Consider the following 57,176-nt stretch of genomic DNA (forward strand, 5'->3'; position numbering starts at 1 on the left):
CTTCACGATCGACGCCGCCGGGCGGCCGCGCATCGCGATCGATGGCCAGCTGCTCGGTTACCTGTCGCTGAGCCACAGCGGCGAGTGCCTCGCCTGCGCCTACGCGGCCGATCCGATCGGCATCGACCTGGAATTCCCGAAGTCCCGCCGCGACCTCGACGGCGTCGCCCGCTTCACCTTCTCGCCGCCGGAACGCGAGTGGCTTTCCGGCCTCGCGGGCGACGAGCGCGAGGCCGCGTTCTACCGCCTGTGGACCTTGAAGGAAGCCCGCGGCAAGCGCAGTGGCGAGGGCCTGCTGCCCGGCCGTGCGCGGCGCTGGACCGCGCTGGCCACCGCCGCCGAAGCGGCCGAGGCCGCGACGTGGACCGTGGGAGAGGGCGTGCTGGCGGTCGCCACCGACGGCGTTTCGGCGCTGGCGCCCGAAGGGCGCGGCCTGGTCGCCGCACGGCCGCAGTTCTGGTCGTTCCGCGACGGCGACTGATGCCTCAGAACCAGAAGCGGACCCCGGCCACCACGCGCGTGTGGCGCACATCGTCGCCGGCAGCGCGGCGTCGGTCGGCGCTGCCGCCGAGCGCGCGTTCGTGGCTCACGCCGACGTAGGGCGCGAAGCGGCGGTCGATCTCCCAGCGCAGGCGCAGACCGGCTTCCAGCGCGACCGGGCCGGCTTCGACCTGGCGCGCAGGATCGTCGCGCAGCGCGACGCGCGCCTCGAGCGACGACTGCAGGATCAGCCGCTGGCTCAGCAGGGTTTCGCGTTCGACCTCGACCCCGGCTTCGACATGGCCGTGGCGGTCGACCCAGGCAGTCGCCTCCACCTCGAAGCGATACGGCGCCAGCCCCTGCACACCGAGCGCGGCCCAGGCGCGGTCCGCGCCGTCGCCGTGGTCGACGCGGACACCGGCGAGCAGGTCCCACCACGGCGTCAGCGGATGCCCGTACAGCAGCTCCGTCTGCGCGGCGGTGGCGCCGTCCTCGCGTACGCCTTCGCCGCGCAGCCACAGCCGGTGCAGGTCGCCGCCGTACCAGGCCGAGATGTCCCAGCCGACGCCGGTGTCGCCGTCGCCTCGCAGCGCCTCCAGCCGATCGAACAGCACGAAGTGGTGGGCGTGGGCGCCGTGCATCGCATGCAGGTCGATGCCGCCCGGCGGCACCGCGGCGGCGCGGTCGGCATCGGTGGGCGGCGGCACCGGTACAGCAGGCGCGGTGGCATGCGCGGCGTGCCCGGCGTGGGCCGCGTGATCGGTGCGTTCCGCCGCCTGCGTTCGCGGCGCATCGTCCGCGTGCTGCCGGTGGCCGGCATGGGCGTCGTGATCGTGTTGCGCCAGCGCCGGCGCAGCGACCCAGGCGAGCAGCAGGGCGAGGGCAGGGCGGCTCATTCGTGCACCTGCACGACGCGCATCATTCCCGCTTCCATGTGGTAGAGCAGGTGGCAGTGCCAGGCCCAGTGGCCGAGCGCGTCGGCACGCACGCGATAGCTGCGGCGGGTGCCCGGCGGCATGTCGACGGTGTGCTTGCGGACGAGGAATTCGCCGCGTTCGTCCTCGAGGTCGCTCCACATGCCGTGCAGGTGGATCGGGTGGGTCATCATCGTGTCGTTGACGAGGGTGATGCGCACGCGTTCGCCGTAGCGCAGGCGCAGCGGCGCGGCGTCGGCGAAATGCTGCCCGTCGACGCCCCAGGCGAAGCGTTCCATGTGCCCGGTCAGGTGCAGTTCGATCTCGCGCCCGGGGTCGCGGCCGTCGGGGTCGGGGAAGCTGCTGCGCAGCATCGAATAGCTCAGCACCCTGCGGCCGTTGTCGCGCAGGCCGATGCCGGGGTCGTCGAGGCGTGGCGACGCGGTGGCGACCTGCATGTCGACGAAGGGGCTGCGCGCTTCGCCGGGCGGATGCGTGATGGTGGCGGCGTCGGACGGAGCGGCGCCGTGGCCAGCGTGCATCGCCGCGCCGCAGCCGCCTTCGCCCATCGCCGCGCCGCAGCCGCCTTCCGCCGCCTTGCCGTGCTCGCCATGGCCATGGCCCATGTCGGCCATCGTCAGCCGCGGCCGCGGGTCGAGCGGCGGCACCGGCGCGCGCAAACCCTCGCGCAGCGCCAGGGTGCCGGCGACGAAACCGGTGCGCCCGAGGTCCTGGGCGAAGATCGTGAACGCGTCCTGCCCGCGCGGCTCGACGATGACGTCGAAGGTCTCGGCAGTGGCGATGCGCAGCTCGTCGACGGTGACGGGGTGCACGGGCTGGCCGTCGGCGGCGACCACCGTCAGCTTCAGGCCCGGGATGCGCACGTCGAAATGGGTCATCGCCGAACCATTGATCAGGCGCAGCCGCAGCTTCTCGCCGTGGCGGAACAGGCCGGTCCAGTTGCCGAGCGAGGTGGTGCCGTTGAGCAGGTAGGTATAGGTGTTGGCGTCGACGTCGGACAGGTCGGTGGGCGTCATCCGCATCCGCGCCCAGGCCAGGCGGTCGCGCGCCGTCGCCGCGACGCCGTCACGGCCGGCATCGGCGAGGAAATCGCCGACGGTCAGGCGGGCGTGGTTGTCGTAGGCCGGCATCTGTTTCAGGCGGCGGTAGAGCGCGGCGCTGTCGAGGTCGGTCCAGTCGCTGAACATCAGCACGTAGTCGCGGTCGACCGCGTGCGGGTCCGGACCGGCCGGGTCGATGATGATCGGCCCGTAGAGCCCGGACTGTTCCTGGAAGGCGGAGTGGCTGTGGTACCAGTAGGTGCCCGACTGGCGGACCTGGAACCGGTAGTAGTAGCTCTCGCCGCGGCGGATGCCGGCGAAGCTCAGGCCCGGCACGCCATCCATGTTCGCCGGCAGCAGCAGGCCGTGCCAGTGGATCGAGGTGAGGTCACCGAACGCGCTGGCGGATGGCAGCGCGTTGCGTACGCGCAGCGTCACCGTGTCGCCCTCGCGCCAGCGCAGCAGCGGTGCCGGCAGCGAGCCGTTGACGGTGATCGCGGTGCGTGCCCGGCCGGTGAAGTCGACCGGCGTCTCGCCGATCGCGAGGTCGAAGCGCGTGCCGGCCAGCACCACCGGGCCGGAAGGATCGCGCAGCGCCCAGCTGCGCCGCGGCCAGGCACCCGCCAGGGCGCCGCCGGCAGCCAGGCCGAGCACGAAGCGGCGGCGGTCGGGGCAGGTGGGGAAGGGGGAGTCCATCGTCGTTCCGCTACGGTCAGGCCGGTATTGTCGCCCGAACGCGCCGGGCCGGGCCGGGGCACGGATTGACGTGGATCAACGCCGAAGACCCGCCGCGGCGCGATCGTAGGGCGCAGCCCACTGAAGGAGCACGCCATGTACCCCGACATCCTCGTGGCCACCACCCGCCAGGGCGACGATGCCGCCGCCTTCGCCTACGCCTGCCACCTGGCCGGCAGCGACGGCCGGGTGAGCGTGCTGGTGCAGCCGCGCCTGAGCACCATTCCCGACGGCTCCCTCGGCGCCTTTGCGGCCGCCGCCTACGTGGCGATGTACGAACAGGTGCAGCGCGACGCGATCGCCGATCGCGACAGCTGGACGAGCGTGCTCGCGGACTCCGGGGTGGCCGGCGAGGTCAAGCTGGTCGAGGACATCCTCGGCACCCCGGGACAGACGGCGGCGGCCTGCGCGCGCTACGCCGACATCGCGGTGGTCGGGCTCGATCGCCCGGACACGCTCGGCTTCGAAGTCCACGATGAGATCGCCTCGCTGCTGACCGGGGCCGGTCGACCTGTGCTGGTCGTTCCGCGCGGCCACGCCGGCGGCCTCCCGGCCCGCATCGTGATCGGCTGGCAGGCGGGCGCCAACGCCGCGCGCGCCGTCCACGACGCGCTTCCGCTGCTGGAACAGGCGGAGAGCGTCGACATCGTCCTTGCCGGCAAGGACGACGACACCGGCGGCGACGCGCTGGCGCGGCACCTGCGCCGGCACGGGGTCGAGGCCCGGGTGCGCCTGGATCCGGCGACCGGCGAGCCGGGCGCCACGCTGCTCCGGCAGGCGGACGAGCTCGGTGCTGACCTGCTGGTCATGGGCGGCTACGGCCGTTCGCGACTGCGGGAGTGGGCCTTCGGCGGCACCACGCGGCATGTGCTGACGCACACGCGGATTCCGGTGCTGCTGGCGCATTGAGGGGAGCGGGTAGCCGGCGCCTGTGTCGGCTACCTCGCGCGTTACATAATATACATTATGCGCACTACGAAGGCTAAGCCGGCCCGTGCCGGCAAGGCCGGAAAGCGGCCCAGAAGCCGCGCCGTGACAGCCGATCGGTTCCAGACGGCCCGCCTGACGGCGTGCCTGTCGGTGCCGGCGACGGCGAAACTTCTTCATGTCACCGAGCGCACCGTACATAACTGGGAATCGGGCCGGTCCCGGGTCCCTTATGCCGCCTACAAGCTCCTGCGGGTGCTGCGCGGCTTCGACCTGGGCCACCCGGCGTGGGCAGGTTTCCGCCTCGACGGGCCGACGCTGTGGACCCCGGAGGGCCATGCGTTCCGGCCGGACCACCTCACGTGGTGGTCCCTGACCTGCCGCATGGCCGATGAGTTCCGGCGCGTACTTGCGAGGCAGCGCGCGGGCCTGCTACCGTCCCCGGACGCCAGTGCAACGCTGGCGGCGCCGCCCGTCCCCGCAGCGGCAGAGCCCCCCCCTCCAGAGGGGGTGTCGAATCCGCAAAGTCCCCTCGAGGAACTCCCTGCCCCCCACCCAGCGGGGGTGTCGATCCTGCCCCAGTGTTCTATGCGTCGAGCCCCGTCTAGTAATCACGGGGTGAAGTCCTGTGGGGCATTGTTGCGCAAACGGGGTCAATCGCCGGAGTTTTCGGGGGTGCAGCCGTGAACTGGCTCGCGCAGATTCGGCCCGGCATGCCAGTGGCCCAGATTCGAACCCTGCTCGGGACCTACCTCCAAATGCGGGACGCCGCCAAGCGGCTGCGGAAAGAACTCGAGCGCAAAGGTGCGCCACTCGCCGACCGCCTCGCAGCAGCCGGTGCCCAGGAGGAAATCGAGGAAGGCATCGCGGCTTGCCGCGAGAGCATCGCCAAGCGCAATGCGGAATGCGGGTGGTCCCACCTCGCACGGAAGCGCTCGTCAGGATTCCCGGCGGACGGCATCGACACGACAGACGCCTTCAGGCGGCGGCGTGGGGTGCCGGCGGCCGGGGTGCCGGGGGTGGAGCCCCCGGCGGTTATGGGCCAAGGATGGCCCGCTCTTGCTCGCGCTGGGAGCGCGCCGACCGTGCTTCCCGGAGCGGGTATCGGCGCGGGGACGCAGGAGGCGGCCGCGCCCCCTGCTGACTGCGCTTCTTCGCCTTCTGCCGAAAGGATTTCCGGCAAACTGAACGCAACGGGGGATATACATTATGCGCATTCCCATTGAACGATCGGGCCGGTAACCGGCCGGCATGCTGGACTTCGAACGGCCGCCCTGCTGGCCTGAAGCCCAGCCGGGCCCCAACCGCTGCGCCGCCGCTATCCACACGAGAATCGTCTACGGGACAACGCCGCTGCACCCGAAACCGCTCACACCCCCTAGACCTTCCTGAAGCTAGCGTTCGCCGGACGGCCCGGGGAGCGGGCCTCCGACCGCCGAGGTGCCGTGTGTCCACTCCCACCGTCCCGCGTTCCCGGCGCACGGGCGCCGTCGCGACGCCCTCACCCGCCGCCGGCTCGCCGCCGCCGCCGCCGCCCGGCGAACGCGAGCAACTGCAGGCGCTGCTCGCGGCGATGATCGCGGTGCGCGACGGCGACTTCAGCGTGCAACTGCCGGCGCACTGGGAAGGCCTGTACGGCAAGCTCGCCGACACCTTCAACGAGATCACCAGCGCCAATCGCCGGCTCGCCGAGGATCTGGCGCGGGTCGGCCACAAGGTCGGCGGCGAAGGCGAAACCCGCCAGCGCGTGATGCCGGCGAACCGCCAGGGTCAGTGGGCCGAGATGGAAGCTTCGGTCAACGGCCTGATCCGCGACATGGCCCGCCCGATCGAGACGATGACCCAGGCGATGGCCGCAGTCGCCAAGGGCGACCTCAGCAAGACGGTGCCGCTGGACACCGACGGCCGGCCGTTGCGCGGCGAGTTCCTGCGGGCGGCGATGGTCATCAACGGCATGCTCGAGCAGATGACCGAGTTCAGCTCGGAAGTCACCCGCGTCGCGCTCGAGGTCGGTACCGCCGGGCGCCTCGGCGGCCAGGCCCAGGTCAAGGGCGTGTCCGGCGTCTGGAAGGACCTCACCGACTCCGTCAACCAGATGGCGTCGAACCTCACCGCCCAGGTCCGCAACATTTCCGAGGTGACGATCGCGGTGGCCAACGGCGACCTCAGCCGCAAGATCACCGTCGACGTGCGCGGCGAGATCCTGCAGCTGAAGGAAGCCATCAACACGATGGTCGACCAGCTGCGCGGCTTCGCCTCGGAAGTGACCCGCGTGGCGCGCGAGGTCGGCACCGAGGGCAAGCTCGGCGGCCAGGCGATCGTGCCGGGCGTCGCCGGCACCTGGAAGGACCTCACCGACTCCGTCAATGCGATGGCGTCCAACCTCACCTCGCAGGTGCGCAACATCGCCGAGGTCACCACCGCGGTCGCCAAGGGCGACCTGAGCCGCAAGATCACCGTCGACGTGCGTGGCGAGATCCTCGAGGTCAAGGACACCGTCAACACGATGGTGGACCAGCTCAACGGCTTCGCGGCGGAAGTGACGCGCGTGGCGCGCGAGGTCGGCACCGAGGGCAAGCTCGGCGGCCAGGCACAGGTCCCCGGCGTCGCCGGCACGTGGAAGGACCTGACCGACCACGTGAACTCGATGGCGACCAACCTCACCGCCCAGGTCCGCAACATCGCCGAGGTCACCACCGCGGTCGCCAAGGGCGACCTGAGCCGCAAGATCACCGTCGACGTGCGTGGCGAGATCCTGGAACTGAAGAACACCATCAACACGATGGTCGACCAGCTCAACGGCTTCGCGGCGGAGGTCACGCGCGTCGCCCGCGAGGTCGGCACCGAAGGCAAGCTCGGCGGCCAGGCAGTCGTGCCGGGCGTCGCCGGCACGTGGAAGGACCTGACCGAGTCGGTGAACGCGATGGCGTCCAACCTGACCTCGCAGGTGCGCAACATCGCCGACGTCACGACGGCCATCGCGAAGGGCGACCTCAGCCGCAAGATCACCGTCGACGTGCGCGGCGAGATCCTGGCGCTGAAGGACACGATCAACATGCTGGTCGACCAGCTCAACGGCTTCGCGTCGGAGGTGACGCGCGTGGCCCGCGAGGTCGGCACCGAGGGCAAGCTCGGCGGCCAGGCGCAGGTGCCCGGCGTCGCCGGCACGTGGAAGGACCTCACCGACAACGTCAATTCGATGGCGTCGAACCTCACCGCGCAGGTGCGCAACATCGCCGAGGTGACGACGGCGGTGGCGCGCGGCGACCTCAGCCGCAAGATCGGCGTCGACGTCAAGGGCGAGATCCTCGAGCTGAAGGACACCATCAACACGATGGTCGACCAGCTCAACTCGTTCGCCTCGGAAGTGACGCGCGTCGCGCGCGAGGTCGGCACCGAGGGCAAGCTCGGCGGCCAGGCGCAGGTGCCCGGCGTCGCCGGCACGTGGAAGGACCTCACCGACAACGTCAACTCGATGGCGTCGAACCTCACCTCGCAGGTGCGCAACATCGCCGAGGTCGCGACCGCCGTCGCCAAGGGCGACCTCAGCCGCAAGATCGCGGTGGACGCGCAGGGCGAGATCCTGCAGCTCAAGTCCACGATCAACACGATGGTCGACCAGCTCAACGGCTTCGCCTCGGAAGTCACGCGCGTCGCGCGCGAGGTCGGCACCGAGGGCAAGCTAGGCGGCCAGGCGCAGGTGCCCGGCGTCGCCGGCACCTGGAAGGACCTCACCGACAACGTCAATTCGATGGCGACCAACCTCACCGCGCAGGTGCGCGGCATCGCCAAGGTCGTCACCGCGGTCGCGATGGGCGACCTGCACCAGAAGCTGACCGTCGAGGCCAAGGGCGAGATCGCCGCGCTGGCCGAGACCATCAACTCGATGACCGACACGCTGGCGATCTTCGCCGACCAGGTGACCACGGTCGCGCGCGAGGTCGGCGTCGAGGGCCGGCTCGGCGGCCAGGCCAACGTGCCCGGCACCGCCGGCATCTGGAAGGACCTCACCGCGAACGTCAACCAGCTCGCCGAGAACCTCACCGTGCAGGTGCGCGCGATCGCCGACGTCGCCACCGCGGTGACCCAGGGCAACCTCACCCGCTCCATCCAGGTCGACGTGCGCGGCGAACTCGCGGACCTGAAGGACAACATCAACCTGATGATCGGCACCCTGCGCGCGACGACCGAGACGAGCCGCGAGCAGGACTGGCTGAAGACCAACCTGGCGAAGTTCTCGGGAATGATGCAGGGCCAGCGCGACCTGATCACGCTCGGGCAGATGCTGCTCTCGGAACTCGCGCCGCTGGTGAACGCGCAACAGGGCGTGCTCTACACCGTCGAGCGCGACGAGGAACACGGCCGCCACCGCCTGCGCCAGCTCGCCGGCTACGCCGACCACCGCGTCGCCGACGCCGAGGCGCACTCGGTCGCCTTCGGCGAGGGCCTGATCGGCCAGTGCGCCGCGCAGGCGCGCACGATCCTCGTCGACGGCGTGCCGGTCGACGGCATCCGCATCTCGTCCGGCCTGATCTCGGCGCCGCCGAGCAGCGTGATCGTGCTGCCGGTGCTGTTCGAGGACCAGGTGAAGGCGGTGCTGGAGCTGGCGACGCTGGACGAGTTCACCCCGTCGCAGCGGGCGTTCCTGCAGCAGCTCTCGGGCTCGATCGGCATCGTCCTCAACACCATCGAGTCGACGATGCGCACCGAGCGCCTGCTCGCGCAGTCGCAGCAGCTGGCCGGCGAACTGCAGTCGCAGCAGCGCGAGCTGCAGCAGACCAACGAGGAAATCGCGCTCAAGGCGCAGCTGCTGGCCGAGCAGAAGTCGGAGGTCGAGCGCAAGAACCAGGAGATCGAGCAGGCGCGGCACGCGCTCGAGGAGAAGGCCGCCGAGCTCGCCCTCACCTCGCGCTACAAGTCCGAGTTCCTCGCGAACATGTCGCACGAGCTGCGCACGCCGCTGAACTCGATCCTGATCCTCGGCCAGCAGCTCGCCGAGAACCCGGAAACCAACCTCAGCGAGCGCCAGGTCGAGTTCGCGAAGACCATCCACGCCGCCGGCACCGACCTGCTGCACCTGATCAGCGACATCCTCGACCTGTCGAAGATCGAGTCCGGCACCGTCACCGTCGAGAGCGAGGACCTGAGCTTCGCCCTGCTCCGCCAGAACCTCGAGCGCGGCTTCCGCCACGATGCCGAGCGCCGCCACCTCGACTTCTCGGTCGAGATCGCGCCGGATCTCGGCCGCGCGATCAACACCGACCCGAAGCGCCTGCAGCAGATCCTGAAGAACCTGTTGTCGAACGCGATGAAGTTCACCGAGCGCGGCAGCGTCCGCCTCGCCGCGCGCACCGCCCGCGAGGGCTGGACGCCGGGACACGCGGTGCTCGACGCCGCGCCGGTAGTGATCGCGTTCGAGGTCGCGGACACCGGCATCGGCATCTCGCCCGACAAGCAGAAGATCGTGTTCGAAGCCTTCCAGCAGGCCGACGCCGGCACGTCGCGCAAGTACGGCGGCACCGGCCTCGGCCTGGCGATCAGCCGCGAGATCGCCGGCCTGCTCGGCGGCGAATTGAAGCTGCACAGCGTGCCCGGTGAAGGCAGCACCTTCACGCTGTACCTGCCGCTGACCTACGTCGGCTCCGGCGACGGCTTCGCACCGCGGCAGACGCGCCGGGTGGCGAACTCACCGAGCCCGGAAAAAGCCGCGATCCCGCGGATCGCCGTGGAGGACGACCGCGACGCCCTCGAGCCGGACACGCCGACGCTGCTGGTCGTCGAGGACGACCCGCATTACGCCGCGGTGCTGCGCGACCTCGCGCGCGCCCAGGGCTTCGGCGTGCTGGTCGCCGGCACCGGCGCCGAGGCGCTGCGGCTCGTGCGCGAACACGGGCCGCAGGCGATCAGCCTCGACATCTTCCTGCCCGACATGCTCGGCTGGACCGTGCTCGCGCGACTGAAGCAGGACGCCACGACCCGACACATCCCGGTGCAGGTGCTGACCGTCGAGGAGGAGCGCCACCAGAGCATCGAGCGCGGCGCCTTCGCCTACCTCGCCAAGCCGGCGAACCCGGACCTGCTGTCGGCGGCCCTCGAACGCATCCGCCGCTACACCCTGCCGCGCACCAAGCGCCTGCTGGTGGTCGAGGACGACGCCGGCGAACGCCTGGGCATCGAGGAACTGCTGCGCCACGACGACGTCGCGATCGACACCGCCGGCAGCGGGGCCGATGCCCTCGCCCGCCTCGACGACGCCACCTACGACTGCATCGTGCTCGATCTGCGCCTTCCGGACATGAGCGGCTTCGACCTGCTCGATCGCATCCAGGCACGGGCGGAGCTGCACGATGTGCCGATCGTCGTGTTCACCGGCAAGGAGCTCAGCGCCGAGGAAAGCCAGCGCCTGCGCCGCGCCGCCAAGGCGGTGGTGGTCAAGGGGGTCGAATCGCCGGAGCGCCTGCTCGACGAGACCTCGCTGTTCCTGCACCGGGTGATCGCCGACCTGCCGCCGGCCAAGCAGCGCATGGTGCTTTCGCTGCACGAGTCCGACGCGGCGCTGCGCGACAAGCGCGTGCTGGTGGTCGACGACGACGTGCGCAACATCTTCGCCCTGTCGAGCGTGCTCGAGCGCCACGGCATGGGCGTGCTCACCGCCGGCACCGGCCAGGAGGCGATCGAGAAGGTCGCCGCCGATCCGGGCATCGACGCGGTGCTGATGGACATCATGATGCCGGGCATGGACGGCTACGACACGATCCGGGCGATCCGCGAACGTCCGGATTCGCGCGCGCTGCCGATCATCGCGCTGACCGCGAAGGCGATGAAGGGCGACCGCGAGAAATGCCTCGAGGCCGGCGCCTCCGACTACGTCGCCAAGCCGGTCGTCACCGACCAGCTGCTCGGCGTCCTGCGGCAGTGGCTGCACCGGTGAGCGCCATGAACACCGGGATCGGGGAAGACGGCGCGCACGCGCCGGTCAACGTCCTGCTTGTCGACGACCAGCCGGCGCGGCTGCTGACCTATCGCGCGATCCTGGAGCCGCTCGGCGAACGCCTCGTCGACGCCCACTCCGGGGCCGAGGCGCTGCAGCGGCTGATGGAGGAGGAGTTCGCGGTGATCCTGCTCGACGTCAACATGCCGGGCATGGACGGCTTCGAGACCGCGAGCCTGATCCACGACCATCCGCGCTTCGAGCAGACCCCGATCATCTTCGTCACCGCGGTCAACGTCTCCGACCTCGACCGCATGCGCGGCTACAAGCTCGGCGCGGTCGATTACGTCACCGTGCCGGTGATTCCCGAGATCCTGCGCAGCAAGGTGGTCGTGCTCGGCGAGCTGCACCGCCAGCGCCTGGCGCTGCAGCAGGCGAACGAACAGCTGGCGGCGGCGAACCAGTCGCTTCAGGCCGAGAAGGCGCGCGAACTCGCGGCGCTCAACGACGCGTTGCGGATCAAGAACGCCGAGCTCGCCGAGCGCAACCGCGAGCTGCAGACCCAGGTCGGCGAACGCCTGCAGGCCGAGGCCCAGCTGCGCGAGCAGGACCGGCGCAAGGACGAATTCCTGGCGACGCTGGCGCACGAGCTGCGCAACCCGCTGGCGCCGCTGCGCAACGCGCTGGCGATCCGCCGCCTGCGCGACGGCGGCGACGATGCACTGCAGCCGGTGATGGAGCGCCAGCTCGATCTGCTGGTGCGGCTGATCGACGACCTGCTCGACGTCGCCCGCATCAGCCGCGGCAAGCTCAACCTGCGCCGCGAACCGACGACGCTGCAGGCGGTGCTGCGTACCGCTATCGAGACGGCGGCGCCGGTACTCGAGAACGGCGGCCACCCGCTGCAGGTCGCCCTGCCCGGCCCACCGCTGCCGCTGCACGCCGATCCGCACCGCCTCGCGCAGGCCTTCGCGAACCTGCTCGGCAATGCCGCGAAGTATTCCGATTCCGGCCGGCCCGTGCTGATCGAGATCGAGGCCGGCGACCGGGATGTGGCGGTCGCGGTGCGCGACCAGGGCATCGGCCTGACCGCGGCGCAGATGCAGGAGATCTTCGAGATGTTCGCCCAGGTCGACACCGCGGTCGACCGCGCCCGCGGCGGCCTCGGCATCGGCCTGACCCTGGCGCGGCACCTGGTGCGCATGCACGACGGCGACATCGAGGTCGGCAGCGACGGACCGGGGCGCGGCAGCGTGTTCCGGGTGCGCCTGCCGCTGGCGGAAGCCGCGGCCGCGACGGTGTCCGGCGACGCCGCGACCGCGGAGGAGGATCCCGGCGACCTGCGCGTGCTGGTGCTCGACGACAACCAGGATGCCGCCGACACCCTCGCCGACCTGCTGCGCATGCTCGGATACGACTGCCGCTGCCTCTACGACCCGCACGCCGCCGAAGCCCTCGTCGCCGACTGGCAGCCCGACATCGTCTTCCTCGACATCGGCATGCCCGGTCTGAGCGGTTACGACCTGGCCCGGCGCCTGCGCGCCCAGGCCGGTGGCGAAGGCCGGCAGCTGGTCGCGGTGACCGGCTGGGGGCAGCCCGAGGACCGCCGCCGCACCCGCGAATCCGGCTTCGACCACCATCTGGTGAAACCGCCGGAGCTGGCGGCGATCCGGATGATCTGTGCTCAGCGCCGGCGCGACAGCCAGATCGCCGCCGGCAGCGCCGGCAGCAGCGGCGCCAGGTAATAGGCCGCGCGGTACAGCAGCACCGCGGCAATCAGTTCCTCGCGGCCGGCGCCGCCGCCGGCGAGCGTGGCCACCACGACCGCATCGAGCACGCCCAGCCCGGCCGGGACGTGCGACACCGCTGCCGCGATCGCACCGGCCAGCAGCACCGCCAGCACGGTGGCGTAGTCGGCCCGTCCGTCCAGGCACAGCCACAGCGCCACCGCCATCAGCAGCCAGTTGCCGAGCGCGGCGCCGAGCAGCATCAGCAGCGCACGCGGCGGCGGTAGCGCCAGCGTGTGGCCACGCGGGCGGCCGCGCCAGCGGCGCGCACTGGCGACGACCGCCAGCAGCACCAGCACCGCCGCGGTCGCCGACGCGGCGATCGCCCCGCCCTGCCCCAGCCAGCGCGCCAGCACCTTCGGCCCTGCCCACAGCGGCAGGCTCGCGAGCAGCAGCGCATACCCGCCCCAGTTGCCGGCGATGCTGGCGGCGGTGATCCGCGCGATGTCGCCGCCGTCGAGGCCCTGCGCGCCGTACAGGCGCAGGCGCATGCCGACGCCGCCGACCAGGCCGCCGAAATTCAGGTTCAGCGCGTAGCTGCTGGTCGCCGTCAGCCAGGTGCGCAGCCGCGGCAGGTCGTGACCGGTGAGGCGGCGTCCGACGAGGTCGAGCAGGCCGTAGGTGGCATGGCCGAGGAAGGCGACCGCGACCGCCGCCGCGAGCTTCCACCCGGGCAGCGTTTTCGCCGCGGCCAGCACGGCCGGCCAGTCGGTGCGCCACGCCAGCCGCGCGAGCAGGCCGGCCACCAGCAGCGCGAACAGGAGCCAGAACGCGCGCCTGAGCCGCGGCCGCCAGCGCCCGGCCGCCTCAGGCATCGCCGCCGACCGGTTCCACCCGGGCCCGGTGCGCCGGCAGCCACCCGGCCCAGTTCGGGAAATGCCGGAGGACGTGGAAGACGATCGCCCGCCACGGCGTCCACCACCAGGGCCGCGCCGGCAGCGCGTCGCGGGCGATCTCGCAACATTGGCCGTCGAGCAGCTTGCCGAGACGGGTGGCGAGCTCGGCCGCGAACGCCGGATCGTCGACGAACAGGTTGTTCTCCAGGTTCAGCGACAGGCTCAGCGGATCCAGGTTGCTTGAACCGACGGTCGCCCAGTGGCCGTCGATCACCGCGACCTTCGCGTGCAGCGCCCGCGCGGTGTATTCGCGGATGCGTACGCCGGCCGGGATCAGATAGTCGTAGAGCCAGCGCGCGGCGACCGGCGCCATCGCCACGTCGGCGTTGTCGCCCTGCACGATCACCGTGACCTGCACGCCGCGCCGGGCGGCGTCGCGCAGTTCGCGCAGCAGGCGGTAACCAGGGAAGAAATAGGCATTGGCGAGCAGCACCGACTCGCGCGCCGCGCGCAGCGCGCGCCGGTATTCGCGCTCGATGTCGGCGCGGTGCTGGCCGTTGTCGCGGTACAGGTAGGCGGCCCGCGCCCGGCCCGCGGCGGCCGGCAGCGGCGCCGCCGGCGACCGCCGCCACCAGGGCCGGCGCGGCGCGCGGCCGAATTCGCGGTCGAAATGTGCCTGCACGCGACCGACGACCGGACCCTCGACCTCGGCGGCGTAGTCCTGCAGCGACTTCGCGCCGCTGGCGCGCAGGTGGTCGCGGCAGAAGTTGATGCCGCCGAGCACGGCGATACGGCCGTCGATCACCAGCGTCTTGCGGTGCAGGCGCCGGAACACGTTCGTGCGCACGCCGAAGATCCGCCGGCGCGGCTGGAACATGTGGATCGTCACGCCGGCGCTGCAGCAGTCGTCGACGAGCGCCGTCGGCAGGGCATCGCTGCCGAAGCCGTCGACCAGCACCTCGACCGTCACGCCGCGCGCGGCCGCCGCGCGCAGGGCCGTCAGCAGCTCACGGCCGACCTCGTCGTCGGCGAGGATGAAGGTCTCGACGCAGATGCGCTCCCGCGCCGCGGCAACGAGTTCCTGCACGCGCGGGTAGAAGCCCTCGCCGTTCTCGAGCAGGGAGACGCGGTGACCCGTCAGCCATTCGGCATTCATCGTGCGGCCTCGATCAGCAGCGGCAAATGGTCCGAGAGATGCGGCCAGGGCCGCGCCGACAGCACGCAGGCCGACTGCAGGCGCAGGCCGCGCAGGTAGACGCGGTCGAGCGGCAGCAGCGGCAGGCGCGCCGGAAAGGTGCGCGGACAGCCGTCGCAGACCCCGGCGAACGCCGACTCGAACCCGGTGCACAGGATCGGATCGAGCCGTCGCCGCCAGTCATTGAAGTCACCGGCGACCAGCAGAGGCTCCGACGCCGGCAGCGCCGCCGACAGCTCGAGCAGTCGCCGCGCCTGCGCCCGCCGGTGTGCCTCGCGCAGCCCGAGGTGGACGCAGACGACGTGCAGCGGCCAGTCGGCCTCGACGGCGACGGTGCAATGGAGCAGGCCACGCGGCTCGCTGTCGGGCTGCGAGACATCGTGGTTCTGCCACTGCACGATCGGCCAGCGCGACAGCAGCGCATTGCCGTGATGGCCGGCAGGATGCACCGCGTTGCGGCCGTAGGCGTACTGCGGCCACAACTCGTCGGCGAGGTACTCGTAATGCGGCCGCGCCTCGGCGGGTCCCGAGGCGGCGGCGGATTCTCCGATCACCTCCTGCAGGCAGACGATGTCGGCGCCGGTGCTGCGCACCGCCTCGCGTAGCTCGGCCAGCACGTGCCGGCGGTTCCAGGCCGCCCGGCCCTTGTGCATGTTCAGCGTCAGCAGGCGGAGGGTTCCGGCGCTTCCCTGCACGGCCGCTCCACTCAGCTTTTCTTGCGACCGCTGCCGGACTTCTTGCCGCCGCCGTCCTGCTTGTTGACGGTCGCCCAGGCGCGCTCTTCGGCCTTCTCCTTCGAGACGCCCTTGTCGCGGTAGCTGTCTTCGATGTGTTCGGCCTGACGCTTCTGCTTGTCGGTGTACGCGGATTTGTCGCCTCGGGGCATGATCGTTCTCCCTGCCCGCGTCGCGGGCGTCGATGGTTCAGCAGTGCGGGCGCGCGGTGCCGTCGAGCAGTGTCCCGGTCGACGTCGGCTGGTTCGCGAAAGCGATGTTCGACAGCGAGATGAAGCCGACGACCTGGCCGGCATCGTCGACCACCGGCAGGCGGCGCACGCCCAGACCAGCCATGTGCGCCGCCACTTCCTCGACGGTCTGGCCGGCGCGGCAGACCTTCAGGTCGCCACTCATGACGCGGCTGACCGGTGAATCGAGGTCCCAGCCCTCGGCGACCGCGCGCACGACGATGTCGCGGTCGGTGACCATGCCGACCAGCTGACCGTCGCGGCTGACCGGCAGGCTGCCGATATCGGCACGGCGCATCAGTTCCGCCGCCTGGCGCAGCGTCGTCTCGCAGTTCACGACGTGCACGTCGCGGGTCATCACCTCGCTGGCTTTCATGGCTCGCACTCCGGTCGGGACCGGAGGATGAAAGCAGCGTGGGCGACAACGCGCCGTGTAGGGAGGCGAGTGGAGAGTGGAGAGGAGGGTGAAAGCAGTCCGCGGCGCGGCTCTCACTCTCTACTCACTCCTCTCCCCTCTTCACTCGCTCGAGCAGACGCGGAGGAGCTCGGCGTAGCCGGGGAAGGCGCGGCCCGGTGCGCAGACCGCGCACTCGGGATCGGCGCTCAGGCGGGTTTCGCGGAAGCGCATGCCGAGCGCATCGAAGTGCAGCAGTCGGCCGCGCAGTGGCGTGCCGATGCCGAGGATCAGCTTGATCGCCTCGGTCGCCTGCAGCAGACCGACCACGCCCGGCAGCACGCCGAGCACGCCGGCTTCGCTGCAGTTCGGCGCATCGGCGGCGGCCGGCGGCTCGGGGAACAGGCAGCGGTAGCACGGCGCCTCGCCGCGGCGGCGGCCGGCGTCGAACACGCTCACCTGCCCTTCGAAACGGTGCACCGCGCCGTAGACCAGCGGCTTGCCGTGCTGCACGCAGGCGTCCGACAGCAGGTAGCGGGCCGGGAAGTTGTCGGCGCCGTCGACCACCACGTCGACCCCGGCGAGCAGGGCGTCGACGTTGTCGGCGCCGAGCCGCTCGCGTCGCGCCTCGATCCGCAGCCGCGGGTTCAGGGCGGCCAGCGCCCGGGCCGCCGATTCGACCTTCGGCGTGCCGATCGCGGCATCGGTATGCAGGATCTGCCGCTGCAGGTTGCTGCGCTCGACCACGTCGTCGTCGACCAGCACGATGCGGCCGATACCGGCGGCCGCCAGGTAGTACGCCGCCGGCGATCCGAGCCCACCGGCGCCGAGCAGCAGCACCGAGGCCTGCTCCAGGCGGCGCTGGCCCTCGAGGCCGACCTGCGGCAGGCGCAGGTGACGGGCGTAGCGCTCGAGGAAGTCCGGATCCGCGTCACCGACCGAGACCGGAAGTCCGGCGGCGCGCCAGGCCTCCATGCCACCGGCGACCGAGATCACATTGCGCCAGCCCTGCCGCTGCAGCGCTTCCGCCGCCAGCAGCGAACGGCGCCCACCGGCACAGATCAGCAGCAGTTCGGCCTCACGATCCGGGGCATGCGCGGCCGGGTCGGCTTCCAGCACCGCCCGGGGCACCGCCAGCGCGCCCGCCGCCAGGCCGCTGGCGTGTTCGCCGGGTTCGCGCACGTCGATCAGGCGGGCGCCGGCGCGCTGGCGGGCCTGCGCCTGGGCGGGGTCGATCTCGCGGATGGGCATCGCGTCCTCCAGCAGAACTCAGAAACCGCGCAGCGGCACGACTTCGACGACGTCACCGGCGGCATAGTCGCGTGCGCCCTCGCCGAGCACCAGCAGGCAGTCGGCATCGGCGGCGCCGCGCAGGCGATGCGAACCGTCGGCGGGATCGGGGCGCACCTGCACGACGGCGTCGGCGCCGGATTCGAGCCGCCCGCGCAGGAATTCGAGCCGCGCATGCGCCTTCGCGAACGGTGTCGCCAGCCGCGCGAACAGCCGCCGCCGCGGCGTCGCCAGCCCCTGCAGGCCGTCGAGCAGCGCCCTGCCCGGCCCGAGGAAGGTCGCCAGCACCGACACCGGATTCCCCGGCAGGCCGAGCAGCAGCGCCTCGCCCAGGCCGGCGAACAGCAACGGCATGCCCGGCTTCATGCGCACCCGCCAGAAATGGATCTCGCCATGCTCGCGCAGCAGCGCCGGCAGATGGTCGCGGTCGCCGGCGGAAACGCCACCGCAGGTGATCACCACATCGAAGGAGAAGGCGGCATCGCGCAGCGCCGCCAGCATCGGGCCGGGACGGTCGGGCAGCACCGGCCAGGCGACCGGCTCCAGGCCCTCGGCCTGCAGCAGGGTCTGCAGCAGCGCGCGGTTGCTGTCGTAGATCCGGCCCGGTGCGAGCGGCTGCCCCGGCGGGCAGAGCTCGTCGCCGGTCGTGAACACCGCGACCGTCGGACGCCGGTAGAGCGGCAGATCGTGTCGGCCGACCGCCGCGGCGAGCCCGAGCTGGGCCGGCCCGAGCCGGGTCCCGGCGACGAGCACGCGGTCACCGGCCTGTACATCCTCGCCGGCCCGGCGCAGGTGGCGGCCGGGGCGCAGGCCACCGGCCTCGGTCGCGAACACCCGCTCGCCGTCGACGCGGGCGTTCTCGCGAATCAGCACCGCATCGGCACCCGCCGGCATCGGCGCGCCGGTGGTGATACGCGCGCACTCGCCCGCCGCCACCTGCAGGGCGAGATCGGCACCGGCGAACTGGTCGCCGACCAGGCGCAGGCCTTGCGTCCGCGCGCGTTCGGCATCGGCCGCGCGCAGCGCGAAGCCGTCCATCGCGGCATTGTCGAACGGCGGCAGCGCGACCCCGGCGACCACGTCTTCGGCGAGCACGCGGCCGGCGGCACGGGCCAGCGGCACCGTCTCGACCGGCAGGCGCCGGCGCGCGGCGACCGCGGCGATCATCGCCAACGCCTCGTCGTAGCCGATGCGGTTCGGGAAGTCGGAACCGGTCTTCGCGTCATTCACGGTTGCTGCAGGTCCTCGGGCGTGTTGCGGTTGCGCAGCGTCGCCGGCGCGATGTCGACGACCGCAAGGTCCAGCGCGGCGACGAGGTCGCGCGCCGCGGCGTGCCCGGCATCGAGGGCGGAAGCCGCCGCCGTGCGCAGCGCCGGCACCGACCATAGCGCGACCAGCGGCTGCAGGCCGACCGCATCGGCGAGCACCGCACCGTTGCGGCGACGGGCGGCGTACAGCCGCGCCGCGAGATCACCGGGCAGGCCTTCGACGTCGACCGGCACGGTCAGCAGCCAGGGCGTGCTGCAGGCATTCGCCAGGGCTTCCAGACCCGCGAGCGGCCCGGCGAAGCCCGGGCGCCGGTCGAACACCGGATGCAGGCCGAGCGCGGCGAAGCGCGGATCGGCGGACCGCGCCGACACCAGCACCGCGCCGGCGAAACCGGGAAAGCCGGCGAGACAGCGCTGCAACAGCGTGACGCCACCGACTTCGATCCAGGCCTTGTCGACGCCGCCCATCCGGCGGCCGCGGCCACCGGCGAGCACGCCCAGGCTCAGCGCCTGCGTCGCGGTCACTTGCCGCGCTTGACGTGCCGGATCAGCCGCCGCTTGCGCGCGATCTGCCGCTCCGTCAGCACGTTCTTCTTGCCTTCGTAGGGGTTGTCGCCTTCCTTGAAGACGAAGCGGATCGGCGTGCCGATCAGGCGGAAGCGCTTGCGGAAGAAGTTCTCGAGATAGCGCCGGTAGCTTTCCGACAGCGTGCGCAGGCGGTTGCCGTGGACGATGAAGGTCGGCGGATTGCTGCCACCTGGATGCGCGAACTTCAGCTTCGCGGCATGGCCCCGCTGTACCGGCGGCGGGAAGCTCTGCACCGCGATTTCCAGCGCCTTCGTGACTTCGGCGGTGCTGAACTCGCGGGTCGCCGAGGCATGCGCGCGGTGGATCGCGCGGAACAGCTCGCGCAGGCCGGAGCCGTGCTTCGCCGAGATCTGCACGCGCTCGGCCCATTCGGCGAAGGACAGCTTGCGCGCCAGCAGGACCTGCGCCTGTTCCTTCTGGTAGGTGTCCTGGTTGTCCCACTTGTTGACCGCGATCACCAGGGCGCGGCCGGCGTCGAGCACGTGGCCGAGCACGGTGGCGTCCTGGTCGGTCACGCCTTCGCCGGCATCGAGCATCACCACCGCGACCTGGCAGTCCTCGATGGCCTGCAGGGTCTTGAAGGCGCTGAACTTCTCGACCGCTTCCTCGACCCTGGCGCGGCGGCGCAGGCCGGCGGTATCGATCAGGCGGTAATCACGGCCGTCGCGGCTCAGGTCGACCGCGATCGAGTCGCGGGTCGTGCCAGGCACGTCGGAGGCGATCATGCGCTCCTCGCCGAGCAGGCGGTTCACCAGCGTCGACTTGCCGACATTCGGGCGGCCGATGAAGGCGATGCGGATGCGGCCCGGATCCTCCCCGTCCGCCTCGGGCTCCGCGACTTCGGGCAGTTCGGGCACGATCGCGTCGATCAGCTCCGGCACGCCGCGCTGGTGCGCCGCGGCGACCGGGATCACCTTCGTCGCGCCGAAACGCGCGTACTCGGCGAGCGCGGCGGCGATGTCGATGCCGTCGGTCTTGTTGACGACCAGGAAGAAGCCGCGGCCGGAGCGGCGCAGCCAGGCCAGGATCTCCTCGTCGAGCGAGGACGGACCTTCGCGGCCGTCGACGACGAACAGCACCAGTTCGGCTTCCTCGACCGCGGCGCGCGCCTGGCGCGCGGTGGCGCCGGCCAGGCCTTCTTCCTCACCGCTGAGGCCGCCGGTGTCGACCAGGCCGAAGGGACGCATTCCTTCGCGGCGGCAGACGCCGTAGTGGCGATCGCGGGTGACGCCGGGCTCGTCGTGGACGAGGGCGTCGCGGCTGCGCGTCAGCGCATTGAACAGCGTGGATTTGCCGACGTTCGGTCGGCCGACGAGCGCGACCAGCGGCAACATGCGATGGACTCCAGGATCACTGCGGCTGCGGGAAGGCGATCAGCTCGCCCTCCGCGGTGACCGCGACCAGCACGCCGGACGCCGACACCTGCGGGGTGCCGAGGATCGGCGCGCGCTCGATGCGCCGGCGACCGGCGAGGGTGCCGTCCGACAGGCGCAGCCAGTGCAGATAGCCTTCGATGTCGCCGACGACCACGTAATCGCCCTGCACCGCCGGCGTCGTCAGCCAGCGGCGCGCCAGCGCGTCCTGCTTCCACAGCGCGGCGCCGGAATTGCGGTCGAGCGCCCAGACGTTGCCGTCCGGATCGGCGACGAGCAGGCGGTCCGACAGCAGGGTCAGGCCGCCGTAGCTGCCGATGTCGCGGTTCCACAGCGGGCGGCCGCTGTCGCTGGCCAGCGCCATCATCATGCCGTGGTAGCTCACGGCGTAGAGCTCGTTGAGGCCGAGCTGCATCTCGCCGTCGACGTCGGCCAGGCGCTCGAGGTCGTTGCGGCCTTCCGGCGGCGCGATCAGCTGTTCCCAGGCCAGGGCGCCGTCGAGGGCGCGCAGCGCGACGATGCTGCCGTCGTCGTAACCGAGGTAGACCAGGCCACCGCCCTCGATCGGCGCGCCGTTGCCGCGCACGCTGAGGTTGGGCAGGCCGCGGTCGAAGACCCACTTGCGCGAGCCGTCATGGCCATTGAGGCCGAACACGCGACCGTCGCCGCTGCGCACGACGATCAGGCCGCCGGCCGTCACCAGCGGCGACGCGAGGACTTCCGAGGTGACGCGGGTGCGCCAGCGCTCGGCGCCGGTGTCGGCGTCGAGGGCCACCACTTCGCCGTTGCGGCCACCGGCGACGACCATGCCGTTGCCCAGGCCGGGGCCGCCGCTGAGGCCGCCGTCGCGGATGCCCTTCTTCCAGAACGACAGGCGGCTGCCGCTGCGGGTGACCTCGACCGCGGCCGAATCCCACAGGGTGCGGCCGGTCGCGAGGTCGAGGGCGAGCACGCGGCCCTCGTCGTTCGACACGAATACGCGCTCGCCGTCGATCGCGGCGCGCTGGCGCAGGCCCTGGCGGGCACGACCGTCACCGAGATTGCGGCTCCAGGCGGCGTCGACGCGGATCGGATTGGCGATCTCGACCAGTTCGGCGGGTTCGAGCGCCTTCTTCTTGTCGCTCGAGAACCAGCCCTTGATGGTGGCGCAGCCGGTCGCGAAGACGAGCAGGAAGATGACGAGGAGAATGCGACGGGTCATGCGGTCAGGCCTCCGGGCCGGCGGTCGGCGCGCCGCCCGCCTCGGTGAGTTTGAGTTCGACGATGCCGCGCAGCTGGGCGGCGACATCCAGCGCGACCAGCGCGCGGTTGTAGGCGTCCCGGGCGGCGTCACGGTTGCCGCGCGCCAGCTCGGCGTCGCCACGCAGTTCGGCGGCGAGGGCCGGATAGGCGTCCTCGACGGCGGCATCGAGCCGCGCCAGCGCGGCGTCGGCCTTGCCGGATTCGAGCAGCAGGCGCGCCGCACGCAGCTGGCAGAGCGCGCGCAGGGTCGGGTCGATGCCGTCGGCCGGCGCGGCGTCGAGGGCGGCCACCGCCTCGTCGAACTTGCCCTGCTTCTGCAGCGCATCCGCCTGGCGCAGCGCCGCCAGCGTCGCGTAAGGCAGGGTCGGGAATTCGGTCTGCAGCACGCTCAGGTGCGCCTTCGCCTTGTTCTCCTCGCCGGCCTCGAGCGCCTTCGAGAACGCATGGAATTCGGTCGCGGCGAGGTACTTGGCCTGTTCGCCGCGGTCCTGCCACCAGTTCCAGCCGAGCAGGCAGGCCAGGCCGAGGGCGACGCCGCCGACCAGCGAGGAGCCGTTTTCGCGCAGCCAGGCGCGAACGCGTTCGCCCTGTTCGTATTCGTCGGTGTGATCCATGAAGTATTCGATTCCGGCCCGCGCGCGTGGCGCGGGCGATGTCTACGGGATGCTCGGGCGGCCGCGCGGGCGGCCGACGATCAGTGGGCAGCCGGCGCCGGCTGGCCGTCGGAGGATACCGCAAAGCGGGCCACGTTCGCCGAGCGGAACGGCGCGAGATCGACCTCGCGACCGGCGTGGCGGACGTCGACGGCGTCGGCATTGCCGAGGGTGATGCGGGCCACGCGGCCGGCGTCGTAGCGGCGCTCGGCACCGGCGCCGACCAGGCCGCGCTCGATCCGCTCGCCGTTCGCACCGACGACGTCGACCCAGCTCTCGCCGCGGAAATGCAGCACCAGCGCGGCGGTGTCGGCGGCGGCGCCCGGGAACGGCGCCAGCGAGGCGAGCACCGGGTTCGCCGCCGGTGCCTCGTCGCGAACCACCGGCGCCGCGATCTCCGGCGCACGCATCGGCCCGTCGGTGATCTCCACCGCCGCGGCGGCCGCGGCCGCGCCGGCTCCGGCGACCATGAGCTCGGCCGGCGGCGCGCCGGCGTCGAGGGTCAGTTCGCGCACGTCGGCGCGCGTCTGGTAGTGCCGGGCGACCAGCCACACCGGGACCACGAGCACGGCCGTCATCACCAGGTACACGCCGTTGCGCAGCAGCACGTCGACGGTGTGGCGCATCCGCGAGCGCGACGACATCGGCGCGAGCGCCGGGGCTTCCGGCTGCAGGCTCTCGACCTGGACCAGCAGGTGTTCGGGCAGGCCGAGCAGGCGCAGGTAGCTGCCGAGGTAGCTGCGCAGGTAGATGCGGGCGCCGAGGCGTGACCATTCCTCGCGCTCCATCGCCTCGACGACGGCGGACGGCAGGCGCAGCTGCGCGGCCACCTGTTCGACGCGCAGGCCGGCCTTCTCGCGGGCGCGGCGCAGCTGCACGCCGAGGGGATCCTGGAACAGCGCCGGCTGCAGCGGATTCGCGGCGTTCATCGACCACCCTCCGCGCCCGGCCGGTAGCCCGGGTGTTCGGCGGCGAGGCGGCCGCGGTAACGCGCGGCGGCCTGGGCATCGCCGGCGGCCTGCTCGATGCGGGCCGCCAGGTCGAGCAGTTCCGGGCCGGTATCGCCGAGGGCGTCGCGGCGCTGGAAGAAGGCGCGCGCGCCGAGGAAGTCGCCACGGGCGAACTGCACCCGCGCCATCAGCTCGAGCAGGCGCGGATCCTGCGGCTTCAGCGCCAGTCCGGCGCGCAGGTAGTCCGCGGCCTTCTCGTTGTCGCCGGCCTCGAAGGCGCATTTGCCGGCATTGAAGAAAGCGCGCTCGCGCTGCCCGAAGAAGCGGTCGTCGGCAGCACGACGCAGCAGCGCCTCGCCTTCGGCACGCTTGCCGGCACCGCAGAGGAAGGCGCCATTGGCGTTCAGCACATGGCCGGCATCGGGCGCCAGCGCGAGCGCGCGGGCGAAATGCCGGCCGGCCTCGGCCGGATCGCCGGCGCGGTCATGGATCATGCCCAGGACGATCTGCACGTCGGGCGACCCGGGGTCGCTGCGCTCGGCGCGGCGGGCGCGCGACAGGGCCTGGTCGAGTTCGCCGCTGGTCAGGTAGCTCTGCGCCAGCTGCAGGTTGGCCAGGCCGGTGGAGCTCATCGTGCCCTCGGGGTCGCGCGGATAATTGCCGCCACCCCCCGGGGTCGCGCACGCGGCGAGCGCGGACGCCAGCGCCAACGGCGCCAGCAACCGCAGCGGCCGCCTCGACTCATGCCGCATCGGAAACTCCTCTGGCTTCGAGCTTGCGTCGGAAATCGGATTGCCGGCGGGTGCGGTCCATCACCTGCCCCTTGAGCTGGCCACAGGCGGCGTCGATGTCGTCGCCGCGGGTGCGGCGCACCATCGTCAGCACCTGCTGGTCGAGCAGGATTTTCTGGAACGCGCGGACGTCGGCGTCTTCCGGCCGTTCGAAGCGGGTGCCGTCGAACGGGTTGAACGGGATCAGGTTGACCTTGGCGGCGTCGGCGCGCTGCACGCGGGCGTCGAACTTCTTCATCAGCCGGGCCAGCGCGCGGGCGTGTTCGGGGCGGTCGTTGACGCCCTTCATCAGCGTGTATTCGAAGGTGATGGAGGTGCGCGGCTTGCGCTGCGCGTAGCGCACGCAGGAGTCCATCAGCTCGGCGATCGGGTACTTGCGGTTCAGCGGCACCAGGCTGGTGCGCAGCTCGTCCTCGGGCGCGTGCAGGGAGACCGCGAGCGAGACGTCGCTGACCTCGGACAGCCGGTCGATCATCGGCACCAGGCCGGCGGTCGAAAGGGTGACGCGCTTGTTGGCGAGGCCGAAGCCGTTGTCGTCGCGCATCAGGCTCATCGCCCGCACGACGTTGTCGAAGTTCAGCAGCGGCTCGCCCATGCCCATCATCACGACGTTCGTGAGCTTGCGTTCGATGTGGGCGCGGTTGCCGAGGTGCTTCGAGGCCGTCCACACCTGGCCGATGATCTCGGCGGTGGACAGGTTGCGGTTGAAACCCTGGGTGGCGGTGCTGCAGAACTGGCAGTTGAGGCCGCAGCCGACCTGGCTCGACACGCACAGCGTGCCGCGGCCCTTGTCGGGAATGAAGACGGTCTCGATGGCGTTGCTGGCATCCATGCCGAGCAGCCACTTGTGGGTGCCGTCGGCGGAGCCCTTGTCGAAGACCACCGCCGGCGGCCGGATCTCGCAGCTTTCCTCGAGCCGGGCACGCAGCGCCTTGCCGACGTCGGTCATTTCCGCGAAGTCGGTGACGTGACGGTGGTAGATCCACTTCATGATCTGGTGGGCGCGGAAGCGCTTCTCGCCGAGGGTCTCGGCGAAGAAGCGCTCCATGCCCTCGCGGTCCAGGTCGAACAGGTTCAGCCGCGACGGCGCCGCCGCGGCCTCGGCCGTCGGCAGCACCTGCACGGGGATCTGGCGTTCGTCCTGGCTCACGGCATCACTCAGCGCGGGCAGACTTCGGTGGCCGGGAAGAAGTAGGCGATCTCGATCGCGGCGTTCTCCAGGCTGTCGGAACCGTGCACGGCGTTGGCGTCGATCGACTCGGCGAAGTCGGCGCGGATCGTGCCCGGCGCGGCGTCCTTCGGATTGGTGGCGCCCATCAGCTCGCGGTTCTTCGCGACGGCGTTCTCGCCCTCGAGCACCTGGATCATCACCGGGCCCGAGGTCATGAACTCGACCAGCGCGCGGAAGAACGGGCGCTCCTTGTGCACGGCGTAGAAGCCCTCGGCTTCCTTGGTCGACAGGTGCTTCATCTTCGCGGCGACGACCTTCAGGCCGGCCTTCTCGAAGCGGGTGTAGATCTCGCCGATGACGTTCTTGGCGACCGCGTCCGGCTTGATGATCGAAATGGTGCGCTCCAGCGCCATGTGTCACTCCGTGGTTTTCGGGGTTGTGGGAGCCGGTGATTGTAGCGCGAAAAGTCCGTAACCATGCGGGTTTAGCGCAAATCCCTGCAAAGGTCCAGAAGGAATTGGCCGCTGCCGGGCACCGACCACGTTGGCCCGGCCCCCGCCCGATACCGGGGGTGCGTTTCAATCGGGCATTTGACGGCGGCCGGGCCACCCGCTCACACTCGCCAACACCCGTTTGAAGCAGGTGCTGGAACCGCCATGTCGACGAGCCACTTCAACACCAAGGAAAGGATCCTCGGCGCCGCCGAGGAGCTGTTCGCCCAGCACGGCTTTTCCGGCACCTCCCTGCGTGAGGTCACCAGCCGCGCCGACGTGAACATCGCCGCGGTGAACTACCACTTCGGCAGCAAGGAGAACCTGGTCAACGAAGTCTTCCGCCGCCGCATGGACGAGATGAGCGAGCGCCGTCTCGGCCTGCTGCGCCAGGCCCAGGAAGAGCGCCCGGGCGATCTCGAGGCCATCCTCGCCGCCTTCATCGAGCCGCCGCTGGCGCTGACGATCGACCACCGCGGCGGCTCCGCCTTCGTGCGCGTGCTGGCGCGCGCCTTCGCCGAGAAGAACGACCGCCTGCGCAAGTTCCTGTCCGACAACTACGGCCACGTACTGCGCGAATTCGCCAAGGCGATCGGCACCGCGCTGCCGGAACTGCCGAAGGAGGACCTGTACTGGCGCCTCGACTTCACCGCCGGCGCCCTGACCTATGCGATGGCCGACTTCGGCCTGATCAAGCGCCCGGCCGGGGTGTCCGAGAAGGCGCACTGCGAGAAGGCCGCGCGCGCCCTGATCCGTTTCGCGGCCGCCGGCCTGCGCGCCGGCTGACCCGCTTTTTCCGCGCGTTTCAGCGCGCGTTCGCAACCCGATCCACGACTTTTCGCAAACCGGAGCACCCCATGCCGCAACTCCGCATCCGCAAGGTGGCCGTCCTCGGCGCCGGCGTGATGGGCGCGCAGATCGCCGCCCACCTCGTCAATGCCGACGTCGACACGATCCTGTTCGACCTGCCGGCGAAGGAAGGACCCGCCAACGGCATCGTCGACAAGGCGATCGCCAATCTCGGCAAGCTGTCGCCGGCGCCGCTGGCGACCCGTGACCGCGCCGCCGCGATCACCGCCGCCAACTACGACCAGCACCTCGAGCTGCTGCGCGACTGCGACCTGATCATCGAGGCCATCGCCGAGCGCATGGACTGGAAGAAGGCGCTTTACGACCGGATCGAGGACTACGTGGCCCCGCACGCGGTCCTGGCATCCAACACTTCTGGCTTGTCGATCAATGACTTGGCGGATGTTCTTCCGGAATCGCTTCACGAGCGGTTCTGCGGCGTGCATTTCTTCAACCCGCCGCGCTACATGCACCTGGCAGAGCTGATCCCCTGCGCGAAGACCAAGCGCGAAGTGCTCGAAGGCCTCGAGGAATTCCTTGTCACGACGCTCGGCAAGGGCGTGGTCTACGCCAAGGACACCCCGAACTTCATCGGCAACCGCATCGGCGTGTTCTCGATCCTGTCGACGATGCACCACACCGCCGCCTTCGGCCTCGGCTTCGACGAGGTCGACGCCCTGACCGGCCCCCTGCTCGGCCGCCCGAAGTCGGCGACCTACCGCACCTCGGACGTGGTCGGCCTGGACACGATGGCCCATGTCATCAAGACGATGGCCGACACCCTGCCGGACGACCCCTGGCACCGGTACTTCACCTCGCCGGAGTGGCTGCAGGCCCTGATCGGCAAGGGCGCACTGGGCCAGAAGACCGGCGCCGGCATCTTCATGAAGAAGGGCAAGGAGATCCAGGTCCTCGACCTGAAGGCGCAGGACTACCGCCCGGCCACCGGCGCCGCCGCGCCGGAAGTGATCGAGATCCTGAAGACGAAGGACCCGGCCGCGAAGTTCGCCGCCCTGCGCGCCAGCCAGCATCCGCAGGCGCAGTTCCTGTGGTCGGTGTTCCGCGACCTGTTCCACTACGCCGCCTTCCACCTGGCCGCGATCGCCGACACCGCGCGCGACGTCGACCTGGCGATCCGCTGGGGCTACGGCTGGAGCCTGGGCCCGTTCGAGACCTGGCAGGCCGCCGGCTGGAAGCAGGTCGCCGAGTGGATCGCCGAGGACATCGTCGCCGGCAAGGCGATGTCGAACGTGCCGCTGCCCGACTGGGTCTTCGACGGCCGCGACGGCGTGCACCAGGCCGAAGGCAGCTACTCGCCGGTCAAGGGCGAGGTGCTGCCGCGTTCGAACCTGGCCGTCTACAACCGCCAGCGCTTCCCGGACCCGGTGCTCGGCGAGCGCGCCGCTCCCGGCGACAGCGTGTTCGAGACCGACGCCATCCGCATGTGGCACGACGGTGACGGCATCGCGGTGGTGTCCTTCAAGACCAAGATGCACACCGTGTCCGACGGCGTGCTGGCCGGCCTGCTCGAGGCCATCGACCGCGCCGAGAAGGATTTCCGGGGCCTGGTGCTGTGGCAGCCGAAGGAGCCGTTCTCGGCCGGCGCCGACCTCGCCGGGGCGCTGGCCTCGCTGCAGGCCGGCAAGGTCGCCGAGTTCGAGCAGATGGTCGCGACCTTCCAGAAGGTCAGCCAGCGCATCAAGTACTCGCTGGTGCCGGTCGTCGCCGCGGTACGCGGCCTGGCCCTCGGCGGCGGCTGCGAGTTCCAGATGCATGCGGCGCGCACGGTGTTCGCGCTCGAGAGCTATATCGGCCTGGTCGAGGCCGGCGTCGGCCTGCTGCCGGCCGGTGGCGGCCTGAAGGAGATCGCGGTGCGCGCGGCCGCAGCGGCCGGCCCCGGTGGCGACGTCTTCGCGGCCCTGAAGCCGTACTTCGAGACCGTCGCGATGGGCAAGGTATCGGCCTCGGCCCTCGAAGCGAAGCAGCTGAAGCTGGCGCGCCAGGACGACATCGTCGTCTTCAACGCCTACGAGCTGCTGCACGTCGCCAGGGCGCAGGCGAAGGCGATGGCCGAGAGCGGCTACCGGCCGCCGCTGCCGGCGCGGGCGATTTCGGTCGCCGGCGATGTCGGCATCGCCACCTTCCGGATGATGCTCGAGAACATGCGCGAGGGCCGCTTCATCAGCGACCACGACTACGAGGTCTCGCGTCGCATCGCCACCGTGCTCTGCGGCGGCGAGGTCGACCGCGGATCGCTGGTCGACGAGGAATGGCTGCTGCGCCTGGAGCGCGAGAACTTCGTCGCACTGGCGCAGATGCCCAAGACCCAGGAGCGGATCGCCTACATGCTGAAGAACGGCAAGCCGCTGCGGAACTGACGAGACAGGAACCCAGACAATGAGCAAGCAGATCCAGGACGCCTACATCGTCGCCGCCACCCGTACCCCGGTCGGCAAGGCCCCGCGCGGCGTCTTCCGCAACACCCGTCCCGACGAGATGCTCGCGCACGTGCTGCGCGAGGTCGTCGCCCAGGCGCCGGGCATCGACGTCGGCCGCATCGACGACGCCATCATCGGTTGCGCGATGCCGGAGGGCGAACAGGGCATGAATGTCGCCCGCATCGGCGTGCTGCTGGCCGGGCTGCCGAACACCGTCGCCGCGCAGACCATCAACCGCTTCTGCTCCTCCGGTCTGCAGGCCGTGGCGCTTGCGGCCGATCGCATCCGCCTCGGCGAGGCCGACCTGGTGCTCGCCGGCGGCACCGAATCGATGTCGATGGTGCCGATGATGGGCAACAAGGTGGCGCTGAGCCCGCAGGTCTTCGCCAACGACAACGAACACGTGGCGATCGCCTATGGCATGGGCATCACCGCCGAGAAGGTCGCCGAGGAATGGAATGTCTCGCGCGAGGACCAGGACGCCTTCGCGGTCGCCTCGCACCGCAAGGCGCTGGCCGCGCAGGCCGCCGGCGAGTTCCGCGACGAGATCTCGCCCTACCGGGTGATCTCCCGCCAGCCCGACCTCGCCGGCAACAGCGTGCGCCTGCGCGAACTGCTGGTCGAGAACGACGAGGGCCCGCGCGCCGACACCAGCCTCGAGGGCCTGGCCAAACTGCGGCCGGTATTCCGCAACGGTGGCAGCGTCACCGCCGGCACCTCCTCGCAGATGTCCGACGGCGCCGCCGGCATCCTGCTCGCCTCGGAGCAGGCCATCAAGGACTACGGCCTGACCCCGCTCGCGCGCTTCGTCGGTTTCTCGGTCGCCGGCGTGCGCCCGGAAGTGATGGGCATCGGTCCGATCGCGGCGATTCCGAAAGTGCTGGCCCAGGCCGGCCTGAGCCAGGACCAGATCGACTGGATCGAGCTCAACGAGGCCTTCGCCGCGCAGGCGCTGGCGGTGATCCGCACCTGCGGCCTGGACCCGGACAAGGTCAATCCGCTCGGCGGCGCGATCGCGCTCGGCCATCCACTGGGTGCCACCGGTGCGATCCGCACCGCGACCATCGTGCACGGCATGCGCCGCCGCCAGCAGAAGTACGGCATGGTGACGATGTGCATCGGCACCGGCATGGGCGCCGCGGGCATCATCGAAGCGCTCTGAAGCCCCGGGGGCCGAAAACGAAGAAGGCCGCCTTCCGGCGGCCTTCTTCTTGCGCGATGGAATTCGCGCGGAAGCTTACGGGCTGCTCGGCTCGTCGTCGTCGTTGGCCACGACCACGCCGACGACCACCGCGACACCGCCGAGGATCGCCCACTCGGTGAGCTCCCAGGAGCTGGTGTTGTCACCCGAGACCTGGGCATAGGACGGGCCGACCTTGCGGACGTCGGCGACCGCACCGGCGCAGGTCGACTGCTCCGGAACGACCAGCATCGAGCCCGACGCGATCGGAAGCGCACAGCCGTCATTGAACACGAGGCTGGCGCTGGCGCCCTCCATGACCATCACGGTGTCGCCCGGCTGCAGCGCCTGGGCTTCGGTGGCGGTCACGAACTCCTGACCCTGGTTGACCATCACCACGCCTTCCTGCGCAGTGAGGCTGGCGACGGGGCCCGCCGCGAACGCCGCCGGAGCGACCAGCGAAAGTACGACGGAAAGCGCGAGACGTTTCATGGTTCCACTCCGGTAGGGGTCGGCCTTCACGCGAAAGCCTACTTCGCGGGAAGGCGGGAGGGCAAGCATTTCGTGGTGGGGATCACATTCCGCCCCCGCCCGACGACGAGGCCGTGCCTGCCCCGGCCTCGCGCCAGGCTTTCCACGCGTCCTTCGCCTGCAGCCACCAGTAACCGAGCTGGGCAGCGAGGAACCCGGCGGGTTTCAGCGCCGACACCAGGCCGTAATCGGCGAACTCGCGCCAGCGCGCGTCGCCTTCGGCGATCGCCGCGGCGAGCACTTCGCCGGCGAAGGTCGTCGGGGCGACGCCATGGCCACCGAAGGCCTGGGCCAGCCACAGGCCCTCGTCGATCCGGCCGATCTGCGGCATTTCGTGCCGGGCGTAGCTCATCAGCCCGGACCAGGCGTCCTCGATGCGGATGCCGTCGAGCTGCGGGAACACCCGCAGCAGGTCGCGGTACAGCAGGCGCTGCACGGCCGCCGGCCTGCGGTCGCGCACCGAGATCCGGCCGCCCCAGAGCAGGCGGGTGTCCGGCAGCGGCCGGTAATAGTCGAAGGCGAAGCGGCTGTCGTAGATCGCGGCGCGCGTCCGCAGGATTTCATCCATCCGCGCGCCGAGCGGCGCGGTGACCATCACGTAGGTGGCGATCGGCAGCACGCCGGCATCGACCTCGGTGCGCAGCCCGGCCAGGTAGCCGCCGCAGGCGAGTACCACGTCGCGCGCCCTCACCTCGCCTTCCGGGGTGCGCACGCACCAGCCGGCGCCGTCCCTGACCAGGGCCGTCGCCGGCGAGCCCGCATGCAGGGCGACCCCGCGCGCGGCGGCGGTCGCGGCGATGCCGTGCGCGTAGGCGAGCGGGTTGAAGTGCAGCGCATCGCGCTCGAACAGGGCGTCGGCGTAGCGGCCGCTGCGCACGATGTCGGCCAGCTGCGCGGCCGGCACCCAGTCCCAGCGGGTGTCGAAGTGTTCGGCGAGCAGGCGCTGGCGCTCGCGCAGCGGCGTCGGATCGCGGAACCAGTTCGTCCACAGCACGCCGGCGTCGGTGTGGTCGCAGGCGATGCCGTGGTCGGCGATGCGCCGGCGGATGAGTCCGACGGCGTCACGGGTGCCGCGGTAGAGGGCCTTCGCCCGTACCGGGCCGAGCTCGGAAAGCAGTTGCGCCTCGCCGCGCGAGAAGCCGCCGAACACGAAGCCGCCGTTGCGTCCGGAGGCACCGTGCGCCAGATCCTGCGCCTCCAGCAGCAGCACCTGCCCCACCCCGCGTTCGGCCAGGCCGAGCGCGGTGTTGAGGCCGGCGAAGCCGCCCCCGACGATGCAGACCGCGGCCTCGTGCCGCCCGCGCAGCACGGGTGCCGGCGGTGCGGCGCCGGCGGTGCGGCGGTAGTAACCGGCGCCCGCGGCCACCGGTCGCGGCTCAGCGTTCGAGCGCGGCGCGCATGTAGGCACGCGCCGGTTCGGCGAGGTCGTCGTGTTCCAGCGCGAACTCGATCGTCGCCTCGACCAGGCCGATGCGGCTGCCGCAGTCGAAGCGGCGGCCCTCGAAGCGGTAGGCCAGCGCGCGCTCTTCGGCGATCAGCGCGGCGATGCCGTCGGTCAGCTGGATCTCGCCGCCGGCGCCGGGACGCATCGTCGCCAGGTGGTGGAAGATGCGGCCGCTGAGCACGTAGCGGCCGACGACCGCGAGGGTGCTGGGCGCGACTTCCGGCCGCGGCTTCTCGACGATCGCCGCGATCTCGCCGTGGCGGCCGGTGAAATCGCGGGTCGCGACGATGCCGTAGCTGCCGGTCTGGTTACGCGGCACGTCCTGCACGGCGACCACGCTGGACGCCTGCGCCTGCGCGAGGTCGGCCATCTGCTTCAGCGCGCCCGGCCCGCGGTTCCAGATCAGGTCGTCGGGCAGCAGCACCGCGAAGGGTTCGTCGCCGACCACGGGACGGGCGCAGAGCACCGCGTGTCCGAGTCCCAGCGCCTCGGCCTGGGTCACGAACACCGCGCGCACGTGCCGCGGCAGCACGTCGCGGATCAGCCCGAGCAGTTCGGACTTGCCGGCCTTCTCGAGCTTCTGTTCGAGTTCGTAGGCCTTGTCGAAATAATCGGCCACCGAGTGCTTGTAGCGGTTGGTGACGAACACCAGCGTGTCGCAGCCGGCCTCGATCGCCTCGTCGACGGCGTACTGGATCAGCGGCTTGTCGACGACCGGCAACATTTCCTTCGGAACGGTCTTGGTCGCGGGCAGGAAGCGGGTTCCCAGTCCGGCGACCGGGAATACGGCCTTGCGGATTCTCGTTGTCATCAGGGCTTCAGTCGGCTCACGTTGGTGGGCGACGGATCGGCGAAAGCGTGGTCTTGCACCGATGCGCCGTCGGACGCCGGAGTGTAATCGGGAACGGCGGCCCGCAGCGTCGCGAGCAGTTCGGCAGCGCCCGCCGGCCGCGCCAGCTGCTCGTCGAGGCGGCGCAACAGCTCGCGCACCGGCGCCGCCGGCAGCTCGCGCGGGCCCGCTTCGAGGATGCGCGGGTGGCGCGTGCGGCGGTAGCGCTCGTCGGGATGGAACAGCAGCTCGTGCAGTTTCTCGCCGGGCCGCAGACCGGTGTATTCGATGCGGATGTCGAGGCCGGGGCGCTTGCCGCTGAGCCGGATCATCTGCTCGGCGAGTTCGCGGATCGCCACCGGCCGGCCCATGTCGAGCGCGAAGACCGACCACGGCCGCATGCCGAGTTCCAGCGAATGCAGGATCAGCTGGCAGGCTTCGGGAATCGTCATGAAGTAGCGCGTGACCTCCGGGTGGGTCACGGTGACCGGACCGCCCTCGGCGATCTGCCGGCGGAACAGCGGCACGACGCTGCCGGCCGAATCCAGCACGTTGCCGAAACGCACCACCGACAGCCGCACCGCACTGCCCTGCAGCTCCGCCTGGCAGGCGAGTTCGGCGAAGCGCTTGCTGGCACCGAGCACATTCGCCGGACAGATGGCCTTGTCGGTGGAGATCAGCACGAAGTGGCCGACCCCCGCCTCGCGGCAGGCCCGGGCCAGCGTCACGGTCGCCTGCACGTTGTTGCGCAGGGCTTCGCGCGGATGCGCCTCGAGCAACGGCACCTGCTTGCAGGCTGCCGCGTGGAAAACGTGGTCGATGCCGGCGGCGAGGGCGATCCGGCAGGCAGCGGGATCGCCGCAGTCGGCCAGCAGCGGACGCAGGTCGAGCCCGGGCCAGTCGCGGCGCAGGCGCTCGCTCACCTCGAGCAGGGCCAGCTCGTCGCGTTCCAGCAGGACCAGCGCCGCGACGCCGCCGGCGGCGCACTGCTGCGCGAGTTCGGCACCGATCGAACCACCGGCACCGGTCACCAGCACCCGCTGCCCGGCGATGCCGGACGCGTCGCCGAAGGCCACCGGCCGGCGGCCGAGCAGGTCCTCGATCCGCACTTCGCTCAGCTCCAGCCGGCTGCCGCTGCCGGCGAGCATGTCGGCCAGCCGGGGCACCTTGCGGAACGGCAGGCCGGTCTCGTCGCAGAGGCTGACGACGCGCTGCATCTCGGCGGCGCTGGCCGAGGGCATCGCGATCACGAGCAGTTGCGGCGCGGTTTCGGCGGCGATGTAGGGCAGCTCGTCGATCGGCCCGAGCACCGGCACACCGAGCAGCTTCATGCCTTTCAGCGCCTGCTGGTCGTCCAGCAGGCCGACCGGCTCGTAGCGCCCGTCGCGGCGAAGGTCGCGCAGCAGGGACTCGGCGGTGCGGCCGGCGCCGAGCACGAGCACGCGCTGGGCACCGCCGGGCTGATGCGACTGGCGATAGTCCTTCCACAGGCGCCAGGCCAGGCGCGGCCCGCCGAGCATGACGACCAGGGCGACCGGATACGGCACCAGCACCCGCCGCGGCGTGCTGCCGAGCAGCCCGAAGAAGAACAGCGCGGCGCCGATCACCAGCACGCCGATCAGCGCGGCCCGCACCAGGTTCGCGAGGTCGGGCAGGCTCGCGAAGCGCCAGATGCCGCGATACAGGCCGACCGCGCGCAGCACCAGGCCCTGGGCGACGACCGCGATCAGCAGTTCGAGCCCCGGCGCCGGCGCCGGCGGCGCCCCGGCGACCGTGGCGAGCCAGCGCAGGCCCAGCCAGACCAGCGCGACCATCGCCAGGTCGTGCAGCACGACCAGCAGCCGCGGCACCGGCGTCAGCCCTCCCTGCCCTGCCCTCATGCCTTCGACTCCGGCGGTTCCGTGATCGGCCAGCGATACCCGGCGGCCAGGCGGGTCACGACGCCGACGCCGTACACGCCCCCGGCAACCGCCCAGGCCAGGGACGGGTCCGCCCCGCCTGCCGCCAGTGCGACCGCCAGCCCCACCACCACCAGCGTCCAGCTCGCGAAGGCCAGCGCGACCGCCGAGTGGCCGACGCCGGCAGCGATGATGCGCTGATAGAGGTGATCGCGGTGCGCCTGCCATGGAATGCAGCCACGCCGCAGCCGGCCGCCGAGGGTGACACCGGCGTCGATCAGCACCGCCGACAGCGGCAGCCAGACCAGGGCGGCGGTCGCCCCGCCGCGCGCCGCGGCCTGCAACAGCAGCAGCGCCGCCGCGAAACCGAGCGCGTGACTGCCGACGTCACCGAGGAAGACGCGGGCGCGCGGAAAATTGAGCGGCAGGAAGCCGATACAGGCGGCGACCAGCGCCCATGCCACGGCTCCGCCGGCGTCGGTCGCCGGCAGCACGGCGGCGACGCAGGCACCGAGCAGCAGGGCCTGCAGCGTCACCAGGCCGTTGCTGCCGTCCATGAAGTTCCACGCGTTCACCAGGCCGATCGCCAGCAGCCAGGCGGCGACGATGCCGGGCACCGGCGTCGCCAGCTGCGGCGCCAGCGGCCAGGCCAGCGCCAGCGGCAGCGTTCCGACGGCCTGGGCGAACAGCTTCGCGGCCGGTGCCAGCGGGCGGATGTCGTCGACCAGGCCGGCGCCTGCGGTGACCAGCAGCCCACCGGCGAGGGACACCCCGGGACCGCCCTTCGCGTAGGCGGCGAACACGACCGTCGCCAGCACGGCGGCGATGCCGATACCGCCACCACGCGGCGTCGGGGTCCGATGCAGGCGGCGGTGCTCCGGCGCATCGACCCAGCCGCGGCGGCCGGCGAGCCGCGCGAACAGCCAGCCGCCGGCGAACGCGACGCCCGCGCAGGAGGCGCAAAGCACCAGGGCGAGGTCGATAGCCATCATGCCTACTCGCCGATCGTGCCCTGCACCGGCTTGATGCTGCCCCAGGACTTGCAGCCCGGGCACTGCCAGTGGTGCGCGCGGGCGCCGAATCCGCAGCGCTGGCAGCGGTAGCCGGGCGTGCGCACGAGCAGTTGCTCGGTGATCTGCTTGAGGGTTTTCAGGCTCGCGCCGAAGTCGACCGAGTCGTCGCGCAGGCTCAGCTCGATGAAGGCGGCCTCGCCGCGGACCGACGGCCGCAGCTGCAGCTGCCGCTTCAGGAAGGCGAGTGCCGCCGGATGGCCCTCGTCGTGCTCGATCATCCGCGCCAGCGCCAGCACCGCGGAAACGCCGGGGTGGTGCTCGATGGTCTCCATCAGGAAGCCGCGCGCGCGCGCGCCCTCGCCGCGACGTTCGTAGCAGCCGAGCAGCGGGTCGAGGATCTCCGGCAGGAACTCGATGTCGTGGCGGGCGACGCGCTCGAAGGCGCGGATCGCCGCGGCATCGTTGCCGGCCGCAAGTTCGATCCGGCCTTCGGTCAGCCCGGCGCGCACCGAATGGCTGTCGGCCGCATAGGCCTCGGCGACGAAGGCGCGGGCCTCCTCGTACTCGCCGGCGAGCCGCGACTTGTCGGCGAGTTCGCAGTAGTAATGCGCGATCAGCTTGCCCATCGGCTCGCCGCCGGCCGATTCCAGTTGCCGGGCATGCTCGATCGCCTTGCCCCAGTCGCGCTCCGCCTGGTAGATCGAGATCAGGTGGCGCAGCGCCTGCGGTGCCAGCACGCCCATGCGCACGAGGTCGGTGAACAGGGTCTCGGCGCGGTCGAGCAGGCCGGCGCGCATGTAGTCCTCGCCGAGCGCCAGCACGGCGCGGGTCTTCTGGTCGTCGCTCAGGCCCGGCCGGGCGACCAGACTCTGGTGCAGGCGGATCGCGCGGTCGACCTCGCCGCGGCGGCGGAACAGGTGACCGAGCGCGAACTGGGTCTCGACGGTGTCCTTGTCGACCGCGGCGATCTGCAGGAAGACCTCGATCGCCTTGTCCTGCTGCTCGTTGAGCAGGTAGTTCAGGCCGCGGAAATAGGTGTTCGACAGCCTCGACATGCGCGCACCGCCGCGCAGCTCGCCACCGCGACGGCCGGCGAGCCAGCCGCAGACGGCCGCGACCGGCAGCAGCAGGAACAGCCAGTACGGCTCATTCATGGGGTGCGACGATGGTGACCGGTTCCGGCGCGATGATGGCCGCCGCCGGGCTCGTCGCGGCCGGCGTCGCCGGCGTTTCGGCGCGGCGCAGGCGCAGCCGCAGTGGCCACACCACACCGAGGGTCAGCACCAGCCCGGCGAGCAGCGCGCCGGCCAGCAGGGCCAGCAGCAGGGCCGTGCCGAGGGTGACGTCGGTGAGGGTGTGGAATCCGAGTTCGACATCGACGGGGCGGCGGTTGAGCGCGCCGAACAGGACGCCGGCGATGACGAACAGCAGCGCGAGCAGGGCTTTGATCAGGCGCATCCGCGGCGGTCCTCCGGAAGGTGGCCGTCAGCTTCGCACGGTCGGGGCGGCGGAATCAGCCCGTGATCGGCTGGTCGCCGTTCGCGTTGACGCGATCGCGCAGTTCCTTGCCCGGCTTGAAGTGCGGGACGTACTTGCCGGGAAGCGCGACGGACTCGCCGGTCTTCGGATTGCGACCCAGGCGCGGCGGCCGGAAGTGCAGCGAGAAGCTGCCGAAACCGCGGATTTCGATGCGGTCGCCCCGGGTCAGGGCGCCGCTCATCATTTCCAGCAGGGTCTTGACGGCGAGGTCGACGTCGTCGGCCTTCAAGTGCGCCTGTCGACGCGAAAGCACCTCGATCAGTTCGGACTTGGTCATCCCGTCGTGTCTCGCTCTTCCCTGCCGTGTGGGCGTGGCCCGGGGGAACCCGGGCCACGCACCGGTACCGCGTGTTACTCGCCCTTGTTCAGCTGCTCACGCAGCAGGGCGCCCAGCTTGGTGGTGCCGCTGGAAGCGTCGAAGGACTTGTTGACCTCGGCCAGGTTCTCCTGGAGTTCGGCCTCGTCCTTGGCGCGGATCGACAGCTGCATCGTGCGGCCCTTGCGGTCCATGCCGATGAACTTGGCTTCGACCTTGTCGCCGACCTTCAGGTAGTTCGTGGCGTCGTCGACCCGCTCCTTGGCGATGTCGTTGGCGCGTACGTAACCCTCGATGCCGCCGTCGAGCTCGATCGTCGCGCCACGCGCGTCGACTTCCTTGACGGTGCCGGTGACGATGCTGCCCTTCTGGGTGGTCGCCATGTACTGGCCGACCGGATCCTGCTCGAGCTGCTTGATGCCCAGCGAGATGCGCTCGCGCTCCGGGTCCACGGCCAGAACGACGGCCTCGACGGTGTCGCCCTTCTTGAAGTTGCGGACCACGTCTTCGCCGGTGGTGTTCCAGCTGATGTCGGACAGGTGCACCAGGCCGTCGATGCCGCCTTCCAGGCCGATGAAGATGCCGAAGTCGGTGATCGACTTGATCTGGCCGGACACCTTGTCGCCCTTCTTGTGCAGCGCCGAGAAGGCTTCCCACGGGTTCGGGGTGCACTGCTTGATGCCGAGCGAGATGCGGCGGCGCTCGCCGTCGACGTCCAGGACCATGACCTCGACCTCGTCGCCCAGCTGGACGACCTTGGACGGGTTGACGTTCTTGTTGGTCCAGTCCATTTCGGACACGTGCACCAGGCCCTCGACGCCCGGCTCGATCTCGACGAACGCACCGTAATCGGTAACGTTGGAGACCTTGCCGAACAGGCGCGAGCTGGTCGGGTAGCGACGGGCGATGTTGTCCCACGGATCGTCGCCGAGCTGCTTCAGGCCGAGCGAGACGCGGTTGCGCTCGCGGTCGAACTTCAGCACGCGGACGTCGAGCTCGTCGCCGACGTTGACGACTTCCGACGGATGACGGACGCGCTTCCACGCCATGTCGGTGATGTGCAGCAGGCCGTCGATGCCGCCCAGGTCCACGAACGCGCCGTAGTCGGTGAGGTTCTTGACCACGCCCTTGACGATCGCGCCTTCCTGCAGGCGCTCGAGCAGCTGCTCGCGCTCGACGCTCGACTCCGACTCGACCACCGCGCGGCGGGAGACGACGACGTTGTTGCGCTTGCGGTCGAGCTTGATGATCTTGAATTCGAGTTCCTTGCCCTCGAGGTAGCCCGGGTCACGGACCGGACGCACGTCGACCAGCGAACCCGGCAGGAACGCGCGGACGTCGCGGATGTCGACGGTGAAGCCGCCCTTGACCTTGCCGCTGATGCGGCCGGTGACGATCTCGCCGGCTTCCATCGAAGCCTCGAGTTCGTCCCACACCATGGCGCGCTTGGCCTTCTCGCGCGACAGCACGGTCTCGCCGAAGCCGTTCTCGAGGTACTCGAGGGCGACCTTGACGACGTCGCCGACGGCGATTTCGAGCTGGCCGTCGTCGTTACGGAACTGCTCGATCGGGATGATGCCCTCGGACTTGAGGCCGGCGTTGATCACGACGACGTCGGAACGCACTTCGACCACGGTGCCGGAGACGATCGCGCCCGGCTTCAGCTTGCTCAGGGCGCTCTGGCTCTGTTCGAACAGTTCAGCGAAAGATTCAGTCATTGTTGGAGTCTCGGTTGGACACACGGGACGCAGCTCGGCTGCGGCCCACCTGTTGGCGCTTGCGCGCGTGGATGGAAAGCCCGCGCCGTCGTGGCGCGGGACCGTTGCCTGCTTCAGGAAGCCGCCCCGAAAGGCGGATGCGCCGCGGCGATCAAGCCTGGCGGGGTAGCCGGTACTTCTCCGGCACCACCGCCAGCACGTGCTCGACCACCTCGGTGATGGGCGTGCCGGTGGAGTCCACGATCACCGCGTCATCGGCGGGTTTCAGGGGCGCCACCGCACGACCGGCATCGCGCTCGTCGCGAGCGGCGATTTCGTGCAGCAGGCCGTCAAGGTTAACGGAAACCCCTTTTTCCTTCAACTGCTTATAGCGTCTTTTGGCCCTTTCGGCGGCGCTGGCGGTCAGGAAGACCTTGTACGGGGCATCCGGAAAAATGACCGTGCCCATGTCGCGCCCGTCCGCCACCAGCCCCGGCGCCTTGCGGAAACCGTGCTGCAGCGCGACCAGCGCCGCCCGCACCGGCGGGTGGGCGGCGATCGCCGAAGCCGCCGCCCCGGCGGTCTCGGTGCGCAGCTGCCGGGTCGCGTCCTTACCGTTGACGATCACGTGCGGCTCGCCGGCGCCGGCGGTCTCGAAGCGGATCTCGGTCCGGGCGGCGCACTGGGCGACCGCGTCGGCGTCGCTCAGGTCCAGACCCTCCCAGGCGGCGGCCAGCCCGACCGCGCGGTAGAGGGCGCCGGAGTCGAGGTAATGCCAGCCCAGGCGTTCGGCGACGGCGCGACTGATCGTGCCCTTGCCGGATCCGGAGGGGCCATCGATGGTGAGGACGGGAATGCGCGGCATGGCCGAAGTCTAGCCGACGGCCGGGGGCCGCCGCTGCAGACCCAGTCCCACTTCCGCCGCCAGCCCCTCGAACCCGGGGAAGGACGTGGCGACGTTCGCGCAGTCGGCGATCAGCACCTCGCCGCCGGCGCACTGGGCGGCGACCGCGAGGCTCATCGCGATCCGGTGGTCGCCGACGGCATCGACCTCGCCGCCGTGCAGGCGCCCACCGTGGATCACCGCACCGTCCGGGCTTTCGTCGACGCGGGCGCCGAGCCGGCGCAGCGCCGTCGCCATCACCGCGATGCGATCGGATTCCTTCACGCGCAGCTCGGCGGCGCCGGTGACGACCGTTTCGCCCTCGGCCAGCGCCGCGGCGACGAACAGCGCCGGGAACTCGTCGATCATGTCCGGCACCAGCGCCTCCGGCACCGCGATGCCGCGCAGCGCGGCCGCCCGCACGACGAGGTCGGCCACCGGCTCGCCGCCCTCCTCGCCCGGGTTCTCCTCGCGGATGTCGGCACCCATCAGGCGCAGCGCCTGCAGCAGGCCGGTGCGGCGCGGATTCATGCCGACCCGGCGCAGGCAGAGTTGCGAGCCCGGAACCACGCTGGCGGCGACCAGGAAGAAGGCCGCCGAGGAGAAGTCCGCCGGCACCGCGATGGTGGTCGCGCGCAGGCGGTGGCGGCCCTCGAGTGCCGCTTCGCCGGGAGCGAACGCGACCGGCCAGCCGAAGGCATGCAGCATCCGCTCGGTGTAATCGCGAGTCGGATGCGGCTCCCGGACGCGGGTGACGCCTTCGGCATAGAGCCCGGCGAGCAGCACCGCCGATTTCACCTGGGCGCTGGCCACTGGCGTCGCATAATCAATGCCTTGCAGCACATTCTTCGCGTGGATTCGCAGCGGCGGCAGGCCGCCCGCGGCGGCGTCGATGCGGGCGCCCATCCGGCTCAGCGGATCGATCACCCGGTTCATCGGCCGCTTCGACAGCGAGGCGTCGCCGACGAGCGTGCTCGCGAAATCCTGGCCTGCCAGCAGGCCGGCGAGCAGGCGCATGCCGGTGCCGGCATTGCCGCAGTCGAGCGGACCGTCGGCGCCAGCCAGGCCGTGCAGGCCGACGCCGTGCACGATGCGCTCGCTGGCTTCCGGGGCCTCGATGCGCACGCCGAGCCGCTGCAGGATCGCCGCGGTCGCGCGGGTGTCTTCGCCTTCGAGGAAGCCGTGCACCTGCGAGACGCCGTCGGCGAGCGCCGCCAGCATCACTGCCCGATGCGACACCGACTTGTCGCCGGGGACCCGCAACTCGCCGCGCAGCGGCCGTCCCGGGCCGGCGGCCCAGTCGAGGCGGGGGCCGCTCATCGCGATCCCCCGAGGGCCGCGTCGAGCGCCTGCAGCAGCCGCCGGTTCTCGTCGCGGCGGCCGACGCTCAGGCGCAGGCAGGTCGGCAGCCCGTAGCCCGCCATCGGCCGCGGCACCACGCCCGCCGCGACCAGCGCCCCGGCGAGCGGGGCGGCGTCGCGGCCGAAGTCGACCAGCAGGAAATTGCCCTGGGAAGGCGTCACCGCCAGCGCCCGGGCCCGCAGCGCGTCGGCCAGTGCCTCGCGCTCGCCGGCATTGGACGCGCGAACCCGCGCGACATGCGCCTGGTCGGCCAGCGCCGCGGCGCAGGCGGCGAGCCCCGGCCCGTTGACGTTGAACGACTCGCGCACCCGCTCCATCACCGCGGCCAGGCCAGGCGCCGCCAGCAGGTAGCCGACGCGCAGGCCGGCCAGGCCGTAGGCCTTCGAGAACGTGCGGGTCACGACCAGGTTCGGGAACTCCGGCAGCAGTTCGACCGCGGAACGCAGCGCCGGATCGGTGACGTATTCCAGATAGGCCTCGTCGACGACCACCAGCACCCGCGGCGGCACCCTGGCCAGGAAGTCCGCCAGCGCCCCGGTGCCGAACCAGGTACCGGTCGGGTTGTTCGGATTGGCGAGGTAGACCAGACGGGTCTCCGGTCCGATCGCCGCCGCCAGCGCGTCGAGGTCGTGACCGCGCGGCATCGCCGCGGCGACGGGCAGCGCCTCGGCCTGGCGCAGGGTCGCGCCCGCCGCCTGCGCGGCCAGCGCATACACCGCGAAACCGAAGCGGGAGGCGACCACCTCCTGCCCCGGTCCGGCGAAAACCTGCGCCAGCTGCATCAGCAGTTCGTGCGAGCCGTTGCCGAGCACGATGCCGGCGCGCGCGACGCCGTGGTGCGCCGCCAGCGCGCCCCTCAGGGTGCCGCCGAGCGGATCCGGGTAACGGTGCAGGTCGCCGGCGGCAGCCGCGAACGCGGCCAGGGCTGCCGGGCTCGGACCGAGGCTGTTTTCGTTGGAGCCGAGTTCGACCAGTTCGCCGGCCGGCCAGCCGCGCCGCAGCGCGACCAGGTCCAGCCCGGGGTCGTAGGCGCACAGACCGCGGACCCCTGGCTGGGCGAGCGCGGCGTAGGCGGCTTCGTCCTGCGCGGAAAGCCTGGTCAAAGCAGGGCCACCGGATAGGCGCCGAGCACACGCACGTCGGCGGCGTATTCACCGAGTTCGGCCAGGGCGCTGGCCACGGCGGCGTCCTCGACATGGCCGCTGACGTCGATGAAGAACGCGTACTGCCAGCGGCCGGTGTGCGACGGCCGCGACTCGATGCGGTTCATGCTGACGCCGTGGCGCGCGAACGGGCTCAGCACCGCGTACAGCGCCCCGGGCTGGTCGCGCACGTAGACCAGCAGCGAGGTCCGGTCGTGGCCGCTGCCGGGGAACAGTTCGCGGCCGAGCACGAGGAAGCGCGTGGCGTTGTCGGGGCGGTCCTCGATCGGGCCGGCGACGGTCTTCAGGCCATAGACGTGGCCGGCGTTCTCGCCGGCGATCGCGGCCGCGTCGTCGGCGCCGCGGGCACGGCGCGCCGCCTCGGCATTGCTGGCGACCGGGATCTTTTCCGCCTTCGGCAGGTGCTGGCGCAGCCAGGCCTTGCACTGCGCGAGCGACATCGGATGCGAATAGACCCGCTCGATGTCCTCGAGCCGGCCGCTGCGCGACAGCAGGTGCTGGTGCACCGCCAGTTCGACCTCGCCGCAGATCTTCAGCGGCGAGGCCAGGAACATGTCGAGCGTGGACTGGATCGTGCCCTGCCCCGAGTTCTCGACCGGCACGACGCCGAAATCGGCATGCCCGGCCTCGACCTCCTGGAACACCTCCTCGATGCTCGCCAGCGGCAGGCCTTTGGCCGAGTGGCCGAAATGCTTCTGCATCGCCTGCTGCGAGAACGTCCCCTCGGGGCCGAGGTAGCCGACTTTCAGCGGCTCCTGCTGGGCCAGGCAGGCGGACATGATCTCGCGGAAGACGCGCAGCAGGACTTCGTCGCTGAGCGGGCCGTCGTTGCGGTCGAGCACCTGGCGCAGCACCTGCGCCTCGCGCTCGGGACGGTAGTAATCGACGGCCGCCTTCAGCGGCCCCTTGGCCTTGCCGACCTGGTGCGCCCAGCGGGCGCGCTCGGCGATCAGCGCCTGGATCTGGCGGTCGATCGCGTCGATGCGCTCGCGGACCTCCACCAGCACCGGCGCCGCCGGTACCGGCGGCGGCGTGGCCTTAGAGCGCGGCGGTCGACGGGTGGCCATCGTCAGCCGTGGCGTCGGGCGAAATCGGCCATGAAATCGACCAGCGCCTGCACGCCCGCCTCCGGCATCGCGTTGTAGATCGAGGCACGCATGCCACCGACCGCGCGGTGTCCCTTCAGGCCGAGCAGCCCCGCCGCTTCGGCCTCCTGCAGGAAGGGCTTGTCGAGCGCGGCGTCGGGCAGGAAGAACGGCACGTTCATCCACGAGCGGGCCGCCGGCGCCACCGCATTGCGGTAATAGCCGCCGGAGCCGTCGATCGCCGAATAGAGCAGCTCCGCCTTGCGGCGGTTGCGCTCGCCGATCGCGGCGGTGCCGCCCTGCTCCCTGGCCCACTTCAGCACCAGCCCGAGCACGTACCAGGCGAAGGTCGGCGGGGTGTTGAACATCGAATCGTTCTTCGCCTGGTTCTGCAGCTCGAAGATCGGTGGCAACGCGCGGCCGTGGCGGCCGAGCAGGTCCTTGCGCACGATCGCGATCGCCAGACCGGACGGGCCGAGGTTCTTCTGGGCGCCGCCGTAGAGCACGCCGAAGCGGGAGACGTCGATCGGAGCCGACATGAAGTTCGACGACACGTCGGCGACCAGCGGCACGTCGCCGACGTCCGGAATGTCGCGGAACTCGATGCCGTGGATCGTCTCGTTCGGGGTGTAGTGCACGAACGCCGCGCCCGGGGTGAGCTGCCATTCGCCGACCGGCGGAATGTCGACGTAGCCGCCGGCCTTGCCGCTCGCGGCGATGTTCGTGCGCAGCAGCGGCCTGGCGTTGTCGAGCGCTTTCTCGCCCCAGTGACCGGTCAGCACGTAGTCGGCGGTGGCGTCGGCACCGGCGAGGTTCATCGGCAGCAGCGCGGCCAGCGTGGTCGCGCCGCCCTGCAGGAAGAGCACGTGGTAGTCGTCCGGAATCGCCATCAGCTCGCGCAGGTCGCGCTCGGCGGCCGCCGCGCATTCGACGAAGGCCTTGCCGCGGTGGCTGACCTCCATCACGGAGGCGCGTTCGCCCTGCCATTCGAGCATTTCCTCCTGCACCTGGCGCAGGACGGATTCGGGCAGCGCGGCCGGGCCGGCGCTGAAGTTGTAGGCACGCGACATGGATACTCCGGATAGTGGGGAAAGACTGGCACGCGGCGAGCGCGCCGCTCAACCGACGATGCGCGACGGCTCGGCGAGCAATTGCTCGAATTGCTCCGCCGGCAGCGCCCGCGAGAACAGGAAACCCTGGCCGTACTGGCAGCCGACCTTCTCGAGCAGGGCGCGCTGGCCCGGGGTCTCGATGCCTTCGGCGGTCAGCGCCAGTCCGAGCTCGTCGGCGAACGCGGTGATCGTGCGCACGATCGCGCGGTGGCGCGGATTGGTCTCGACATCGCGGATGAACACCTGGTCCATCTTCAGCGCGTCGAAAGGCGAGGCGGCGAAGGACTCCAGCGACGAGTAGCCCGTGCCGAAATCGTCGACGACCAGACCGACACCGAGCGCCTTGAGCGCCAGCAGCCGCTGTTCGGCCTGGGTGCGGCCGGCGCGGAAAGCCGTCTCGGTGACCTCGAGCCGCAGCGAAGCCGGCGGCAGCCGGTGCTTCTGCAGCAGCGAGAACACTTCCTCGACGATCTCCGGCGACACCATCTGCCGTTCGTCGACATTGACGTTCATGCTCAGCGCACCGCGGTCCGGGAAGCGCTCGCGCCAGTCGGCGAGCCGGCGGCAGGCCTCGCGCAGCGCCCAGGCGTCCAGGTCGACGATCAGGCCGGTTTCCTCGGCGACGGCGAGGAACTCGCCCGGCAGCAGCAGGCCGCGCACCGGATGCCGCCAGCGCACCAGCGCCTCGGCGCCGGCGAGGCGACCGCCCTTCAGCTCGACGATCGGCTGGTAGTACAGCTCGAACTCGCCGCGCTCGAAGGCCAGCCGGAAGTCGGTCTCCAGCTGCAGCCGGCTCTGCGCCTGCTGGTGCATGCCCTCGTCGAAAATCACGAAGCCGGACTTGCCGGCCGCCTTCGCCCGGTACATCGCGGTGTCGGCATCGCGCAGCACCTGGTCCGGCGATTCGTATTCGCGGCGGCCGATCACGATGCCGAGGCTCGCCGCCGAGAACACCTGCTGGCCGGCGATGTCGAAGGGCTGCTCGAACAGTTTCAGCACCCGCCTGGCGATGTCGACCGCGCGGTCGTGGTCGCAGGGACCGTCCGGCAGCAGGGTGAACTCGTCGCCGCCGTAGCGGGCGATCAGCACGTCACGCAGCAGGTTGTCCTCGAGCCGGCGGGCGATCTCCACGAGCAGGCGGTCGCCGGCGCCGTGGCCGAGGCTGTCGTTGACCCACTTGAATCCGTCCAGGTCGAGGAACAGCACCGCATAGTCGCCGCGGTCGTTGCGGCGCGCCGAATGCATCGCCTCGGCGAGGCGCTGGTTGAACAGCATCCGGTTCGGCAGGCCGGTCAGCGGATCGTGGGTCGCGTGGAAGCGCAGGCGCTCCTCCGCCTCGCGCTGGCGGGTCACGTCCAGCACGGTGCCGGTGAGGTGTTCGCGGCCGTCGATCTGGACCGGGCCGATGCTGACGCGGGCCTGCACCCGGTGGCCGTCCTGGTGGATCAGCGTGGTTTCGAAGTCCGGCGCCACCGGCTCGCCGGCGCGGCGGGCGCGGTCGCGGCGCTCGGATTGCGCGATCGAATCCGGCGCCATGATCCGGCGGTAATCGACCCCGACGAGCCCGCCCTCGCCGTAGCCGAGCATCCGCGCGAACGCCTGGTTGGCATAGGTGTAGCGGTCGCCGTCCATGATGAAGACGCCGACCTGGCTGTTCTCCACCAGCGTGCGGTACTTCGCCTCGGACTGCTGCAGTGCCAGCTGGATCGCGTGGCGCTCGTCGATGTCGAGCACCGAACCGGTGAAGTGCTGGGGATTACCGGCTTCGTCGCGGATCAGCAGGGCGCTGGCGTTGACCCACTTCAGGCTGCCGTCGCGGCAGCGCACCCGGGTCTCGGACTGGTTCACGTGGCCGCGGCGCAGGGCACCCTGCACGAGCCGGTCGCGCTCGGCCGCATCGGCGAACACCTGCAGGATGTCGCCGAGTCCGGCCTTGAGCTGTTCGGCATCGTCGTAGCCGAGGATGCGCGCCAGCTCGGGATTCACTTCCATGATCCGGCCGTCGAGGCCGGCACGGAACAGGCCGGCCGGCGAGGTCTCGAACAGTTCGCGGTATCGGCGCTCGGCCTCGGCCACCGCGCGCTGCCGGCGGCGGTCCTCGGTGACGTCGCGCAGGGTGCCGGTCGAGGCGATGTCGCCGCGGTACTCGACCGCGTCCGCGCGCACTTCGCAGAGGATGCGCTGGCCGTCGCCGCGGCGCAGGTGCACCTCGTAGACCTGCGGGTCGCGCGAGCCGGCCTCGCGCTGGGCGCGCCGGTTGGCCTGCGCGGCGAGGTCGGACGGGTCGATCAGGCGCATGTACTCCATGCCGATCAGCTGCTCGACCGGCCAGGCGAGCGTGCGTGCCATCGCCTCGTTCGCGAACAGCACCCTGCCGTGCTGGATCAGGAAGACGCCGTCGCGGCTGTTCTCGACCAGCACCTTGTAGAGCGCCTGCGACTGCCGCAAGGCCTCCTCGGCCTCGACCTGGGCGGTGATGTCGATCACCGATCCCTCGTGGAAGAGGATGCGGCCTTCGGCATCGCGGATGGCGCGGGCGTTTTCGCTGACCCAGATCACGCTGCCGTCGCGGCGGCGCATCTGGGCGCGCCAGCCCTCGACCCGGCCACCGTCGCGCAGTTTCGCGTGCATGCGCGGCAGCATGTCGGGGTCGACGTAGATCGCCGCGAGGTCGCGCCCGCGCTCGGCCAGCAGCTGCGAGGGCGACTCGTGCCCGAGCAGGCGCGCCAGCGCCGGGTTGACGTCGAGGAAGCCGCCTTGCGGCAGGCTCCGGTAGATGCCTTCCGAGGCGGCCAGATAGAGCGAGCGGTAAAGGGTGTGGTCGCGTTCCGCCGGCGGGATCTCGGTCTCTTCCGGCAGCAGGTGGACAAGGCAGAACACCACCCGGTCGCCGTCGTCGTCGGCGAATTCGACGCTGATCTCGGCCGGCCGGGTCTGGCCGTCGGGGCGGCCGAACAGCAGCGGCAGGCGCACCACCCGGCGGCCCGCGCGCAGGTGGCTCCAGAGGTGCGCACGGGTGTCCGGATCCGGCCAGATGCCGAGCTCCAGCGGTAACCGGCCGATCACCTGCTCGCGCCGCCAGCCGGTGCTACGCTCGAACGCGGCATTGACGCCGAGGAACGCGCCGTCACTCGCGCGCAACACCGCGACGATGCTTTCCGACGACTCGAAGGCCTCGGCGAGGCGCATCCCTTTTCCCGGTGATTCAGCCGAACCGGAGTATAGCGACCGACGTGGCCGCGCATGACGCAGGAGTCCGCGATGTCCCGATTCGAACCGCCGCGCATCCCCGCTTCCGAGATCACCCCCGAAATCGTGTGGCGGTCGCGCCGGCGCCTGCTCGGCCTCGGCCTCGCGAGTCCGATGCTGCTGCTGTCGGCCTGCGCGCGGGCCGACGGCGACGCGGCGCCGCCCGGTCCGGTGCCCACCGCCGCCGACGACAGCGACGCCCTGACCTCGTTCGCGGACGTCACCGGCTACAACAACTTCTACGAATTCGGCACCGGCAAGGACGATCCGGCGCGCAACGCGCACACGCTGCGCCCGGCGCCGTGGTCGGTGGAGGTCGCCGGTGAAGCCGGTCTCACCGGCACGTTCGCGCTCGAGGACCTGCTCTCGCCGCATGTCGCCGAGGAGCGGATCTACCGGCTGCGCTGCGTCGAGGGCTGGTCGATGGTGATTCCGTGGCAGGGCATTCCGCTGGCGGCGGTGCTGCAGCGTTTCCAGCCGACGTCGCGGGCGAAGTACGTCGCCTTCACGACCCTCGCCGACCGGGCTCAGATGCCGGGCCTGCGCTATCCGGCCCTCGACTGGCCCTATCGGGAGGGCCTGCGCATCGACGAGGCGATGCACCCGCTGACCCTGCTCGCCACCGGCGTCTACGGCAAGCCGCTGCCGAACCAGAACGGCGCGCCGCTGCGCCTGGTGGTGCCGTGGAAGTACGGCTTCAAGAGCGTCAAGTCGATCGTCCGCATCGAATTCACCGAGACGATGCCGCCGACCAGCTGGAACATGGCCCAGCCTTCCGAATACGGCTTCTATTCGAACGTGAACCCGGACGTCGACCATCCGCGCTGGAGCCAGCGCAGTGAACGGCGGATCGCCGGCGACGGCAGCAAGCTGTTCGCCCGCCGCATTCCGACCCTGCCCTTCAACGGCTATGGCGAACAGGTCGCCGCGCTGTACGCGGGCATGGACCTGCGGCGGTGGTTCTGAACGGGCGAGCCTCCCGCGCGGGTCGCCTCGACGTGCGCTGGTTCGCGCTGAAGACGGCAGCGCATCTGCTCGCGCTGTTGCCCCTGGCGCAGTTGCTGCGCGGCGCCCTGGTCGACATCCGCGGCAGTGATCCGCTGGCCGGTGTCGGCCTGGCCGCGGCGACGCTGGGCGCCGACCCGGTGCAGGCCATCACCCATGCGACCGGCGACTGGGCACTGCGTTTCCTGCTGGCCAGCCTGACGATGACACCCCTGCGCCGGCTCACCGGCGCGACGTGGCCGCTGCGCTTCCGCCGCCTGCTCGGGCTGTACGCGTTCGCCTATGCCAGCCTGCATCTGGCGACCTATGTGGTGCTGGACCTCGGCGGTTACTGGGCGCAGGTATTCGAGGACATCGTCGAGCGCCCCTTCATCACCGTCGGTTTCGCCGCGTGGCTGCTGCTGGTGCCGCTGGCGCTGACCTCCACCCGCGGCTGGATGCGCCGGCTGGGCCGCCGCTGGGGCCAGTTGCACCGGCTGGTGTACGCGGTCGCGGTGCTGGCGGTGCTGCACTTCTTCTGGCTGGTGAAATCCGACCTGCGCGAACCGCTGGCCTACGCGGCGGTGCTGGCGCTGCTGCTCGGCCTGCGGCTGTTCTGGCGCCTGCGCCGGCCGGCGCCGGTACCCCGGGCTCAGCCGCGCGGGGCGTAGAGCAGCAGCCAGGTGAGCGCGACCGCCAGCACGAAGGCCGCGCAGATCAGCCACCACAGCGAATGCGGATCGCGCGGCGGTGCCGGTTCGGGCGCAGCGCCACGATCGGACACCGGTGTCGGCATCTTCACCGCCTTGATCGTCTGCGTATGGGTCGGCATCGCCGGGCGCTGATCGCCCTCCTGGCCACGCCCCGGCAGCCCGGGCGCCTCGACGACGAAGCGGTGCTGTTCGATCGCGATCTGGTCACCGGGCGACAGCACCGCATCGACCACCGGGAAGCCGTTCACCAGCGTGGCGTTCTTGCCGGCGGCACGCAGCACCACGCGGTCGCCATGGAGTTCGATCACCGCATGCTTCTCGGCGACCGCCGGGTCGTCGAGGCGGATGTCGGCTCCGGATTGCCGGCCGATCGCCCGCGGTTCGGTCAGGGTGTAGGCACGGCCGAAATGCACGCCGGACAGCCCGCGCAGGATCACCCGCGAGGCCGATACGCGATTGGCATCGGTCATCGCCGGCGGCGCGCTGGCCGGGATGCCGCGTTCGATCGCCGGCTCGTCGTCACCCTTGATCACCACCCGCAGGCGGTCGAGGCAGACCAGGTCGCCGGGCCGCAGCAGTGCCAGGCGCTGTACCGGGCGGGCATTGACGTGCACGCCTTTCACCCCTGCCGGCACGCGCAGCCACAGGCCACGGCGATCCGCGAGGAAACTCGCGTGCAGCGGCGCGAGTCCCGCCGCAGGCAGGCAAATCACGTTGCCGGCGCGGCCGCCGACGGTGACCTCGCCGCGCAAGGCCACGCTCTCGTGTTCGCCGTCGGGAAACGTCAACTGCATCCGGTGCCCTCCCCCGTCGCGGAATCTAGCACGGCCTCACGCGCCGCAACGCTTGGTCGGAAACGCGAAGCCGCGCAGAATGGGGGCTTCCCGGGAGGAACCATGGCCGACATCGACATCCGCCGTCCGCATTCGCGATCGCTGAAGGACGCCCGCGCGGCGATCGAGCGCGTCGCCGAGCACATCGCCGCCAAGTTCGACGTGGAATACGGCTGGAACGGCGACACGATGGAATTCTCGCGCAGCGGCGTCGACGGCCACATCGCCGTCACCGCGAAGGAAGTGCACGTCACCGCGACCCTCGGCTTCCTGCTGATGGCCATCCGCGGGCCGATCGAACGCGAGATCCACCAGTACCTCGACCGCGAGTTCGGCTAGCGCCGGCGTTTCGCCGGCGCGGCGACGCCGCTGGCGCCCGCGAACGGATCCGGATGGCCGGCGAACAGCCGCGCCGACGCCTGCCGCTCGCGCTCGCCGATCGCCTCGAGGAAGGCGTCGGCGTCGCCGAGTTCGGCGAACGCGGCGAAGCCCCGCTCGAGGAATCCCTGCAGCTCGCCGAGTCCGGCGGCCCGCGCCGGCAGGCGCGACGCCCGCAGCAGCCGGAACACCCCGTGCTTCTTCACCGCCGCGTCGAGGATCCGCCCGACGCCGAGGATCAGGTCGATCTGGTGCGCGCGCAGGCGCGGACAGCCGGTTTCCCGGTAGGCGTCACCGTAGTCGGCGAGCGTGATCGGCGCCCGCGGCTTCGGCCGTCGTGCCAGGGCCGCCGCCATCTTCAGGTCGAAGGCGTGGCTGAGCACGGCCAGTTCGATCGCATCGGCCGCGGCCACCAGCAGCGCCTCCGGCAGCAGCCGCGACATCAGCGGCATGATCCGCGCGACATCGCGGTCGCGGGCGCTGAAATCGCGCTCGCCGTAGAGGTCGGTGAGGAAGAACTCGGCCGCCGGGCGCATGCGTGGGTGGTCGAGGAAATCGGCGAAGCCTTCCGTCAGCCGGCGGGTCTGCCAGGCGCGCAGCGGCGCCAGCGTCGGCAGGCGGTTGCGCGGCTGCCGCACCGGGTCGTTGACCTCGGCCTGCCAGGCCAGCCGCCGCGCCAGCCTTTGCCGCAGTTCGGGCGAACTCATCGCCGGCGCTGCCCTGGGATCGGGGAATCGTGATCCATTGCTCTCTTGTGGGGTCCGGTCCGGCGGATACAATCGCCGCGCCTCTAACGGGAGTCGCCCTAGCATGCTGGTTCTTCAGCCCGCCCGGAAGCGCCGGCCGCGCAGCGAGGGACGCATCGGCCTGGCGATCGCCGGCGGCGGCCCGATCGGCGGCATGTACGAACTCGGCGCCCTGCGCGCCCTCGACCGCGCGGTCGAGGGACTCGACCTGACACGGCTCGAGGTCTACGTCGGCGTCAGTTCCGGCGCCTTCCTCGCCGCCGGCCTCGCCAACCGGCTCGACACCGCCGGCATGTGCCGGATCTTCATCACCGGCGACAGCGACGAGGTGCGCTTCCGCCCCGAGATCTTCCTGCGCCCGGCCTTCCTCGAGTATTTCCGTCGCGCCTCGGCGCTGCCGCGGATCGCCTTCGACTGGTGGAAGGACCTGGTCACCGACCCGAGCGGCGCCCGCCTGAGCGAAGTCGTCGGGCGTTTCGGCGGCGTGATCCCGACCGGCCTGTTCGACAACCGCGGCATCGAGGAATTCCTGCGCAAGGTGTTCACGATCCGCGGCCGCAGCAACGACTTCCGCGAGCTCGGCGCGAAGCTCACGGTCGTCGCGGTCGACCTCGACAGCGGCGCTGCCGTGCGCTTCGGCGGCCCCGGCTGGGACGACGTGCCGATCTCGCTGGCGGTGCAGGCCAGTTCCGCGCTGCCCGGCCTCTACCCGCCGGTGGACATCCGCGGCCACCACTTCGTCGACGGCGCGCTGCGGCGGACGATGCACGCCTCGGTCGTGCTCGACCACGGCGTCGACCTGATGCTGGGCATCAACCCCTTCGTGCCGTTCAATGCCAGCCGTGGCGGCCGGCCACCCGAGGGTCTCGACAAGCTCGCCGAGGGCGGCCTGCCGGTGGTGCTGTCGCAGACCTTCCGCACCCTGCTGCAGTCGCGGATGCGGGTCGGCCTCGACAAGTACGCGCGCCAGTATCCGGACGTCGACCAGCTGGTGTTCGAACCGAACGAGGACGACGGCGAGATGTTCTTCACCAATGTCTTCAGCTATTCCAGCCGCCAGCGCGTCTGCGAACATGCCTTCCGCGCAACCCTCGCCGACCTGCGCCGGCGCCGCACGGAGCTCGCGCCGGTGCTGGCGCGGCACGGGCTGTCGCTGCGCGACGAGGTCCTCGACGACCCGCACGCGTCGATCCTCGACGGCATCGGCCGTCCGCCCCGGCGCACCGAGACCACGGCGAAGCTGCAGCGGGCCCTGGACGACGTCGAGGCGGTGCTGCACGCCCGCCGCCGGCGCGCCCGTGCTGCAGCGCGACATCGCCGGGACCTCACGTCGGCCTGACAGGCTGGTGTGAATGCTCTAGTCCCGGCACGCAGATTGCCGGCCATGCGGCGCTGTCCGCCCTGGTTGCACAACGGAGTCGAACCACGATGGCCAAACTGAAGAAGAACGCGCGGTCGCGTGCGTCCACCGCCCCGAAGGCGGGCGCCGACCTGCAGGCGAAGGCCGAGCAGATGTCGCGCTCGATCGTCGAATCCGCGCAGCAGATCTGGATGGCCGGCATCGGCGCGTTCAACCGCGCCCAGGGCGAAGGCTCGAAGCTGTTCGAGGCGCTGGTGCGCGAAGGCATGTCGATCGAGCAGTCCACCCGCAAGCTCGCCACCGGCCGCGTCGACGCCGTGCGGGATGCGGTCGAGGATCGCGTCGGTGTCGTGCGCGAGCGTGCCGTCGATACCTGGGACCGCCTCGAGAAGGTGTTCGAGGACCGCGTGCAGCGCGCGCTGACACGTCTCGGCGTGCCGGGCCGCGAAGACCTCGGTGGCCTCGCCGAGCGCGTCGACGACCTCACCGCCGCACTGCGCCGCCTCGGTGGCGCCCCGACCAGGAGCCCGGCGAAGCCGGCGAAGACCGCCCGTGCGCGTCGTGCCGCCAGCCGCAAGCCGGCCGAGGCCGCGAAGAAGGCCGCGCCGCGCAAGGCTGCGGCGAAGAAGGGCGCTGCCGCGCCGGTCGCGAAGAAGGCGGCCACCCGCAAGTCGGCCGCGAAGAAGGCGCGCCCGGCCGCCGCGCGCAAGCCGACCCTGCCGTCGGCGCCGACCCCGGTCACGCCGGCCGCCGGCGACTGATTTCACGTCCGCCAGCCAGTTCCGGAACCGCCGCTCCCTCCCCTGCGGTTCCGGCTGGCGGGCGCCTTTGACCGTTCGACGCCCGGCCCCGTGCCGGGCGTTGCGTTTCCATCCCCGCCGCCCGCGCCGGCGTTCCGCGTTATCCTTGACGGCCCATTTCGCCTCCACCCGGAGTCCCCTGGATGTTCGGATTCAGTCCGCTGCTGGTCGCCCTCGTCGTCACCGTCATCGCCCTCGGGGTCAGCGGCTGGTGGTTCGGCGTCCATCGCCGGCGGCTGGCCGAAACCCAGGCCGGCATCGCCGCCCTCGCCGGCATGAAGTGGCGCGAGTGCGCGGGTCTGGTCCTGCAGGCGCTCGAATCCAAGGGTTACCGTGAGGCGCCCGCCAGCCGCCAGCCGGGTGACGGCGGCACCGAATTCCTGCTCGACAAGGGCAGCGAACGGGTGCTGATGAGCTACAAGCACGGCACTGCCTACCGCCTCGGCGAGGCGAACGTGCGCGACTTCGCCAATGCGGTCCAGCTCGCGGGCGCCAACAGCGGCATGCTGGTGACGCTCGGCAGCGCCGAAGGCTTCGCCCGCGACATCGCCCGCCGCTTCGGCATCGAGCTGATCGACGGCCGCGCCCTCTGGCCGCAGATGGAGCCGTTCGCGCCGGCGGCCATGGTCGAGGCGATCCGCGACCAGGCCGCCGGTCATATCCGCCGCGGACAGCGCGCCGGTGTCTTCGCCAGTGTCGCGCTCGGCATCCTCGTCTTCGTCGCCGGCACGCTGGGCGCCGAGGAAGCGGCGCCGCCGGTGGCCCCGATCACCGGCCCGGCGATCGAAGACACGGCGCCGGCCGTAGCCGCGCCGCTGTCGCCGGCCGAACAGGCAAGCGCCGCGCTCGAGGAGCTGGAAGCCGTCAACCGGCTGAGCGACGAGGAGCGGCTGCAGCGCCGCCTCGCCGCGGCCAGCGCCGTCACGACACTGGAGGAAGCCGACAGTGCCGTGTGGTCGACGGCGTCGACGCTCGTCGTCACGATGACCCATGCCGACGGCATCGACCTCGGCCTCGTCAACGAGGCCTGCGCGATCCTCACCCAGTACGAGGAGCTGCGCTACACCCGCCTGCAGCTCGAGCCGCCGGCCAGCGACGGTGGCCGCACGCCGGTACGCTGGCGTCAGTGCCAATGACCGCAGCGGCGACGCCGCCGCGATCCCCGCAGGAGCGCCCTCAGGCGCGGCGATCACCGTCCGTAGGAGCGCCTTCAGGCGCGATCGATACCGCCGTAGGAGCGCCTTCAGGCGCGATCGATACCGCCGTAGGAGCGCCTTCAGGCGCGATGCCTTGTCAGCACCGAGGCGCCCAGGAGGGCGGCCCGTCACTCACCAGTGCACGCCGCGCATCAGCGCCGCGAACGCCACCTGCTCGTTGGTCGGACTCTCGTCGCGCATCGCCTTGCGGTCACCCTTGGCCGCGGCCGAGTCCGGGAACATCTCGAACGCGGTGTTCTGGATGACCTCGTAGGCCTTCGGCGCCAGCGCATTGAGCGTGGCCGCGAAGATGCCCATGCGGGTGGCGACGCGGCTCGGCCGCTCGATGATCGCCTTGACCACCAGGTCGGCCGCTTCTTCCGGCGTCAGCGTCGGCACCGATTCGTACATCTTGGTCGGCGCGATCATCGGCGTCTTCACCAGCGGCATGTTGACCGTGGTGAAGGCGATGTTCTTGCCGCTGAACTCGGCCTGGGCGCAGCGGCTGAACGCGTCCAGCGCCGCCTTCGACGCGACATAGGCCGAGAAGCGCGCCGAACTGGCGAGCACGCCGATCGAACTGATGTTGATGATGTGGCCGCGGCGCCGCTTGGTCATCTCCGGCAGGAAGCCCAGGATCAGGCGCAGGCAGCCGAAATAGTTCAGCTGCATCGTGCGCTCGAAGTCGTGGAAGCGGTCGTAGCTCAGCTCCACAGAGCGGCGGATCGAACGGCCGGCGTTGTTGACCAGGATGTCGACGACCTTGTGTTCGCCGAGCACGGTGCGCACCAGCTCGTCGCAGCTCGCCATGTCGGTCAGGTCGGCGGTGTAGGCCCAGCACTTGCCGCCGGCGGCCAGGATCTCGTCGCGGGTCGCGAACAGCTCCTGCTCGCCGCGGGCGACGATGATGACCTTCGCCCCGGCCTCGGCGACCTTGATCGCGGTCGCCTTGCCGATGCCCGAGGAGCCGCCGGTGATCAGCACGACCTTGCCGGCGACGTGGCCGCGCAGGGTGCGGTCGACGAACAGGTCGGGATCGAGATGGCGCTCCCAGTAGTCCCAGACCCGCCAGGCGTAGGTCTCCAGGTCCGGCAGCGCGATCTTCGATCCCTTCAGCGCCCGCTCGGCATTGCGGGTGTCGAAGCGGGTCGGATAGGTGATGAAGCTCAGCGTCTGCGGCGGCAGCTTCAGGTCGCGCAGCACCATGTTGGTGAAGCGCTTGACCGGCGGCAGGTTGGCCACCGCCCCGCGCACCGCCGGCGGCACCACCGCCAGCATGCGGGCGTCGATGCGCATCGTCATCTCGGGCGCATGGGCGGCGCGGCAGAAGGTGTTCATCAGCTCGCCGAAGCGCATCGGCTGCGGATCGACCAGGTGGAAGGTCTGGCCGTCGAGCCCGCGCTTGTGGGCGATGTGGTCCATCGCGTCGGCGACGAAGTCGACCGGCACGCAGTTGATGCGGCCGCCCTCGATGCCGAGCGTCGGCATCCATTGCGGCAGCGCCTTGCGCATCTTCTTGATCAGGGTGAACAGGAAG

49 protein-coding genes and 1 pseudogene (2 of these 50 running past the window's edge) are annotated in these 57,176 nt (G+C 71.1%); 14 read left to right on the forward strand and 36 right to left on the reverse strand.

Annotation, left to right across the window (positions count from 1 at the left end):
* Nucleotides 1-481, forward strand: the 3' portion of a protein-coding gene (locus tag K311_RS17405; RefSeq protein WP_051239407.1) for a 4'-phosphopantetheinyl transferase family protein. It extends 212 nt beyond the left edge of the window; the window shows 481 of its 693 coding nt (coding positions 213-693); the start codon falls outside the window, past its left edge; the stop codon is at nt 479-481.
* Between the two features lie 4 nt (nt 482-485).
* On the opposite strand, the gene K311_RS0102885 is transcribed toward K311_RS17405, so the two are convergent.
* Both K311_RS0102885 and K311_RS0102890 read right to left on the reverse strand, forming a co-directional pair.
* Nucleotides 486-1,376 (reverse strand): copper resistance protein B, encoded by an 891-nt coding sequence (locus K311_RS0102885; protein WP_026816071.1) that lies wholly within the window; start codon nt 1,374-1,376, stop codon nt 486-488.
* Nucleotides 1,373-3,151, reverse strand: a complete 1,779-nt coding sequence (locus tag K311_RS0102890; RefSeq protein ID WP_026816072.1) for a copper resistance system multicopper oxidase — start codon at nt 3,149-3,151, stop codon at nt 1,373-1,375. Before K311_RS0102890 ends, K311_RS0102885 begins: the two co-directional genes overlap by 4 nt.
* Nucleotides 3,152-3,286: 135 nt before the next feature.
* Between K311_RS0102890 and K311_RS14990 the strand changes: the two genes are divergently transcribed.
* Together K311_RS14990 and K311_RS18960 are read left to right on the forward strand one after the other, a co-directional pair.
* Nucleotides 3,287-4,099, forward strand: coding sequence for a universal stress protein (locus K311_RS14990; protein ID WP_051239408.1), 813 nt, complete (start codon nt 3,287-3,289; stop codon nt 4,097-4,099).
* A 57-nt stretch (nt 4,100-4,156) separates the two neighbouring features.
* Nucleotides 4,157-4,804: a VC1465 family Xer recombination activation factor gene (locus K311_RS18960; RefSeq protein WP_043798449.1), complete on the forward strand. Its 648-nt coding sequence runs from the start codon at nt 4,157-4,159 to the stop codon at nt 4,802-4,804.
* Here K311_RS18960 and K311_RS18675 read toward each other — a convergent pair.
* Nucleotides 4,771-5,037, reverse strand: a complete 267-nt coding sequence (locus K311_RS18675; protein ID WP_169515858.1) for a hypothetical protein — start codon at nt 5,035-5,037, stop codon at nt 4,771-4,773. The genes K311_RS18960 and K311_RS18675 overlap by 34 nt on opposite strands.
* A gap of 527 nt (nt 5,038-5,564) precedes the next feature.
* Here K311_RS18675 and K311_RS0102905 point away from each other — a divergent pair.
* Nucleotides 5,565-11,048, forward strand: a complete 5,484-nt coding sequence (locus K311_RS0102905; RefSeq protein ID WP_211223620.1) for a HAMP domain-containing protein — start codon at nt 5,565-5,567, stop codon at nt 11,046-11,048.
* Between the two features lie 5 nt (nt 11,049-11,053).
* A complete protein-coding gene (locus tag K311_RS15000) occupies nt 11,054-12,793 on the forward strand; it encodes a response regulator (protein ID WP_051239410.1) in 1,740 nt (579 codons plus the stop codon).
* Here the strand turns inward: K311_RS15000 and K311_RS15005 are convergent.
* The 15 genes and pseudogenes from K311_RS15005 to ndk form a co-directional block, all read right to left on the reverse strand.
* A complete protein-coding gene (locus tag K311_RS15005) occupies nt 12,733-13,650 on the reverse strand; it encodes a lysylphosphatidylglycerol synthase domain-containing protein (RefSeq protein ID WP_051239411.1) in 918 nt (305 codons plus the stop codon). The genes K311_RS15000 and K311_RS15005 overlap by 61 nt on opposite strands.
* Nucleotides 13,643-14,827, reverse strand: a complete 1,185-nt coding sequence (gene clsB / locus K311_RS0102920; RefSeq protein ID WP_026816074.1) for a cardiolipin synthase ClsB — start codon at nt 14,825-14,827, stop codon at nt 13,643-13,645. Before clsB ends, K311_RS15005 begins: the two co-directional genes overlap by 8 nt.
* The gene (locus K311_RS0102925; RefSeq protein ID WP_026816075.1) at nt 14,824-15,561 is read right to left on the reverse strand and encodes an endonuclease/exonuclease/phosphatase family protein; all 738 of its coding nucleotides are present in this window, start codon (nt 15,559-15,561) and stop codon (nt 14,824-14,826) included. Before K311_RS0102925 ends, clsB begins: the two co-directional genes overlap by 4 nt.
* A gap of 20 nt (nt 15,562-15,581) precedes the next feature.
* Nucleotides 15,582-15,752, reverse strand: a pseudogene (locus K311_RS0102930) (HupB); the annotation flags it as partial.
* 37 nt (nt 15,753-15,789) lie between these two features.
* The gene (locus K311_RS0102935; RefSeq protein WP_026816077.1) at nt 15,790-16,206 is read right to left on the reverse strand and encodes a CBS domain-containing protein; all 417 of its coding nucleotides are present in this window, start codon (nt 16,204-16,206) and stop codon (nt 15,790-15,792) included.
* A 141-nt stretch (nt 16,207-16,347) separates the two neighbouring features.
* Entirely contained in the window at nt 16,348-17,475 is a 1,128-nt protein-coding gene (gene moeB / locus K311_RS0102940; protein WP_026816078.1) for a molybdopterin-synthase adenylyltransferase MoeB, read from the reverse strand.
* Nucleotides 17,476-17,493: 18 nt separating this feature from the next.
* A complete protein-coding gene (locus K311_RS0102945) occupies nt 17,494-18,744 on the reverse strand; it encodes a molybdopterin molybdotransferase MoeA (protein WP_026816079.1) in 1,251 nt (416 codons plus the stop codon).
* Complete coding sequence (mobA, locus tag K311_RS18810) at nt 18,741-19,307, reverse strand: molybdenum cofactor guanylyltransferase (RefSeq protein WP_026816080.1); 567 nt, start codon at nt 19,305-19,307, stop codon at nt 18,741-18,743. The genes K311_RS0102945 and mobA overlap by 4 nt, the downstream gene beginning before the upstream one ends.
* Nucleotides 19,304-20,704 (reverse strand): ribosome biogenesis GTPase Der, encoded by a 1,401-nt coding sequence (der, locus tag K311_RS0102955; RefSeq protein ID WP_026816081.1) that lies wholly within the window; start codon nt 20,702-20,704, stop codon nt 19,304-19,306. Before der ends, mobA begins: the two co-directional genes overlap by 4 nt.
* A 16-nt stretch (nt 20,705-20,720) precedes the next feature.
* Nucleotides 20,721-21,944, reverse strand: coding sequence for an outer membrane protein assembly factor BamB (gene bamB / locus K311_RS0102960; RefSeq protein WP_026816082.1), 1,224 nt, complete (start codon nt 21,942-21,944; stop codon nt 20,721-20,723).
* Nucleotides 21,945-21,948: 4 nt separating this feature from the next.
* Nucleotides 21,949-22,599: a YfgM family protein gene (locus K311_RS0102965; RefSeq protein ID WP_043817918.1), complete on the reverse strand. Its 651-nt coding sequence runs from the start codon at nt 22,597-22,599 to the stop codon at nt 21,949-21,951.
* Between the two features lie 80 nt (nt 22,600-22,679).
* Nucleotides 22,680-23,567 (reverse strand): helix-turn-helix domain-containing protein, encoded by an 888-nt coding sequence (locus K311_RS0102970; RefSeq protein WP_051239412.1) that lies wholly within the window; start codon nt 23,565-23,567, stop codon nt 22,680-22,682.
* Nucleotides 23,564-24,340 (reverse strand): type IV pilus biogenesis/stability protein PilW, encoded by a 777-nt coding sequence (gene pilW / locus K311_RS15010; protein WP_081683238.1) that lies wholly within the window; start codon nt 24,338-24,340, stop codon nt 23,564-23,566. Before pilW ends, K311_RS0102970 begins: the two co-directional genes overlap by 4 nt.
* Nucleotides 24,330-25,508 (reverse strand): dual-specificity RNA methyltransferase RlmN, encoded by a 1,179-nt coding sequence (gene rlmN, locus K311_RS0102980; protein WP_051239483.1) that lies wholly within the window; start codon nt 25,506-25,508, stop codon nt 24,330-24,332. Before rlmN ends, pilW begins: the two co-directional genes overlap by 11 nt.
* Nucleotides 25,509-25,537: 29 nt before the next feature.
* Nucleotides 25,538-25,963, reverse strand: coding sequence for a nucleoside-diphosphate kinase (ndk, locus tag K311_RS0102985; RefSeq protein WP_026816086.1), 426 nt, complete (start codon nt 25,961-25,963; stop codon nt 25,538-25,540).
* A gap of 243 nt (nt 25,964-26,206) precedes the next feature.
* Between ndk and K311_RS0102990 the strand changes: the two genes are divergently transcribed.
* The 3 genes from K311_RS0102990 (at nt 26,207) to K311_RS0103000 (ending at nt 30,490) form a co-directional block, all read left to right on the forward strand.
* On the forward strand, nt 26,207-26,827 hold the full coding sequence (locus K311_RS0102990) for a TetR/AcrR family transcriptional regulator (protein ID WP_026816087.1): 621 nt from the start codon (nt 26,207-26,209) through the stop codon (nt 26,825-26,827).
* Between the two features lie 71 nt (nt 26,828-26,898).
* Nucleotides 26,899-29,268: a 3-hydroxyacyl-CoA dehydrogenase/enoyl-CoA hydratase family protein gene (locus K311_RS0102995; RefSeq protein ID WP_026816088.1), complete on the forward strand. Its 2,370-nt coding sequence runs from the start codon at nt 26,899-26,901 to the stop codon at nt 29,266-29,268.
* 19 nt (nt 29,269-29,287) lie between these two features.
* On the forward strand, nt 29,288-30,490 hold the full coding sequence (locus K311_RS0103000) for an acetyl-CoA C-acyltransferase (RefSeq protein WP_026816089.1): 1,203 nt from the start codon (nt 29,288-29,290) through the stop codon (nt 30,488-30,490).
* 75 nt (nt 30,491-30,565) lie between these two features.
* On the opposite strand, the gene K311_RS0103005 is transcribed toward K311_RS0103000, so the two are convergent.
* The 15 genes from K311_RS0103005 to K311_RS0103075 all read right to left on the reverse strand — a co-directional run bounded on the left by K311_RS0103005 (nt 30,566) and on the right by K311_RS0103075 (nt 48,569).
* Nucleotides 30,566-31,000: a FecR family protein gene (locus tag K311_RS0103005; RefSeq protein WP_026816090.1), complete on the reverse strand. Its 435-nt coding sequence runs from the start codon at nt 30,998-31,000 to the stop codon at nt 30,566-30,568.
* Between the two features lie 82 nt (nt 31,001-31,082).
* On the reverse strand, nt 31,083-32,405 hold the full coding sequence (locus tag K311_RS15015) for an NAD(P)/FAD-dependent oxidoreductase (protein ID WP_051239414.1): 1,323 nt from the start codon (nt 32,403-32,405) through the stop codon (nt 31,083-31,085).
* 10 nt (nt 32,406-32,415) lie between these two features.
* A complete protein-coding gene (galU, locus tag K311_RS0103015; protein WP_026816091.1) occupies nt 32,416-33,294 on the reverse strand; it encodes a UTP--glucose-1-phosphate uridylyltransferase GalU in 879 nt (292 codons plus the stop codon).
* Complete coding sequence (locus K311_RS15020) at nt 33,294-35,192, reverse strand: nucleoside-diphosphate sugar epimerase/dehydratase (RefSeq protein WP_081683240.1); 1,899 nt, start codon at nt 35,190-35,192, stop codon at nt 33,294-33,296. The genes galU and K311_RS15020 overlap by 1 nt, the downstream gene beginning before the upstream one ends.
* Entirely contained in the window at nt 35,189-36,199 is a 1,011-nt protein-coding gene (locus K311_RS15025) for a glycosyltransferase family 4 protein (RefSeq protein WP_161627288.1), read from the reverse strand. Before K311_RS15025 ends, K311_RS15020 begins: the two co-directional genes overlap by 4 nt.
* A 5-nt stretch (nt 36,200-36,204) precedes the next feature.
* A complete protein-coding gene (gene lapB, locus K311_RS0103030; RefSeq protein WP_026816092.1) occupies nt 36,205-37,377 on the reverse strand; it encodes a lipopolysaccharide assembly protein LapB in 1,173 nt (390 codons plus the stop codon).
* Complete coding sequence (locus K311_RS17410; protein WP_051239416.1) at nt 37,370-37,681, reverse strand: lipopolysaccharide assembly protein LapA domain-containing protein; 312 nt, start codon at nt 37,679-37,681, stop codon at nt 37,370-37,372. Before K311_RS17410 ends, lapB begins: the two co-directional genes overlap by 8 nt.
* A gap of 55 nt (nt 37,682-37,736) precedes the next feature.
* Nucleotides 37,737-38,039: an integration host factor subunit beta gene (locus K311_RS0103040; RefSeq protein ID WP_026816093.1), complete on the reverse strand. Its 303-nt coding sequence runs from the start codon at nt 38,037-38,039 to the stop codon at nt 37,737-37,739.
* Between the two features lie 74 nt (nt 38,040-38,113).
* Entirely contained in the window at nt 38,114-39,796 is a 1,683-nt protein-coding gene (gene rpsA, locus K311_RS0103045; protein ID WP_026816094.1) for a 30S ribosomal protein S1, read from the reverse strand.
* A gap of 151 nt (nt 39,797-39,947) precedes the next feature.
* Nucleotides 39,948-40,640 (reverse strand): (d)CMP kinase, encoded by a 693-nt coding sequence (gene cmk / locus K311_RS0103050; RefSeq protein WP_026816095.1) that lies wholly within the window; start codon nt 40,638-40,640, stop codon nt 39,948-39,950.
* Nucleotides 40,641-40,649: 9 nt separating this feature from the next.
* Nucleotides 40,650-41,978, reverse strand: a complete 1,329-nt coding sequence (gene aroA, locus K311_RS0103055; RefSeq protein WP_026816096.1) for a 3-phosphoshikimate 1-carboxyvinyltransferase — start codon at nt 41,976-41,978, stop codon at nt 40,650-40,652.
* Nucleotides 41,975-43,123: a histidinol-phosphate transaminase gene (hisC, locus tag K311_RS0103060; protein WP_026816097.1), complete on the reverse strand. Its 1,149-nt coding sequence runs from the start codon at nt 43,121-43,123 to the stop codon at nt 41,975-41,977. Before hisC ends, aroA begins: the two co-directional genes overlap by 4 nt.
* A complete protein-coding gene (gene pheA / locus K311_RS0103065; RefSeq protein ID WP_026816098.1) occupies nt 43,120-44,250 on the reverse strand; it encodes a prephenate dehydratase in 1,131 nt (376 codons plus the stop codon). Before pheA ends, hisC begins: the two co-directional genes overlap by 4 nt.
* A 2-nt stretch (nt 44,251-44,252) precedes the next feature.
* Nucleotides 44,253-45,338 carry a 3-phosphoserine/phosphohydroxythreonine transaminase gene (gene serC / locus K311_RS0103070; RefSeq protein WP_026816099.1) on the reverse strand — a complete coding sequence of 362 codons (1,086 nt, stop codon included), beginning with the start codon at nt 45,336-45,338 and terminating at the stop codon, nt 44,253-44,255.
* A 48-nt stretch (nt 45,339-45,386) separates the two neighbouring features.
* Entirely contained in the window at nt 45,387-48,569 is a 3,183-nt protein-coding gene (locus tag K311_RS0103075; protein WP_026816100.1) for a bifunctional diguanylate cyclase/phosphodiesterase, read from the reverse strand.
* 72 nt (nt 48,570-48,641) lie between these two features.
* Here K311_RS0103075 and msrP point away from each other — a divergent pair, with 72 nt between their 5' ends.
* Both msrP and K311_RS15035 read left to right on the forward strand, forming a co-directional pair.
* Nucleotides 48,642-49,595 (forward strand): protein-methionine-sulfoxide reductase catalytic subunit MsrP, encoded by a 954-nt coding sequence (msrP, locus tag K311_RS0103080; RefSeq protein WP_026816101.1) that lies wholly within the window; start codon nt 48,642-48,644, stop codon nt 49,593-49,595.
* A 32-nt stretch (nt 49,596-49,627) separates the two neighbouring features.
* Complete coding sequence (locus tag K311_RS15035; protein WP_051239417.1) at nt 49,628-50,284, forward strand: protein-methionine-sulfoxide reductase heme-binding subunit MsrQ; 657 nt, start codon at nt 49,628-49,630, stop codon at nt 50,282-50,284.
* Here K311_RS15035 and K311_RS0103090 read toward each other — a convergent pair.
* Nucleotides 50,266-51,120: an FHA domain-containing protein gene (locus K311_RS0103090; RefSeq protein WP_026816102.1), complete on the reverse strand. Its 855-nt coding sequence runs from the start codon at nt 51,118-51,120 to the stop codon at nt 50,266-50,268. The two genes, K311_RS15035 and K311_RS0103090, sit on opposite strands and share 19 nt — an antisense overlap.
* A 102-nt stretch (nt 51,121-51,222) precedes the next feature.
* Here K311_RS0103090 and K311_RS0103095 point away from each other — a divergent pair, with 102 nt between their 5' ends.
* Nucleotides 51,223-51,498 carry a polyhydroxyalkanoic acid system family protein gene (locus K311_RS0103095; RefSeq protein WP_026816103.1) on the forward strand — a complete coding sequence of 92 codons (276 nt, stop codon included), beginning with the start codon at nt 51,223-51,225 and terminating at the stop codon, nt 51,496-51,498.
* Here the strand turns inward: K311_RS0103095 and K311_RS15040 are convergent.
* The gene (locus tag K311_RS15040; RefSeq protein ID WP_051239418.1) at nt 51,495-52,244 is read right to left on the reverse strand and encodes a DUF8198 family protein; all 750 of its coding nucleotides are present in this window, start codon (nt 52,242-52,244) and stop codon (nt 51,495-51,497) included. The two genes, K311_RS0103095 and K311_RS15040, sit on opposite strands and share 4 nt — an antisense overlap.
* Nucleotides 52,245-52,347: 103 nt before the next feature.
* On the opposite strand from K311_RS15040, the gene K311_RS0103105 reads away from it, so the two are divergent.
* The 3 genes from K311_RS0103105 to K311_RS0103115 all read left to right on the forward strand — a co-directional run bounded on the left by K311_RS0103105 (nt 52,348) and on the right by K311_RS0103115 (nt 55,579).
* Nucleotides 52,348-53,622: a patatin-like phospholipase family protein gene (locus K311_RS0103105; protein WP_043798556.1), complete on the forward strand. Its 1,275-nt coding sequence runs from the start codon at nt 52,348-52,350 to the stop codon at nt 53,620-53,622.
* Between the two features lie 89 nt (nt 53,623-53,711).
* On the forward strand, nt 53,712-54,404 hold the full coding sequence (locus K311_RS15045) for a phasin family protein (RefSeq protein WP_051239419.1): 693 nt from the start codon (nt 53,712-53,714) through the stop codon (nt 54,402-54,404).
* 182 nt (nt 54,405-54,586) lie between these two features.
* Nucleotides 54,587-55,579, forward strand: a complete 993-nt coding sequence (locus K311_RS0103115) for a restriction endonuclease (RefSeq protein WP_026816105.1) — start codon at nt 54,587-54,589, stop codon at nt 55,577-55,579.
* A gap of 192 nt (nt 55,580-55,771) precedes the next feature.
* Here K311_RS0103115 and K311_RS0103120 read toward each other — a convergent pair whose 3' ends face one another.
* A protein-coding gene (locus K311_RS0103120; protein WP_026816106.1) for an SDR family oxidoreductase crosses the window boundary here: on the reverse strand, nt 55,772-57,176 show its 3' portion. It continues 587 nt past the right edge of the window; only the last 1,405 of its 1,992 coding nucleotides appear in the window; its start codon lies off the right edge, out of view; its stop codon occupies nt 55,772-55,774.

Origin of the sequence: Arenimonas composti TR7-09 = DSM 18010, assembly GCF_000426365.1 — a bacterium.
In the GTDB taxonomy this organism is placed as follows: Bacteria; Pseudomonadota; Gammaproteobacteria; order Xanthomonadales; family Xanthomonadaceae; genus Arenimonas; species Arenimonas composti.

Bases quoted from the DNA above. Each gene is read 5' to 3' on its own strand.
- K311_RS0102885 (WP_026816071.1), bottom strand. From the start codon at position 1,376: ATGAGCCGCCCTGCCCTCGCCCTGCTGCTCGCCTGGGTCGCTGCGCCG.
- K311_RS0102890 (WP_026816072.1), bottom strand. From the start codon at position 3,151: ATGGACTCCCCCTTCCCCACCTGCCCCGACCGCCGCCGCTTCGTGCTC.
- K311_RS14990 (WP_051239408.1), top strand. From the start codon at position 3,287: ATGTACCCCGACATCCTCGTGGCCACCACCCGCCAGGGCGACGATGCC.
- K311_RS18960 (WP_043798449.1), top strand. From the start codon at position 4,157: ATGCGCACTACGAAGGCTAAGCCGGCCCGTGCCGGCAAGGCCGGAAAG.
- K311_RS15000 (WP_051239410.1), top strand. From the start codon at position 11,054: ATGAACACCGGGATCGGGGAAGACGGCGCGCACGCGCCGGTCAACGTC.
- K311_RS15005 (WP_051239411.1), bottom strand. From the start codon at position 13,650: ATGCCTGAGGCGGCCGGGCGCTGGCGGCCGCGGCTCAGGCGCGCGTTC.
- clsB (WP_026816074.1), bottom strand. From the start codon at position 14,827: ATGAATGCCGAATGGCTGACGGGTCACCGCGTCTCCCTGCTCGAGAAC.
- K311_RS0102935 (WP_026816077.1), bottom strand. From the start codon at position 16,206: ATGAAAGCCAGCGAGGTGATGACCCGCGACGTGCACGTCGTGAACTGC.
- moeB (WP_026816078.1), bottom strand. From the start codon at position 17,475: ATGCCCATCCGCGAGATCGACCCCGCCCAGGCGCAGGCCCGCCAGCGC.
- der (WP_026816081.1), bottom strand. From the start codon at position 20,704: ATGTTGCCGCTGGTCGCGCTCGTCGGCCGACCGAACGTCGGCAAATCC.
- bamB (WP_026816082.1), bottom strand. From the start codon at position 21,944: ATGACCCGTCGCATTCTCCTCGTCATCTTCCTGCTCGTCTTCGCGACC.
- K311_RS0102965 (WP_043817918.1), bottom strand. From the start codon at position 22,599: ATGGATCACACCGACGAATACGAACAGGGCGAACGCGTTCGCGCCTGG.
- K311_RS0102970 (WP_051239412.1), bottom strand. From the start codon at position 23,567: ATGAACGCCGCGAATCCGCTGCAGCCGGCGCTGTTCCAGGATCCCCTC.
- pilW (WP_081683238.1), bottom strand. From the start codon at position 24,340: ATGCGGCATGAGTCGAGGCGGCCGCTGCGGTTGCTGGCGCCGTTGGCG.
- ndk (WP_026816086.1), bottom strand. From the start codon at position 25,963: ATGGCGCTGGAGCGCACCATTTCGATCATCAAGCCGGACGCGGTCGCC.
- K311_RS0102990 (WP_026816087.1), top strand. From the start codon at position 26,207: ATGTCGACGAGCCACTTCAACACCAAGGAAAGGATCCTCGGCGCCGCC.
- K311_RS0102995 (WP_026816088.1), top strand. From the start codon at position 26,899: ATGCCGCAACTCCGCATCCGCAAGGTGGCCGTCCTCGGCGCCGGCGTG.
- K311_RS0103000 (WP_026816089.1), top strand. From the start codon at position 29,288: ATGAGCAAGCAGATCCAGGACGCCTACATCGTCGCCGCCACCCGTACC.
- K311_RS0103005 (WP_026816090.1), bottom strand. From the start codon at position 31,000: ATGAAACGTCTCGCGCTTTCCGTCGTACTTTCGCTGGTCGCTCCGGCG.
- galU (WP_026816091.1), bottom strand. From the start codon at position 33,294: ATGACAACGAGAATCCGCAAGGCCGTATTCCCGGTCGCCGGACTGGGA.
- K311_RS15020 (WP_081683240.1), bottom strand. From the start codon at position 35,192: ATGAGGGCAGGGCAGGGAGGGCTGACGCCGGTGCCGCGGCTGCTGGTC.
- K311_RS15025 (WP_161627288.1), bottom strand. From the start codon at position 36,199: ATGGCTATCGACCTCGCCCTGGTGCTTTGCGCCTCCTGCGCGGGCGTC.
- lapB (WP_026816092.1), bottom strand. From the start codon at position 37,377: ATGAATGAGCCGTACTGGCTGTTCCTGCTGCTGCCGGTCGCGGCCGTC.
- K311_RS17410 (WP_051239416.1), bottom strand. From the start codon at position 37,681: ATGCGCCTGATCAAAGCCCTGCTCGCGCTGCTGTTCGTCATCGCCGGC.
- K311_RS0103040 (WP_026816093.1), bottom strand. From the start codon at position 38,039: ATGACCAAGTCCGAACTGATCGAGGTGCTTTCGCGTCGACAGGCGCAC.
- rpsA (WP_026816094.1), bottom strand. From the start codon at position 39,796: ATGACTGAATCTTTCGCTGAACTGTTCGAACAGAGCCAGAGCGCCCTG.
- cmk (WP_026816095.1), bottom strand. From the start codon at position 40,640: ATGCCGCGCATTCCCGTCCTCACCATCGATGGCCCCTCCGGATCCGGC.
- aroA (WP_026816096.1), bottom strand. From the start codon at position 41,978: ATGAGCGGCCCCCGCCTCGACTGGGCCGCCGGCCCGGGACGGCCGCTG.
- pheA (WP_026816098.1), bottom strand. From the start codon at position 44,250: ATGGCCACCCGTCGACCGCCGCGCTCTAAGGCCACGCCGCCGCCGGTA.
- serC (WP_026816099.1), bottom strand. From the start codon at position 45,338: ATGTCGCGTGCCTACAACTTCAGCGCCGGCCCGGCCGCGCTGCCCGAA.
- K311_RS0103075 (WP_026816100.1), bottom strand. From the start codon at position 48,569: ATGCGCCTCGCCGAGGCCTTCGAGTCGTCGGAAAGCATCGTCGCGGTG.
- msrP (WP_026816101.1), top strand. From the start codon at position 48,642: ATGTCCCGATTCGAACCGCCGCGCATCCCCGCTTCCGAGATCACCCCC.
- K311_RS0103090 (WP_026816102.1), bottom strand. From the start codon at position 51,120: ATGCAGTTGACGTTTCCCGACGGCGAACACGAGAGCGTGGCCTTGCGC.
- K311_RS0103095 (WP_026816103.1), top strand. From the start codon at position 51,223: ATGGCCGACATCGACATCCGCCGTCCGCATTCGCGATCGCTGAAGGAC.
- K311_RS15040 (WP_051239418.1), bottom strand. From the start codon at position 52,244: ATGAGTTCGCCCGAACTGCGGCAAAGGCTGGCGCGGCGGCTGGCCTGG.
- K311_RS0103105 (WP_043798556.1), top strand. From the start codon at position 52,348: ATGCTGGTTCTTCAGCCCGCCCGGAAGCGCCGGCCGCGCAGCGAGGGA.
- K311_RS15045 (WP_051239419.1), top strand. From the start codon at position 53,712: ATGGCCAAACTGAAGAAGAACGCGCGGTCGCGTGCGTCCACCGCCCCG.
- K311_RS0103115 (WP_026816105.1), top strand. From the start codon at position 54,587: ATGTTCGGATTCAGTCCGCTGCTGGTCGCCCTCGTCGTCACCGTCATC.